Raw genomic sequence first — 57,091 nt, forward strand, 5'->3', positions numbered from 1 at the left:
GAACAACACGATCGCGCCGCCGACCACGGCCCACAGCCACCAATCGGTGAGTTGGTACAGCGCGACGATGGCGGGAGCAAACGTGTGCGCCGCATGAATGAGAGCGACACCGGCACCGATCACGAGGGGTGCTTGAAGTTTGAGCCAGGTGCCGGCGACGATAGCGACGACGGAAGCAATGCCGAGAGCAAGGATTCTCCACACCGTGTTGAGGCTGTCGGTGGCGATGAATGTCGCGATCAGGCTGGGCAACAGAATGATTACTAACCCGGCGGTGAGCGCGGAGAAGCTGCGACGTTCGGGGTAGCGTGCCATGCGAATCGCGCCGTGGATCAGCACGGCAGTACCGAGCGGAACGGTGACCCACTCAACGGGAGTGATGAGCCCTCCGAGCGCAGCGATGGCCCCGACGACGCTCGCGAGCCCGAACGCGAGGTAGCTAATGCGGTGCGTGAGCGGTCGTGTCGAGGGGCGAGCCGTCACGAGCAACAGCGCGCTGCCGATCGCTACGAGTCCAACGATGCGGATGCTGTCTAGAGCGTTCTCGACGCTGCCGGAGTCGAGCAGAACGAGGGTTTCTATCGCGAACAGCAGCACGAGCGCGGTTCCGAGCAGAATCTCGCTCGTCGGTGCCCAACGCGAATGTGCCGGATCGGTAGTGAAGCTGGTGGAGGCGAGGCCGAAACTGCCGAGGGCGATCACGGCAACGGCGCCCAGCAGCCAGGAGTCGAGTTCTGGCAATGCGTTGGTGCTCTGGCTCGCCAGCACGAGCGCACGACTACCGGTCGTGGCAACGAGTCCGACGCCGGCGGCGACGATCGCGACCCCCCAGAAGTCGACGAGTCGATCATGAGGCTCAACAAAGCAGGCGGTGAGCAGCAGCGCTCCGCTGAGTCCGGCAATGATGAGCGTGTGCAGGCCGCTGCCCGATGCAGCGTTGAGCCCCAGCGGCAAAACGGCGATGAGCAGTGCGGCGAGCACAATCGCGGGAGCGGAGACGAGGCGTGACTGGCGCAGTTCTGCGCGTGCCGTGAACGTGCCCACGATGAGCACGACAGCGGCGAGCGGCAGCACATAGGCCTCAAGTGCTTCGACGCGCCCCTGGTCGAGCCGCAGCCAGAGCGCCCCAGTGCCGAAGGTAACGGCGGCCCACACGAGGTGTCGGCGCGGTGAGTGCGAACCGAAGATGCCATCGCGAGCAATGGATGCCAGCAGCAACGTGATCGAGACCAGCAGCACGATGAGCCAGTGACTGGCTCGCGGCTCGACGATCGCGTTGGCGGCGGTGATGCCCGCCACGGTGAGTGCGCTGATCTCGCTGACGCGGCGCATCCTTGGGTGAAGTCCGCGTACACGCAGAGCCATGCTGGCCGCGCCGACGAGGACGGATGCGGTTGCCGGCGCCAGCTGGATCGCGATGTCGGAGAGTCCCAGAGCGCGACTCGCGCTGTCGAGCGCCCACACCGTGGCTGGCGCGAGGAGCGCTGCTGCCGTGTAGCGAGCTTCGAGCCGGTCGATTCCGACGCGACCCGTCATGGTGAGAGCGAGCGCTACGAGGGCGGCCGCGGCGATGATGAAACTCACGAGTGGCAGGTTGAGCACTAGCGGTGCTGAGTCGCTGGGCGCGCCGTTAACCGAGGCGTTCCACAGCACTGCGGCGGCGAGGGAGGTTGCTGCCAGCCCGATCCACCACACCGTGAGACGATCTACCACGGTTGTCTGCGGCGCCGATTTCCAGAAGGAGAGCGCCAGTAGCAGCACGCCTGCGGCTCCGACCACGAGCCACGATTCGAGTTGGTTCGGTTGCCCGTCAGTGACGCCGAATTGCAGTTGTTCGCCCACTCCGGCTGCTGCCAAGAGCAGCACGATGCTAGCGCTGCCCAGCAGAGCGGCGCGGCTTGCGCGGCTAGTAACGGTGAGGCGTGCGGAGACAAGTAGCGCGGCTGTCACCACGCTCGCGAGTACCCACGTGTGGTGACTGGACCACGCCGAGCTGTAGGCCAACGCGAGGGGGAGCAACCCGCTTGCCACAATAGTGACGTGGATGTGTCGGGCCCCGTTGCGTCGTTTGTCGCGAGCAATCGATGCCACAGCTACGGTCGCCAGCACCAGCCACACGATAGTCGCTCCGAGCAGGGTGCCCGTGAGGGGCGCAGCCAGCGCAAGGGCGAGGCCGGCGCTGCTGAGGACGATATGTAGGCGGTTGCGCAACTGGCGGGTGAGCCACCAGAAAATCGTCATCGCTAGCGGCACGATCAACACAGTCAGCTGGGGCCAGCCGCTGTGCTCGATGTCAAAAGGTGCGCTGCCGGGCGTGATGCGTCGCAGACTTTGTTGCCCGGTAAATTGCAGCGCGACGAAGAGTGACTGAAAGAGAGGGATGATCGCGGCAGCGCCGGCGACAATCCAGACTCCAACCGCAGCCCAGAAAGTTGCGAGTCGGCCAGCGGTCGCGAGCCGCCTCCCGATGGTTTCGCTGGCAAGTGCTGTGGCCGTGAGCGTGGCGACGACAAGGAACAGAGAAGACGGTGATGCTTCCCCGGCTTCGACCGCATCAAAGCGAGGGATGATGCTGACCCAGAGTGCCGCGCCCAACAGTACGCCTGCCACAGCGGCGTACGCGTTCTGCACGCCAGCCAGAAGGCTGCCGCGGCCCCACGTTGCGATTCCATGGAATCCGGCAAGCGCAGAGAGCGCGAACAGCCACCCTGCAGTTTCCCGGCCACTGCTCGCGAGATAGGCGACGGCGATGAAGACGGGAGCTCCAGCAAACGCGACGAAGGAGTAGACGATGCCGATGATTTGCTCAGCGCGAGCAGCATAAGAGTCGTGAGCGGCGAAGACATGAACGAGCGAAGCAGCGGCCACAGCAACAAGAGTCGCGAGCATCGCCGTTTCGAAGGAACTCTCGCTAGTGAGCCCGCCGACCAGAAGCGCTGCGGCAAGAGGAAGCAGCGCGTAGCCCACCACGTTGACGAGCACGAGAGCACTTGTTCGATGCCACAGCATGAATCCGAGAGCGGCGAGCAATAGCGCGGCGCCCCAGTACAGTCGCCCTGCCCCGTCGCCGAGCACTACGAGGTCATTAGCTCGCAGCGCGTAGATATCGAGAACTACCAGGACCACGGCGAGGGCAGAGAGCGCTTCGCCGGTAGCGGCAAGCCCCCGGCGTTTCGTGGCAGATGCCGTCACGATACTCGCGATTGTGATACTTGCGACGATTGCAGAACGCCAGATGAGACCGAACGTCAGGAATGCGTAAACGAGGAAGAAGATCGCGCCGATAGAAAGTAACGAGACACCAACAACAAGCAAGAGAACTTGGATGCCGGAGTGCGGCTTGCCTGTTGTCGCAGGGCCGGGACTGCTGGCCACCGCGGCAGACGAGCCTGCACCATCGCGAGTAGTCGGAGTGCCGACGCGGGAACCCGCTGTCTGTTCTGGGGCAGCTGCGAAGGGAGGTACCGTGCTCGGAGCAGCTGTGACCGGAGGTACCGTGCTGGGAGTCGCTGCGCGAGAAGTAGCTGTGCTCGGAGCGGCTGCGCTGGGAGCGGCAGTGTTTGAAGCGGCAGCGGCGGTGCTGGCTGTGGCGGTCTCGAAACGGATTTTGCCGATGATCTCGAGCCGCGATTCGAGCAGAGTTGCTATGTCGAGTGATTCCTCGAGAAGCAGGGCAGCATCCGGGTGGTTGAGATCAAGCCCACATCGTGAGCACACCGCAGACGGCGGGAGCACGACGAAGCACGCCGGGCATCGCGAGGTATCGGTGAGGTCGCGCGGTCCACGAGGGAAGAGAACATGACCTACATGTTTGATGAAGGAACGCGCTGAACTGACCATCTACTCTGACTTCCTTTCGGGAGGAAGTCTCAGAGTAGCGGTGCTGAAAGCCTAGGAGGCGATGAGGCGCGAAAGTGTGGACTGTTGCTGGGCGTAGCCCTTTGCAGCCTGAAGTTCAGGGCGAGGCTTTTCGAGACGGTTGGTCCAGACCTTGCCATCCCACCAGCGGAGCAAGTGGCTACCAGCGGGGTCCGGGTACCAGCCGAAGGGAGGAAGTTGAGTTGCAGTGTTAGACATCGGGGGCGTCCAAGGTGCCCTGCCACGGGGGCGATACGGGTGTGGCCTGTGATCCAGCCGCCAAGGATCAGTTCGGGGAACGGCTAGTCCCCAGTATAGGGGGCACGTTTGCGACCCCACAAGGGGGTACGTGCATCGGTGGCGATGACGCCGGTGCGAGAAGACTCGTGGGTAAGATGGAGGAGTGAACATTCTTGGATTTGTAATTTCCTTCGTGCTCTTCGTGGGCGGCATCTACATGATGGGCGAAGCCTTCTACGTTGAGGGTCTAGAGTCTGTCGTGTTCATCGGTGGCCTGCTCGTCACCACTGCGGGAGTCTTCATCCCAATCCACGTAATAAAGCGCGTAGACAGCTAGCACCGCATGGCGAGCCTTCTCAGTCGGCTCGCTCCACTTGCGTTGACCCTTCGAGGGTCAAAACGCATGTTCAGCGATCCCCAGCGAACTCTCGCGCGGATCGCTGAGCTTCGAAAGAAACCTGTCCGGTTTGCCCCGCCGGCGTCGATCTCCCGGCACGTCTCGGTCTCACGCCGCGATGTTGGCGGTTGGCCCGTGTTCACGATTGCGCCCCAGTCGTCTTCGGGCGCCGGCCACGTCGTATACCTCCACGGTGGAAGCTACGTTTTTCAGATCGATCCGCTGCACTGGAAGCTCATCGCCCGTCTCGTGCGCGCCACCGGAACGACGTTCACCGTTCCGATCATGCCTCTCGCCCCCGACGGCCGTGCTTCCGTGGTTGTTGATCGAGCGGCATCCATCGTTCAATCCGTTGTGGCCGACGTCGGCGCTGAGAATGTCAGCGTGATGGGGGATTCCTCCGGCGGTGGCATGGCGATGGCCGTTTCCATGGAGCTGCGCGACCGCAAACTTCCTCCGCTCCGCTCGATCGTGCTAATTGCGCCCTGGCTCGACATCAGCGGCACCGACCCGATGTTGGCGGAGATCGCTCCGCGGGATCCGTGGCTTGCGGTTCCGGGAACGCACGCGGCAGGGGCGCTCTATCGTGCCGAGCTCGACGAGAGCGACTGGCGTGTGAGCCCCATCCACGGCGACCTCGCTGGCCTCGCCCCCATCACTGTTTTTACGGGAACCCGAGACCTCGTGCATGCGGATGCTCTGCGCCTTCGTGATCGTGCGCAGAAAGAGGGCCTCGCCCTCGACTTCCGCGTGGGGGAGGGCATGATCCACGACTACCCACTCTTGCCGATTCCCGAGGCCGCCGAGGCGCGCTCCGTTATTGTGCGTGCAATCAGCGGCGGCGTGCCAACACCACCCCGTTAGCGAGCGCTTACAGTGGGAGCGTGAACAAGCTTCCCCATTTCACCTCGGCGAGCGAGGCTGCCAACGATCCGCGCATTCTCGTGTTCGGCCGGCTTCTCGGCGCCGCGAATCGTCTGGAGTACATCCTCGCTCAGTCGCTGCACGAAGAACTTGATCTCGACCACAGCCTCTTCGAGTTGCTCCTCGTTGTCGGGCGTGCTGGTGCCGGTGGTGTCCCGGTGCGAGACATTGCTCAAGCTCGCGTGCTGACTTCCGGTGGCGCTACCCGGCTGGTGAACCGAGCTGAGAAACGTGGGTTCATCGTGCGTCGGGCCTCAGTCGACGACAAGCGGGTGCAGCTGATCGAGCTCACGCCGCACGGAGAAGAAGTGCTTCTGGCCGCGAGCGCTCTTCACGCGCGGAACGTGGAAACTCATCTTCTTTCCGTCTTGCCGGAGGATCAAGCTGCGGTCTTTGGGCAAGCGATACGAACCCTGAGTAAGAGCGCGTCCGCGTCGCTGCCGGTGATGCCCTAACGAATTCGCAGTTTCTTTCTGCGAGTGGGAATACCTGACTGATCAGCCTTTGTTGTACCTGATGCGCGGCACGCGATGCTGTGCCCCCGATGCTTTCGGGGCCGCTCAGAAAGGAACAACGCACTATGTCTCTCAACTACGAAGTCTTCGACCTCGACTTTCCCGCTGGTTCGCCGAACAAATCCGCAGTGCTCGTCACGGGGGAGACCGAGGCTCTCCTTGTGGATGCCGCATTCACCCGTGCAGACGGTCACCGTCTAGTTGCGGCCATTCTCGATTCCGGCAAAAAGCTCACCACCGTATTTGTTAGTCACGCGGACCCCGATTTCTACTTCGGTCTTGAGGTGATCGCGGACGCCTTCCCCGAAGCCGACCTTGTAGCGACGTCGATCGTAATCGACCACATCCGCTCCTCGTTTGAGGGAAAACTGCAGGCTTGGTCGGCGCTCGGAGTCAATCTGCCTACGCGCCTTGTTGAGCTCACCGCTCTAGGCGCTGACTACCTTGAGGTTGATGGACAGCGCCTCGAACTGCGTGGAGGTTCAGAAGTGCTTCCTGACCGCCACTACCTCTGGAGCGCCGAAGATCGCGCTATTCTCGGCGGAGTTCTCGTCTTTCAGCAAGAACACGTCTGGACCGCAGACACTGCGACCGTCGAACGTCGTGCGGCCTGGATCGAGCAGCTCAACGAGATGATCGCGCTCGATGCCCAACTTGTGATTGCCGGGCACCGCCTCCCCGACACCGCAAACGACGCGAGCGCACTGACCTACACCCGTGACTACCTCGTCACTTTCGAGCAGGTGTTGGCGGATGCCGCTGACGGCGCCGCAACCACCGCAGCGCTTATCGAGGCCTACCCCCAGTCGGGCATGCTCATCGCAGCACAGCTCGGCCCGAAGGTAGCGAAGGGCGAAATGGCATGGGGTTAGAACCGATGACTGACTTCGCAACATCCACAGAACCTCGCGACGTCGTTCGTCGCCAATACCTGGCCTCCGCAGCAGGCGATCTCGATGCGCTTCGCGAAACGCTTGCACCAGACGTGGAATGGACCGAGATGGCGGGCTTCCCTCTCGCGGGCACATACCGTACGCCAGAAGGGGTCACTTCATCCGTAATGGAGGTGCTGGGCCGAGACTGGGACGGGTGGATCGCCCACGACGACAGCTACGTGGTCGACGGTGAAAACGTTGTTGTGCTTGCTCGCTACACAGCGACGAATCGTGCAACTCATAAAGCTCTCAACGTGCGGGTGGCCCACCACTTCGTGGTGCGCGGAGGACTCATCGTGCGCTTCGAGCAGTTCGTCGACACGGCCAAAGTGGCCGAGGCTGCAAGCATCTAAGGACAGCGGAGTACCGCGTTAACGAATGAAGGCCGCCTCAGTGAGGCGGCCTTCATTCTGCAATGGAGGGGATACGGAGAATCGAACTCCGGTCATCAGTTTGGAAGACTGAGGCTTTACCATTAAGCTACATCCCCATTTGGTACCCGTTCGTGCTGTGTACCGAGGAATACTGTACCTGAAACCTCGCAAAGTGCGAAGTCGAGATCGCTCAAGGCGAAACTTCCCAGCGAATTGCTGGATCAGAGCACGATAAACCTGCTGAACGGGATGCAAAAAAGCTCGATATCTGGATCTCGTCAACATTCTCTGCGCGCTCAGGCTAGACTTGCCGAGGCCAATTTTGTGTCGGTATTGCTCTGCGATGCCGTGGCCATGAAAAACACGGCGCCCCGGGGCGTAGCTCAGCTTGGTAGAGCGCTCGGTTTGGGACCGAGAGGTCGCAGGTTCGAATCCTGTCGCCCCGACGAAATACACCATCGAATTACAGGAGATCCACGACGTGAAGACAACCGTTGAGAAGTTGAGCCCGACCCGCGTCAAGCTCAACATCTCGGTCACCCCCGAAGAGCTCAAGCCGAGCATCGATCACGCGTATAGCCACATCGCCTCGCAGATCAACATCCCCGGCTTCCGCAAGGGAAAGGTGCCGCCGCAGCTGGTTGACCAGCGCGTTGGCCGCGAAGAGATCTTGAACCACGCTGTGAGCGATGGACTCGATGGCTTCTATCGCCAGGCTGTTACCGAAGAAGAGATTCGCGTTCTCGGTCGCCCCGAGGCTGACATCGTCACCTGGCCCGAGGTCAAGGACTTCAGCGGAGACCTCGTTCTCGCTATCGAGGTTGACGTTCGCCCCGAGTTCGAGATGCCTGCCTACGACAAGCTCACCCTCACGGTTGACGCTGTTGAAGCATCCGCCGACGACGTCAAGACTGAACTCGACACCCTGCGTGCTCGTTTTGGCACGCTCGTTACCGTCGACCGTCCGGCCAAGACCGGCGACTTCGCTCAGCTCGACCTTGTCGCCAAGATCGGCGACACCGAGGTTGACTCCGCAACGAGCATTTCCTACGAGCTCGGCTCGGGTGAACTGATCGAGGGCATCGACGAAGCCCTTGACTCGCTAAGCGCCGGCGAATCCACCACCTTCGAGTCAGTACTGCTCGGCGGAGACCACGAGGGCGAAACCGCCGTCATCAGCGTTTCGCTGCTCACCGTCAAGGAGCGCGAGCTTCCTGAGGCTGACGACGACTTCGCTCAGATGGCTAGCGAGTTCGACACCATCAAGGAGCTCAAGGCCGACCTCAAGGAGCAGGTAAAGCGCTCCAAGTCGTTCGGTCAGGCTTCTGAAGCTCGCGACCAGATCGTTGACGAACTGCTCAAGAGCGTGGAGATCCCCGTTCCCGAGAAGCTCGTTGAAGACGAAGTTCACCGTCACCTCGAGAACGAGAACCGCCTCGAAGACGACGAACACCGCGCAGAGGTAGTCGTCGCCAGCGAGAAGACCTTCCGCTCGCAGATCCTCCTCGACTCGATCGTTGAGAAGGAAGAGATCAAGGTCAGCCAGGAAGAGCTCACCTCGTACCTCGTGCAGGGCGCTCAGCAGTACGGCATGGAGCCCGGCGAGTTCATCCAGATCTTGGACAAGAACGGCCAGATCCCCGCCATGGTGGCTGAGGTTGCTCGCAGCAAGGCTCTCGCAGTCGTGCTCAGCAAGGCCAAGGTTGTTGACACCAAGGGCAAGGCCGTCGACGTCTCGGCTTTCACCGCTCTCGCCAACTCAGACTCTGCTGAAGAAGTTGTTGCAGCAGACGACGCAAGCGACGAGTCCTAAGCGACATAGTTTTACCCCCTCACGGCCGACTAGTTATCTAGTCGGCCGTGAGGTCGTTAAGGGCGAAAACGTCAGCGTGTGATTGTCTCGACAAAGAGGCGCGCATAGCGAGCGCCGTCGACGCCGAGCGCGACATCGATGCGGCGAGAGCTGTTGTCAGCAGCGCCGTCTTGCGCATGCCCAGCGGTGCGGTGGTCGACCACAGTTTGTCCGCGAGTGAGCGGATCGGCCAGGCTGACGCGCACCGGCACATGCACTGTGGTGAGGCCGCGCGGATCGATGGCAGCGCAGACCGCACCAGCATCCCCAATATCGCCGTGTCCATCACCGGCAACGCGAACCTCGCCGCCCTTCACCGTGACAAGGTGCTGGAGCAAGCGGCCAGTCAGTTGAGCTCCGGCCTCTGCCGAGGCCGCGAGAGTGGCAATCTCGGCGGGCGCAATGGTGACGGCATAGAAAACATCCAAGCCATACATCGTGATCGGAACACCCGCGGTGAGCACGATCTCAGCAGCCTCGGGATCGTGCCATGTGTTGAACTCTGCGACGGCCGTCGCGTTGCCGACAGAGGCCGAGCCGCCCATGAACACGATGCGTTCAACGTTGGCGAGCACCTCCGGATAGGTGCGCACCAAGAGGGCGATATTCGTCATCGGAGCGAGCGGAACGAGCGTGACCGGAGTGGGGCTCGCGAGAATTTCGCGACGCAACAGCTCAACCGCATGAAGCGGAACGCCCTGACGAGTGGATGCGGGCAGGCCGAGATCGGCGAGTCCATCCACGCCATGAACGTGAGCAGCCGGATGCGCGTCGGCGAGTAACGGGCGGTTGGCACCCGCGGCTACCGGAACATCGCCGGCTCCCGCCGCATCCAGAACGGTCAAAGTATTGCGCACGACCTGCTCAAGGCTTGCGTTGCCGGCCACGCACGTCACCGCTCTCAGAGTGACACCGGGGTGTCGCACCGCCAGCATCAGCGCGAGCGCATCGTCAATACCAGTGTCGACGTCGAGAATCATTTGCTGCATGCGGCAATGCTATTGCCGCTGCAGTGCTCACCGTGACGGGTGCCGTCACCTGCTGCGCGAACTAATCGGCAAATAACTCGGCAGCGTACCCGCGCACCGAACGCTGATACAGAGGGAGATAGCTTGCCAAGGCCATCAGGGCGACTGCGGCACCCTGCGTGGGATCACCGCGACTCGTGAGGGCAAGAGCGAGAAATGCGGCGGTAGGGCCCGTCCACTCATCATCGGGATGCTCGTGGAGCTGCTGCTCGAGGAGAGCGATCGACTCCTCGATGCGATTGAGATTGCGTAGCGTGCTGGCCAACTGGATTGTCGCACGGGGCATCAGGGCCGCATCCAAGCCATTCTCGATGGCTCGGCGGTAGAGCGGCTCAGCCTCGGTCTCTAACCCGGCATAGTCGCGCGCCCCCGCTGCCTCGAAGAGCGCTTCGGCATCGTCAGGGCCACGTTCGGCGACAAGCTCATCGATCGCCGCGACAACATCGTGCTCGGCCATGGTGGCTGCATGGGCCCAAATATCTGCGATTCGATCGCGCCAGTTCTGCTGCATTCGGTGAGCCTACAAGCAGCCTCGGGCGACGCGGTACTTTGCCTAGGGCGAACACGCCAGAATCGCGGGCCGCACTCGGATAGATTCTTACTACGCGATAACTGAAATGGAGCGCAACAATGGCCCAACCGGCATTGGTCTCGAGCATCTTCGACCAACTCCTCAAGGACCGCATCATCTGGCTCGGCTCAGAGGTGCGCGACTCAAACGCGAACGAGATCTGCGCAAAGATCTTGCTGCTCGCAGCAGAGGATCCCAAGCGCGACATCTACCTTTACATCAACTCGCCCGGTGGCTCGATCACCGCCGGTATGGCGATCTACGACACGATGAAGTTCGTTCCGAACGACATCGTCACCGTCGGAATTGGCCTTGCTGCCTCAATGGGGCAGTTCCTGCTTTCCTCGGGCACCAAGGGGAAGCGCTACATCACCCCCAACGCCCGCGTGCTCCTGCACCAGCCGTCGGGTGGATTCGGTGGAACCGCGGCCGACATTCAGACTCAGGCTGGCGTCATCCTCGACATGAAGAAGCGCATGGCAGAGCTCACTGCAGAGCAGACCGGCAAGAGCGTCGAACAGGTTCTTATCGACAACGACCGCGACAACTGGTTCACAGCCCAAGAAGCACTCGAATACGGCTTCGTTGATCATCTGCGCGAGTTTGCCTCCGACGTAGTCGGCGGCGGCGGTACCGAAGAAAACGCGACCGACGACAACGCAACCGGCAAGAAGGACTAATTATGGAGAACTTTAACCTCGGTGCTCAAGCACCCGCAGGCATTGGCCGTCCGGATGCAGATGCTCGTTATGTTCTGCCGACTTTCGAGGAGCGTACGGCTTACGGTTACAAGCGCCAAGACCCGTACGCCAAGCTGTTCGAAGATCGCATCATCTTCCTCGGTGTGCAGATCGACGACGCTTCCGCCGACGACGTCATGGCGCAGCTCCTCGTCCTCGAGAGCCAGGACCCTGACCGCGACATCGTGATGTACATCAACTCGCCTGGTGGCTCGTTCACCGCCATGACCGCGATCTACGACACGATGCAGTACATCCGCCCACAGATTCAGACAGTAGTTCTGGGACAGGCGGCCTCGGCTGCGGCCGTGATCACCGCCGGCGGTACCCCGGGAAAGCGGTTGGCGCTGCCCAACGCTCGCATCCTCATCCACCAGCCCAGCGGTGGCTCAGAAGGCGCGAGTCAGGCCTCAGACATCGAGATTCAGGCACGTGAGATTCTTCGCATGCGTGAATGGCTTGAGGAGACGCTCGCCCACCACTCGAACCGCACGGCTGAGCAAATCAACAAAGACATCGAACGCGACAAGATTCTGAGCGCGGCCGAGGCCCTAGAGTACGGCCTCATCGATCAAGTTCTCACGAGCCGTAAGAACTTGCCCGCGATCACAAGCTAGTCTCTGTGTGAACGTAACTAAGGCGGTCACCCTCCGAGGGCGGCCGCCTTAGTTCGTTAAGGTGCGCGGCAGTGACACCGCGAACCATAGTGGTTGGATCGATCACTCACACGAGCGCTGACTAGCTCTGTGGTTCGCCTTTCTTGCGCTTGACCGAGATCAAGAAGATCGCCACGCCAGCGACGAGCACGATCGCGACGGCGCTGCCGAGGAGCACGAGGGTGCTGGCGTCGACGAGCGCACCGGAGTTCGATCCGTCGTCCACGGCATCCTCGGAACTTCCCGACGACGCCGGGGGAGTGCTGCCCCCTTCAAGTGAACCGCCGCCGCACGCCGGTGGCGCCTCCAGAGCATCAGAGAGCACCTGATCAGCATCCGGTTGCCAGGTGAAACTGATTTCGTCTGACACGGTGTGGCCGTCGGCTGACACCAGTTGCCAGAGCACCCGGTACTCACCAGGCTCACCGAGAGCCGCCGTCGTCGAGAGCGACTCGTCGCGGATGCTGACGCAACCGTCTCCGTAATAGCGACCGTCAGCATCCAAGATCTGAATCGCAAAACCACCGCCGTCCCCGGCTAGATCAAGCAGGGTGTCGTTGGTGGTCACAGAGAACTCTTCCGGCAGCGCAGTGAGCGTTTCGCCCTCGAGCGGTGTGCTGTCAACCAGGTAATTGTGCGCAGATGCCGGCCCGGACGTGGGCGCGGCCACGAGCAGCACTAAGGATACAAGCGTGGCCGCGCTTAACGCGGCGCCGATCTGGATAATTCGACGCATAGCGATGACTACTTTGAGGCGGGACGACGGAACGCGAAGGCCGCAACGAGAGCACCGAGACCAGCTACGAGGCCCGCGATTCCGAGCCCGCGAGCAACAGGGTCCCCGCTGGAGGAATCAGCGGCCGAGTCGTCGTGAGAGTCGTCCATAGCGTGGTCGTCGCCGTGAGCGTCATCGTCTGCGGCGCTGTCGCCATGGTGATCCATCGGGGCATCGTTGACGTAAAGCACGGGAGCAGGCTTTTCGGCTCCCTCTTCTGTTTCACTCCAACTCACTACCGAACCATCGGTGTACGTCTGGTCCGCCGTGAGAACAACGCTGCCGACATCCGGAACCGGTCCGAGCGAGATGGGAAGCAGTAGCAGCGCGCCATCGCCGAGCTCTGAGCCAGCCTGAGCGGTCCACACGATCGAGGTCACCGCTTCGGTGATCTCACTTTCGCCCACCATGACAGGCTCGGGTAGTTCGCTGCGGACGAGCTCTGCGTCCCATCCGGGAACGGGAACGAAACGTACGCTCGTGAATGGTGTGTCTGTCGGGAGGTTGAGCTGAACGCGATTGGTCTTCTCGGTGTCTGATTCGTTTGGAACCTTGACCGTGATGAGAGCGTAACTTCCAGCCTCGGACTGCCCAGGGTCGATAGTGACGTGAGCCATAGCGGCGAGAGGAGCGGCGACGGCGAGTGCTGCGCCTGCGGAGAGGGCGAGGGCAGCTTTAGTGAAGTTTTTCATTAGTTTCTTTCTCAAAAAAGTCGCGAAGGTGCGACGGATACGGGGATGCTGTGCGGCACTATTAGGCCGCGGCGAGAGACGCTGGAGGTCCCCGATATCGAGTGATTGAGAGGAAACGCGCCGCGAGCTCCGCAACTGGCTCTGCGCGTGGTGCCAGACGGAACTCCAGTACCGGAGTCGCCGCGAGGGTGAGGGAGGAGAAAAGACGCGCCAAGAGAATGCGCGCCGTGTCGAGCAAGCCCCAGAACGCGACTTCGGCGTATCGGAAGGCAACGATCGTCACGACAGCAGCGACGATGTGCGAAAGCGACATCACCGAATCAGCGGATTGCGCAACCGAACTGAAATCGAAGCTCATGGCTGCCATGTCGTGCTTGGCGATGCCGGTAGGCGTCAGCATTGAGCTGAAAAGCACGTGGTACATCGCTTGGCTGGCGAGAATAGCGATGCTCAGTCGGGTGAACGAAACAGTGCGCCCGGCGAGCAATGTGCAGATCGTGATCGAGAGTACGAGGGAGACGCCCATGCCGAACAGCGATGGCGTAACGCCACCGGCGAACTGATGAGAGAACGCCGCCGTAAAGGTGGCGAAGAAAGCCGCAACGCTGCCACGAAGCGCACGCATCGCACGAGTGTGCATGGGGCTCCTTTCGTGGCGGTAGCGAACCCGTCAAGCCTAGTTCGTTTGAGTCGCACTGATGGAATCGTGGATGTCGTGCGCGCACCCTTCCTTCGACTCGCCGAAACGCCGCCAGTAATGGTGACGGAGACTGAACGAATATCGGGTTAGGCTCATTGCCAAGGTATTTACTCAAGGAGAGGAACCGGCATGGCCCGAATTGGGGAAAGCGCGGACCTGCTCAAGTGTTCCTTCTGCGGCAAGAGCCAAAAGCAGGTACAGCAATTGATTGCCGGTCCGGGTGTCTATATCTGCGATGAGTGCGTAGATCTGTGCAACGAGATTATTGAAGAGCGTCTTGCTGAAGCTGGGGAAGAGCCATCGAGCGAGTTCGATCTGCCTAAGCCACGCGAAATCTACGACTTCCTTGAGGAATACGTCATCGGCCAAGAGGCAGCCAAGCGCTCGCTCTCCGTCGCCGTCTACAACCACTACAAGCGCGTTCGTGCTCGCAGCACCATCACTTCGGCCGATGCCGTGATCGACGACGTCGAAATTGCCAAGTCAAACATTCTGCTCATCGGTCCCACCGGTTGCGGCAAGACCTACCTCGCTCAGACGTTGGCCAAGCGCCTCAACGTTCCTTTCGCTGTTGCGGATGCCACCGCGCTTACCGAAGCCGGCTACGTCGGTGAGGATGTCGAGAACATCCTCCTCAAGCTCCTGCAGGCTGCCGACTACGACGTCAAGCGCGCCGAGACCGGCATCATCTACATCGATGAGATCGACAAGATCGCTCGTAAGGCGGAGAACCCCTCCATCACGCGCGACGTGTCGGGTGAGGGAGTTCAGCAGGCTCTATTGAAAATTCTCGAGGGTACTGTCGCATCGGTACCGCCGCAGGGTGGTCGCAAGCACCCTCACCAAGAGTTCATTCAGATCGATACGACCAACGTTCTGTTCATCGTTGCTGGCGCGTTCGCGGGGCTCGAAGAGATCATCTCCAACCGTGCCGGAAAAAAGGGCATTGGCTTCGGAGCGCCACTGCACAGCAAGGGCGACGATGTGAACCTCTTTGGTGAGGTTCTTCCTGAAGACCTTCACAAGTTTGGTCTCATTCCTGAATTCATCGGGCGATTGCCGGTAGTCACTACGGTCACCCAGCTCGACCAGGTTGCCCTCATGGACATTTTGACCACGCCGAAGAATGCTCTCGTTCGTCAGTATCAGCGCATGTTCGAGTTGGACGGTGTCGAGCTTGAGTTCGATAGAGAAGCCCTCGAATCGATTGCCGACCTTGCGGTGCTTCGCCAGACGGGTGCCCGCGGATTGCGTGCCATTCTGGAAGAAGTTCTCGGGCCGATCATGTTCGACGTCCCCTCCGACGAGACCGTTGGTCGCGTCATCGTGACCAAGGCTGCCGTTCTCGAGAACGCAGCGCCCACAATCGTTCCTCGTAAGCCATTGCGTGCGGAGAAGTCCGCGTAGCGGCCCACGTCGACGCAGTCGCCCACTACAGAGCGCAGAAGCCTTCGGGCGTCTGCGCTCTGTGGCGTTGTAGAGCGCCGAAGTGATAGTCCTGAGGGCGATCGCGCCGGGCAAGCTCACTGCAACCAGATTCGGGTAAGGCTGAGATGGGATCGCCCTCAGGACATCGTGCTAGGTGACGTCTAAGTGTGAAGGGGCGCGACTAATGCGACCGGCACTATTGTGCCCGACCAGAGGGCATTAGCGAAAGGTTTTCACCAATTTTTGTGGGTCGAGCACAACAATCCATCAACTGCTGTGCTTTTCCTAGGAGCTTCAGGCTATGCGTTCAGTTCTCGCGTGGCTTTAACTACAGTGCGGACGTCAATTTCGGTGAGATCGACGCCCGCACCCGCTGGTGGTGATTAGTTGAGGCCGCGACGCTTCAGCAGGGGCTGAAGCTCGGCGTCACGTCCACGGAAGTCCCGAAATGCTTCGAGCGGGTTCTTTGACCCGCCGACGCCGAGCAGCCGCGAACGGAAGCGGTCGCCGTTTTCGCGGGTGAGTCCGCCGTTCTCGGTGAACCATTCGACGGTGTCGGCATCCAATACTTCACTCCAAATGTAGGAGTAGTAGCCCGCGTCGTAGGCGGAGTTCGCGAAGATGTGCTGAAAGTATGTGCTGGAGTAGCGGGGAGGCACGGCGGGGTTGTCGAGACCGACTTCGGTCAACGCTTGCGCTTCAAAAGCTGCGACATCCGTAACCTCGTCGGTAACACCGATGCGGTGCCAGGCCTGGTCGATCAGGGCAGCAGCGAGATACTCGCTCGTGAGGAAGCCCTCGTTGAAGGCGGCGCTGGCCTGGATGCGCTCCACGATCTCGCGAGGCATGGGCTCGCCCGTCTCGTAGTGCTTGGCATAGTTGTCGAGAACCTCGGGCCAGAGCATCCACATTTCGTTTACTTGGCTGGGGAACTCGACAAAGTCGCGATAGGTGTTGGTGCCCGAGAACTTGGGGTACGTGACGCGGGCAAAGAGTCCGTGCAGCGCATGCCCGAACTCGTGGAACAGGGTATTGACCTCGTCGTAGGTCAGCAGTGTGGGTTCACCTGCGGCCGGCTTCGGCACATTGAGGTTGTTTGTGACAATCACCGGATGCCCGAGTAGGTCCGACTGCGAGATGAGCGAGTTCATCCAGGCGCCGCCGCGCTTGGAATCGCGCGTGTAGAGGTCGAGGGTATAAAGGCCGACCTCGCTGCCATCCTCGTTCGTGACTTCGAAGACTCGCACGTCGGGGTGGTACGCCGGCAAGTCACGGCGTTCGGTGAAAGTGACGCCATAGAGTTTGGTGGCCGCGAAGAACACTCCGTCGCGCAGCACGCGCTCCGCTTCGAAGTAGGGGCGCATCTGGGCGGTGTCGACGTTGTACTGCTCGGCGCGTACTTTTTCGGCGTAGTACGCCCAGTCGGCCGCGGACACCTCGGTGCCGGCGAGCTTCTCTAGAGCCGCGTGCTCAGCACGAGCGTTGCGCGCTGCGGCAGGAGCAAGCTTGCCGAGCATGTCAGCGACCCGCTGCGGGTTTTGTGCGGTCTCATCGGCCGTTACCCAGGCGGCGTGACTTTCGAAGCCTAAGAGCGCCGCACGTTGCGAACGAACCTTTGCGATCTCAAGCACGAGCTCGCGGTTGTCGAACTCTCCGCCTCGGATGCCGCGCGAACGTGACGCCGCCATAACCCGGCCACGAACATCCGCATTCTTCAAAACGGAGAGGTGCGGCTGGTTCGTGGGGAGGATGAGCGTGATGAGGTACTTGCCGGTGAGCCCGCGATCATGCGCGGCGCTGGCCGCCGCCGAAATCTCGGAGGCGTCAAGGCCGTCGAGCTCGTCGATGCTGTCCACCACGACGGCGAGGTCGTTGGTATCGGCGAGCAAGTTCTTCTCGAACTTGGTCGTGAGGGTCGAGAGGCGCGAGTTGTAGTCACGCAGGGTCGCTTTGGCCTCGTCGGAGAGGCCAGCACCGGCAAGCGTGAACTCGGTGAAGTAACGCTCGACGAGGTAGCGGGCTTCGGCATCCAGCTCAGTGGAGTCGAGACCGTCGCGGATGCTGCGGATGCGTTCGTAGAGGGCACTGTTGAGGCTGATGGCGTCGTTGTGCGCGGCAAGTTGGGGAGCGATGACCTCTTCGAGAGCATCCGAGGCTGCATCGCCATCGGCGGACGTTTTGTTGAAGAAGACTGTCGCGACCCGGTTGAGAAGCTGACCGCTCTTTTCGAGCGGGATCATGGTGTTCTCGAAGCTGGGCGTTTCAGCCTGAGAGGTGATCGCGTCGATTTCGGCGAGTTGCTCGGCCATGCCTTTTTCGAACGCGGGAGCGTAGTGCTCGTCTTCGATGTCGGCAAAGGGTGGCATGCCGAAGGGCAGCGTGCTGGGCTCAAAGAAAGGATTGGTCATTCTTCTACCCTATTCTCGGAAGATGACGAGCGAGCGATATACCCACGGCCATCATGAGAGTGTGTTGAAATCGCACACGTGGCGCACGATCGCCAACTCAGCCGCGTATCTTGAACCGCACCTCGAGTCGGGGCTCTCGTTGCTTGATATCGGCTGCGGGCCGGGCACGATCACAGCGGAGTTTGCCGAACGACTGGCCCCGGGCCGCGTTGTCGGTGTGGATGCTGCTGCCGCAGCGATAGAAAAAGCTTCGGCTTTCACCGCGGTGAACTTGGGTTTTGTCGTGGGCGACGCGTATGCGCTGCCGTTCGATGACAACAGTTTCGATCTCGTGCACGCGCATCAGACTCTGCAACATTTGGGCGATCCGGTCGCGGCTCTTGTGGAGATGAGGCGTGTGGCTAAGCCGGGTGGACTCATTGCGGTGCGCGATGTGGACTATGCGGGCACTATTTGTTTCCCTGAACTGCCGGGGCTGAAGGTCTGGGCTGATGTCTATGACGCTGTGCATCGCAGTAATGGGGGAGAGCCGAATGCTGGCCGCCGTTTGAAGGCGTGGGCGATGAAGGCAGGTTTGGTCGATGTTGTGACGTCGGCTTCGATCTGGAATTTTTCTGATGAGACTGACCGTGAGTGGTGGGGCAGTATGTGGGAGGCGCGGGTGTTGGAGTCGGCCTTCGCCGCGGACGCTCTGAGCAAGTCGCTGGCCACGCAAGAGGTACTGCAGCAGATCAGCAGCGCGTGGCGTGAGTGGGCGGATTCGCCTGAGGGGTGGATGGCGATGCCGCATGGCGAGATTGTGGCGCGCGTTTAGGGAGAGCGTTTGCTGCGGATTGCTGTGGGCCTTAGCAGCCGATGCCGGTGGGGTTCGCGTTGCAGTCTTGATCAACGAGGACGGTGGTGGCGTGGCCTGCGGTGGCGGTCAGTGGCGGGGCGACGATAGTGAGGGTTCCGACAACGTTTTGCCAGCTACTGCCGGCTACCCGATATTCGGCGGCGTAGGTCACGGCGAGGGTGATGGTGTAGTCACCGGGGGCGTCGTAGACGTGGCTGGTGGGGGTGGGATCGAATTCGGCGATCCGGTATTTGGCCCAGGTTCTGCCGGGGTTGCTAGTGCTAGCGGTACTGCCATCGCCGTAGTCCCAGTCGTAACCGATCGGGGTGAAGCGCACTTGGGCGGTGCCACCGAAAAGAGTGCCATCAACGATATGGGTGGATGTGTTGGCGTAAAAGTTGGTGTCGAGGCCGACGATCATCCACTGGTTGGGTTGCATCGCTGCGGTCGGAGGTTGCGGGCGGAACGTGGCGATGTCTGAAATCGTGATCGGTCCGGTGGCCCCATCAGCGTCCTCGGCCGGGGGAGTCCACGGCACGCACTCAAGGCGCTGGATATCGCACCACGCTTCTTCGACGGTGGGCGGGGAAGCATCAACGGGAATGTATGCCGCGCCGTCAGTCTCATGGCCGGAGTCGTAGTCCCCGCCGACGAAGCCATCTGACTCTCGAACGCCTTCGACTTCAATGGCTTGACCAGAAGTGTCGATTCCGGCGAGTAGGTCATCTTCATCGACGCCCGACTGGAAAAGGAGGGAAGCCGCCGCTAGCGAGGTGCTAATCAAAAACGCCAACGCGTTCGTCCGTTGTCTCAACAATGTGGGTCAGTCCAGACGTCACGCTCGGACACTCGTAGTTTTTGATCGGTATCGTCGAAATCGAAGGTGACTTCCAGCCGAACCCGGGCTTGGCGATCCGTTTTCACCAACGAGTCCCCTTTCGAATCGAGGAGGTCTACTTCCGAGACGTCATGACATACGTAGATCGTAATAATCTCAACGTTTCCGCCACCCCACGAATAGCGTTGCAAGACTGCGGAGTCAAACGTCGCATCTCCAACGCTCGTTTTGCCTTCTGCTCCAAATTCTTTATACGACTCCAAGGTACGGGCTGCGAAATCGCCAGTTGTGATTGCTTCGATACGTTCCGGCGAGGCCCCGCCTTCATTGAGTATCAGGTTCGAGATGTCCACGAACTCGCCATAGGCCTCTTCAGCCGCGGCAAGTGCTTCTTCGTCGGTCGCGTACGGCGCGACGAAGGTGGAGGTCGGCTGCGGTGGGGTGGTTTCAGAAGGCACGCAGCCGCCCAGCGAGACTATGAGGAGCGCACTAAGCGAGAGCGTGACGAGGGTCGGAAGCCGCATATATCGACGCTAAGCGTCACGCGGATACGAGGCGCTCAACTATCCACAGCGATGCGCGCGGTGTCGGGCCGAGAGACGTGATTGCCCGCTCCGCGTTGATGAGTGCGAGCGCACTAACGCGGAGCGGGCCACAGATACCGTTGTCTACGAAACGGGTTCTTCGACGGTGACGGTGCCATCCGCACGTTGGCGCACGACGGTGCCGTCGTCGAGTTCGGCGACAGGACGCGATTCAAGCCAGGTGAGCGTCCAACGCCACGCGCTTGTATCAAGGGGGGCGACATCCGCTTCAACACCAGCGATCGCCTCGCGCATTGCTGCGCCGAGGCGTTCGGGTACGTCGCCGCCGACCGGCCATCGAGTGCCGAGCTGCATTAAACGTTCTTTTCGTACAGGATCCATGACGTGCGGTCAGCGACCTTGTCGTAGAGAGCCTTAGCGCTGTCGTTTTCCTTGTTGGTGATCCAGCGGAGCTTTCCGCCGCCATCTTCTGCCGCACGAGCAGCGATGTCGTCGATGATCGTTCCGGCAACTCCGGCACCGCGGTGCTCGGGGTCGACGTACAGGTCATCCATGAACCAGCCCCAGGAGGCGGTGAAAGTGTCGGGCAGGCGGCGGTACAGGCCAAACGCGGCGACTGCGCCCGGAGTGGGACGGCCTTCGGGGGCCACGGCAACAACAGCGTTGAGCTGTGCCGAGTCATCCATGAGCCATTCCCAAACGCCCTGAACGATTTCATCGGTGAACTCAGTGTCGTAGAACACTCCGTACTTTACGAAGTGTGCTTTCCACTGGTCAAAATCGTCTTGCTGAATGTCGCGAACTGTGTACGAAGGCTTCTCTGGATTCGTCATTTATTCAACAATACGCGGTTTTGGGGTTCGACGCCGCGCTGCCGCAGCGACGACGCCGAACCCCCACTCGAACTCTAGGCAGACGCCTCAGGTGCAGCTTCCACCAGAACGATGTCGCGAACCTCGATCTCCTCGGCTTCCACAATCGTCAGATCGTGGATGCGGCCGACAGCCTTCAGATCGTCAATAGCGGCAGCAATCAGGGCTGGTCCCGCGAGGGTAGCCGAGGTTACTTCCGTCTTTTGCGATGCCTTCGCGTCGGTCTTGGCGCGACGGATCGTGATGAGTGCCTGGCTGACCGCGTGGAACAGACCGCTCGGCTCAGCAGTGACGCCGAGCTCGTCGGCGGTGGGCCACGATGCCGAGTGAACCGAGGTGTCGTGCGTCCAACGCCAGACCTCTTCGGTAGCGAACGGCAGGTACGGTGCGAAGAGGCGCAGGAACACGTCAATCGCAGTGTGCAGGGCACGGTTCGCGCTTGCTTGGGCTCCGGGGGTTCCGGCTCCGTAGGCGCGCTCCTTGACGAGTTCGAGATAGTCGTCGCAGAAGGTCCAGAAGAACTTCTCGGTGACTTCGAGCGCCTTGGCGTGATCGAAGTTCTCCAGCGCCGTGGTGGCCTGGTCGACAACCGACGCGAGCTCAGCAAGCATCTCCAAGTCGAGAGCCTCGGTAACTACTGCACCGGAATCCGTTGCCGCAGCAGCGGGAGCCGGGAACGAGTACACGAACTTCGAGGCGTTCAAGACCTTGATCGCGAGTCGGCGACCGATCTTGATCTGCTTCGGGTTCTGCGGGTCAAAGGCCGCGTCGGTTCCGAGGCGGCTGGATGCTGCCCAGTAGCGAACGGCATCCGAACCGTGGTCATCGAGCATGCCCTTAGGTGTCACAACGTTGCCCTTGGACTTGGACATCTTCTTGCGGTCGGGGTCAACGATGAAGCCGGAGATACCGGCGTTCTTCCACGGCACCGTTCCGTGCTCAAGTTCCGAACGCAGAGCGGTCGAGAACAACCAGGTGCGAATGATGTCTTGGCCCTGGCTGCGCAGCGAGTACGGGAAGACCACGTTGAACAGCTCGGGGTCGGTCTCCCAACCTCCGGCGATCTGCGGGGTCAGCGACGACGTTGCCCAGGTGTCCATGATGTCGAGTTCGCCCTCGAAGCCACCCGGAACACCACGCTGGTCTTCTGTGTAACCGGGAGCGGTATCCGACGAAGGATCGATCGGAAGCGAGTCTTCACTCGGAACGATCGGCGACCCCTTTTCGCCATTGGCGTCGAGCTCGTACCAGACGGGAATCGGAACGCCGAAGAAGCGCTGGCGCGAAATGAGCCAGTCGCCCGTGAGGCCACCAACCCAGTTGTCGTAGCGAACACGCATGTGGTCGGGGGTGAAGTTGATCTGCTGGCCGGCGTCGAGAAGGCGGCTGCGCAGCTTCTCATCGCGCGCACCATTGCTGATGTACCACTGGCGCGTGGAAATGATCTCGAGGGGCTTGTCGCCCTTCTCGAAGAACTTGACCTGGTGCTGGATCGGCTTAGCGTCACCGATCATTTCACCGGAGGCCTTCAAGAGCTCGACCATGGCGGCCTTTGCGCTGAAGACCGTCTTGCCTGCAAGCTCGGCGTAGGCAGCCTGAGCGGCGTCGCCCACGATGACATCGGGAGCGTCAGCGATGATGCGGCCGTCGGCACCGATGATGGTGCGGTTCGGCAGGTCAAGCTCGCGCCACCAGACAACGTCAGTGACGTCACCGAACGTACAAATCATGGCGATTCCCGAACCCTTGTCTTGCTGAGCCAAGTGGTGGGCCAGAATCGGAACCTCAACGCCAAAGATCGGCGTCTTCACCATCGTGCCGAAGAGGTGCTTGTATCGCTCGTCATCGGGGTGAGCCACGAGAGCAACACAGGCAGGCAAAAGTTCGGGGCGCGTCGTCTCGATGTGGATGTCGTCGCCATCCGCCTTGTGGAAAGCCAAGCGGTGGTACGCGGCAGGCTGCTCTTTGTCTTCGAGCTCGGCCTGCGCAACGGCAGTGCGGAACGTGATGTCCCACAGGGTGGGAGCATCCGCCTGGTACGCCTCGCCACGCTCAAGGTTGCGCAAGAACGCACGCTGGGCGGCACGCTGAGCGTCGTCGCCAATGGTGCGATAGGTGAGGTTCCAGTCAACGCTCAAACCAAGCTGGCGCCAGAGGTCTTCGAACTGCTTTTCGTCTTCGGCCGTCAACGTCTCGCACAGCTCAACGAAGTTGCGACGCGAGATCGGTAGCTGGGCTGCAGCCTTCGTCGACTTGCCTTCGCCACCCTGCTGAGGAGGTACGAAACTCTCGTCGTAGGGGAGCGTGGGGTCGCAACGTACGCCGTAATAGTTCTGAACCCGACGCTCGGTGGGCAGACCATTGTCATCCCACCCCATCGGGTAGAAAATCTCCTTGCCACGCATGCGCTGGAAGCGAGTGACCAAGTCCATGTGGGTGTAGCTGAAGACGTGGCCAATGTGCAGGCTTCCGGATGCCGTTGGCGGGGGAGTATCGACCGAGAATACGCAGTCAGAACCATCGGTGAGCGCCTTCTGGCGATCGAACCGGTACGTACCTTCGTTCTCCCAGACGGAAGCCCACTTGTCTTCGAGGCCTTCTAGGGCGGGCTTTTCGGGAACGCTCGACGACATTATTTCTCCGGTTCGATATGTGCGGCACCGAGTCAAAGAAGAGGTGCCTGAGTGTGAGTGGTGCTCCCCATCGTAACGGACGACGGCGCTCGTGGACTGTGTGCTCGATCGCCGTTCTCGGGGGCAGAGAGCACACCGTCGATGGCACGCTGCACGAACGGCTCGAGGCGACCCCGTTGTGGTCCCGCCTGCGCCCACTCTTGCGCAGCCGCGACCACACACGCGATCAGCGCATAGGCCTGAGCGCGAGCCGTGGCCGGCTCGGTACCGTGACGCTGGGCGAACCCCGTCAATAGTCGGGCCTGCGTCGCGAAACGGCTCATGGCTGACGCCTGCAATTCCGCCGCACTACCGATCAAGTCGTACTGCGTGAGGATGAACGGAACATGCTGCGACTCCACCGGGGCGACAGCGGCAAGCATGGCTGCACGGATGGCGTGGCTCGCGTCGGCAGGCGGCGCCGGCTGGTCAGCCAACGCTGCCTTCAGTCGCTCGGTAGCGGCATCCAGCTCGACCCAAAAGACTTCGCCCTTAGCGTCGAAATAGTTGAAGAACGTGTTGCGGCTGACGCCCGCACGGGTGGCGATCTGATCGACCGTGGTGCCGGTGTAACCGTTCTCGATAAACAGCTCGAAGGCAGACTCTTGGAGGAGTTCGCGAGAGGCAGCCGGCGGGCGACCACGAGTGGCAGAGCGGGAGTGTGTCACGCGATCATCCTCTCACTCGTGGCAGAGCAGACAGAAGCGACTGCGTGTACGGATGCCGAGGGTTCGTGAAGATTTCAGCTGTCTCGCCCGTCTCCACGATGCGGCCCTCGGTGATCACGGCCACGCGATCGCTCATGTGGTGAATCACTCCGAGGTCGTGGGAGATGAAGAGGTAGCTGAGGTGAAGGTGGCGCTGCAGTTCGTCGAGCAGATTCAGCACGCGGGCCTGAGTCGAAACATCCAGAGACGACACCGGCTCGTCGCACAGAATCGTCTGCGGGCCCGGGGCGAGGGCACGCGCAATGGCTACCCGCTGGCGTTGGCCGCCCGACAAATGCAGCGGACGACGGTTCTTGAGCGCCGGCGGCAAGCCCACCGCGTCGAGAAGTTCGGCCGTTGTCGTCAATGAACGGCGAGTGTCGGATGCTCGCGCGCTGAGGGCATCGTTCAGGATGCGCTCGACGCTCAGCCGCGGATCGAACGAGCTCAAGGCATCCTGGTAGATCGCGCCCAGGGTAGGACGAAGTGGGCGGCGCTCGTGGGCACTCAGCGAACCCCACTCGTGGCCAGCGAGCAACACCTCGCCGCTGTCGGCAGTCTCGAGCCCCAGAGCGATGCGCGCGATCGTGGTCTTGCCGGAGCCTGATTGGCCGACCAAGCCCAGCGTCGTGCCGGCACTGAGGGAGAGGGAGACCGCGTCGAGAGCCTGAATGGGGGCGCCGTGGGGTGTCGGGTAGCGGCGAGAGACGGATCGGAGTTCGAGGGCGGGAGGTGCTGCGGAATCGGCGCTCGCCGCGGTCGTGGCGTGATTTGACGTGGTCACGGCGGAAACCGTGCCGGCGACCGGGGCTGCGACCGCGACAGGTTCTGGGGAAGCCTCAACGACAGTTCTGAGATCGGGCTTGGTGTCCTCCGGCAATGTCAGCGGAACGCCGCGCGGAACATCCACGGGGATCGCGGCGAGCAACTGTTGTGTCGGCAGTGCTGTCGGCGCTCGCAGCAGGGCGTTTGTCTCACCCGTCTCCACGATGCGGCCCTCGCTCATGACGGCAACGCGATCAGCAACGCGTGACACCACTGCCAGATCGTGGGTGATGAGGATCATGGCGGTGCCGTTGTTGCGCAACGACGACAGCAGCTCGAGCACGCGCGCTTGCACCGTGACATCGAGAGCGGTCGTGGGTTCGTCGGCGATGATCAGGGCAGGGCCTGCCGCGATTCCGGCAGCGATAAGGGCGCGTTGGCGCAGTCCGCCCGAGAGTTCGCCCGAACGTTGGCGGGCTCGCAGTGCCGGATCGGGAATGCCCACGGCATCCAGCAGTTCCAGCACACGGGCCTGCCGCTCGCGTTGGCTGAGGGAGGTGTGTAGCCGCAGCACATCATCGATCTCACGCCCGACCGGGCGCAGCGGGTCGAGCGACACGAGCGCATCCTGCAACACCAGCCCAATGGATGCTCCGCGAATGCTTCGCCACCGTCGAGCACCGGGTGCCGGAAGGCTTTCTCCCGCCAGACTCAACTCGCTGAAGCTCACGTGGGCTCCGGCGGGCGCAAGCCCGAGCAGGGAACGGGCCGTGACGCTCTTCCCCGAACCCGACTCTCCGACAATCGCGAGGCATTCGCCAGCGGCGACCTCGAAGCTCACGTTGTTGACGGCCGGTCGGGCGGCGCGGTCGAAGTGCACGCTGAGGTTGCTCACGCGCAGGAGCGGGGTGGCGGTCATCCGCGGGCCTCCTGGCGGGTGCGGGCGTTGAGGGCGCGCCCGAGCACGGTAAACGATGCGGCGGTCGCGACGATGGCGAGACCGGGGAAGACCGTGAGCCACCAGGCGACATCGATGTAGGTGCGGCCGCTGGAGAGCATCGCGCCCCATTCGGCGGCGGGCGGGGCGACACCGAGCCCGAGAAAGCCGAGCGAGGACGCCCACACGATGGCCTGACCAACGCCAAGGGTGCCGAGCACAAAGATCGGCGAGAGTGCGCCGGGCAGAATGTGTTGCCACACGACGCGCGCCCGCGAATGGCCGAGAACGGTCGCTGCCTCCACGTAGCTGGCGTTGCGCACACTGCGCAGTTGGCTGCGGATGATGCGGGCGTAGCCGGGCGCGGTTGAGAGACCCACTGCCACGGTCGAGGTGACCACTCCGGGTCCGGCGATCGCGATGAAGACGAGCGCGAGCAGTAGGCCGGGAAGAGCAAACATGACCTCAACGATGCGGGTGCTGACAAAGTCGCCGAGTCTGCTGCCGAGCCCGCCTAGGAGCCCGAGAACGAGCGCAAGGCCGAGCCCGACCGCGGTGGCGGCGATTCCGATGAGGAGGGAGTTTCCGGCGCCGAAAACGACGCGGGTGTAGACATCGCGACCGGACTCGTCGGTGCCGAAGAAATGGGCAGCCGATGGTGACTGGAACGCTTCGGCAGGGGCAACGGCATCCGGGTCAGCGGTCGTCATGAGCTGCGGTGCGAGAGCAGCAGTCAGAATAAGTGCAAGCACGGCGAGAGCGATCATGACGCCCGTGTTGCGAAGCCACCCGTAGCGGCCCCGGATGCCGGGAGCGCGCCCCGCAGGCTGCGAGAGCCGGCCAGCCAAGATCTCGGTCATCGTGCTGCCACCTCCGTTACGCGAGGATCCACGATGCGGTCGACGACATCCGTTGCGATCGTGACGACGATGAAGGTGAGTGCCGAGAGGAGGGCGACGGCGGTCACGACGGGAATGTCGCGGATGGTGACGGCACTGAGGAGGGTTCTGCCGAGGCCCGGCCGGGCAAAGATCGTCTCGACCACCACGGCGCCGCTGAGCAGCGAGCCGAAGGCCCAGCCGGAGAGGGAGATACCGGGAAGGGCTGCGTGGCGCAGCACGTGACGCAGGCGCACACCCCATTCGCTTTCGCCGCGAGCCCGGGCGGAAAGCACGAAGGGCTGTTCGTAGGCGTTGGCCAACGACTCCCGCATGACCTGGCCGAGGAAGCCGGTGAGGGGGAGAGTGAGCGTTAGTACGGGCAGAACAAGACCGAGGGGGCCGGGGACGCTAATCGGGGGAAACCAATGCAACGTATTGCTCAGCAGAATGATGAGCAGCGACGCCAACCAGAAGTGGGGAACGGCAGCGGCCAGCAATTCGAGTCCCGAGCCGACTGCCCGCGAGACGCGTCCGCGACCGCTCGTCGCCAAGGTAAGGGCAAGCGCGCCGAGCCAGGCGACCACAAGCGAAGCAATCGTGAGCACGAGCGTCGACCACAGTTGCGTCAGCACATAGGGAGCCACTGCCACCTTGAGGGCGTATGACGTGCCGAAGTCGGCGACCGCGAGCTTGCCCATCGCCAGAAAATACTGAATGATCAGCGGCTGGTCGAGGCCATACTCGGCGCGAATCTGGGCCACGGCTTCGGCGGACGCTTGAGAACCGGGGCCGCCCAGAATTGCATCCACCGGATCGCCGGGAATCAACCGCAGCGCAAAGAAAATGACGGTCGCGACAGCCCACAAAACAAATACGCCGCCGCCCACCCGGCGCGCGATCCACCCCAGCGACCGCAATCGCGTCGCTGGGGTGGAGGCACCCGCTACTGCATGAGCGTCAGTCGAAACCGTCACAGAGGGCGTTCCTTGATGGTGGGCTGAGGGAGTTTGTCGACGACCGGATTCTTCGTCGTGTTAGTTACTCAACCACGCATCGTAGAACGTTGGCGCTGCCACGGGAGGCAACGCCCGGAATCCCTCGACGCTGGTGCTGTAGAGGTAGTGGTTCTGCTGGTCATACAGGGGCAGAACATAGAAACCGTCAACAATGATCGACTGAGCCTCGGCGTACAGTTCTTGGCGCTCGCTGGCATCCGATGTTTCGCTGGCCGTCGTGAGGAGGGCATCGAGCGCAGGGTCACTCAGCTGGGCCAGGTTCGCGTAGTAGCCGCTCGGAGCCGGGATGATCGAGTCCGAGTGGTACAGGATGCGCAGCACGTCAGCGCCGACCTTCGTGTACGGAGCGCTCACGAGGTTGTATTCGTTCGTGAACAGAGCGCCGTACCAGGACGACAAATCTGTCGGCTGCAGGATGACCTCAAAGCCGACGTCCTTCGCTGAGGCCTGGATCTGCTCAAACAGTGACTGCTCAGCGGGGATCGACTGGTTCGTGCTGATCGGGAACGTGAGGCTCAGGCGCTCGCCGTCTTTCGTGCGGTACCCGTCGGAGTCGATCGCGTCCCAGCCGGCTTCGTCGAGCAGGGTCTTCGCGGCCTCCGGGTCGGTGGTGAACACGTCAGGGGTCGAGATGCCTGCGGCTTCGACGCTCGAGAGCACCGAGTAGGAACGCTCTGCTGTTCCAAAGAACAGGCTGTCGATTCCGGGGTTGACATCCACCGATCGGATGAAGGCTTCGCGTACGCGGACGTCGTCAAACGGGGCCTTGCCCGAGTTGAGTTCGATACGGTTGGCGGCGCCGGGGCGCGGCGCATCGAGCTCCTCGATCGTGGCCACGTCGGCGGCGGACGAGATGTTGTTGGGCTGCGCGTTATCGATCACGTCGACATCGCCCGACTGCAGGGCGGCGTAGCGGGTGGCGGCATCCGGAATGAAGCGCCACTCAATAGCGTCGAGACGGGCCGCACCCGTGTGCTCAGCGTCAGCGGGCGCCGAGTTGTAGTCCTCGTTGCGTTCGAGGGTGACCGACTGCTGCTTGACCCAATCGGTCACGATGAAAGGCCCGGTTCCCACAGGGCTCTCGCAATTGGTGGCTTGGTCGCGCTCAAGCGCGGTGGGGGACTGGATGCTCACCCACGGCTGCGAGAACGATTCGAGTAGCGCGCTGTCGGGCGCTGACAGGGTGAAACGTACCTGGTCGGCGGCGACGGCTTCGATGCCCTCGATCTTGCCGACGGCGAGGTAGCCGGTGGAGGAGGCCGTGTCGGGGTCTTTCAGGTGCTCGATGTTCGCCTTGACGGCCTCAGCATCAAAGGGGGTGCCGTCGGTGAAGTTCACGTCGTCACGCAGCGTGAAATCCCACGTGAGGCCGTCCTCACTCTCGGTCCAGTCGGTGGCGAGCCACGGGATGATCTCGCCGTCACTGTTTTTGGAGACCAGTGACTCGAGGTACTGGGTGCTGATGAGTCCCTGCGGGTAGTTGCCGCCGACGTGCGGGTCGAGGCAGCCAGGCTCGGCATCTCCGGTCGCGTACACGAGCGTGCCTCCGTCAACGGGCTCAGCAGCCGGTTCGCTGGCCGCTGTGCAGCCGGCAAGCAACGCGGCGCTGGCCGCGATCGAGAGGGGGAGTAACAGGATGCGGGGCGCGTTCACGGGGATCCTTTTGTGGGGGAGGAATGCTGCTCGGGTGCGAGACACTCAATTATTGTTGAACTGAGTACATTAAGTCCAACTGAGCAAAAAACCGGGCCGGTTTGCCTGAGCAAAACCGACCCGGTTGGTGAAGCTAAAAGCGCGAGCGTTAGTCCTGCTTGCGCGAGTACTTGTTGGCGATCTTCCACGTGGTGGGGATCACGGCGGCGGCGATACCGGCCTTGATGAGTCCACCGATGATGAAGGGGTAGAGGCCCCACGCCAGAACCTGCTCGAGCGTTCCGCCGGTCACAATGGCGAGCCACGTGAGACCGAAGGCGAAGGTGACGACGGTGCCGCCGAGGAAGGACAGCGCGGCGCCGAGGAACTTCTTGTCCCAATCGCGCTGGGCGAGCCATCCAGTAAAGCCGGCGGCAAAAATGAAGCCGATGATGTAGCCGCCGGTGGTTCCGGCAATGGCGCCGAGTCCCGACGAGGCGTCGGTGAAGACGGGGAGGCCTACGATACCGAGCAGCATGTAGAGCGTCATTGAGATCGCGCCGCGAGTTGCGCCAAGTGAGGCGCCCACGAGCAGTACAGCGAGCGTTTGGCCGGTGATCGGCACGGGGTACAGCGGCACAGCGATTTGGGCCATCACAGCGGTCAGGGCGGCGCCGGCGGCAACGAGCGTGATGTCAGTGGCGAGGCTACGAGAAAAGACGGTGTCGGCGAGCGTGGGCCGGCCGAGGGTCAAAGTGAGAGTCGACACGCGACGCTCCTTTCCTTTGTCTGCGAACTGTGAAGGGGCCTGCCTGAATAGGCGGGTGCCTGAATAACCCTAGTCATAGTTTGCGCGGATCGGTGTGCGCCTCGTGCTAACAAAGCTGCTCAGATTTGTGCGATGCGTAACAATCCCGGTTCTCACCGTGTCACGCCAGTCGCACTCGTTTCTGGTCTCGAGGCGCTGGGTGGCAGAAAGAGGGTTCCCCGAATCACACTGCCATTGAAGGTACGAACTGCGACCGTGATCCACGCGGCAAGAAGAGCTACGTATCCCATGACGGCCATTGCTTGAAGCGTGAGCGATCCGGTGCGGAGCGCGAGAGCGCTGACACCGGTGACACACGTGCCGACGGGAAACGTAAAGGACCACCACGTGAGGCTAAAGGGCAAACCGCGTCGAGCAGTATGCGCCGTGACTGCGATGGCGAGCGCTGCCCAGAGCAGAGCGAAGCCGAGCGTGGGAATCCCGTAAATAACTCCAAAAAACTGGAGAGCTTCAGCGAACGCAGGGGGCACGGCGAAATGTGCGACTCCACCCAGCAAGTTGGCTGCCGTGATCGACTGACCCAGTGGTCCAAGAATGATCCAGAGCGTGGGCACCGCTGCGGACGCTCCGATCTTGTGACGGGCGAGGCGTCCCCAAATGAGCGTGATGATCACGATCGAGGCGATCAGGCTGAGGCCAAACATCGCGTAGCAGGCGAGAAGCATCGTCAATCGCGCTTCGCCTTCAGGCAGGTGGGGGATGAGCGCAGCCCCGGTCGCCGCCGATACCATCGGCGGCACCACCGGCATGAGCCAGCCTCCGAAGGCGGAGTCGTCCGCTATGGGCAACGACGTAAACGTCAAGAACGGCACCATGACAGCGGTGGCGAGGCCGAGCGCTGTACCGAGTGACCAGAGGGTTAGTGCGATGGTGAGCGCAGCATCCGCGCCGATGATGTCCGGTCCGAGCAGTAGTGTGCCAGCCCCGACGGTCAACAGTGCCATCGGGGGAGCCCCGTAGAAGTGAACCATGACAGAGTTGCGGTGATGTGATCGAGCCGCCGCGCGATGTTGAGCCCAATGGGCGGCGCTGGCAGCTACGAGCCCCATAAGCAGCACACTCGCGAACAGCCACACGATGGTGGCAAACCCATGCAGGTTCGCTGAGAACAAGGGCAGTGTAACGGCAGCATTGGCGATGATGCCGGTGCCCATAACTGAGGCGAACCAATTTGGCGTGATGTAGGAGAAAGCCAAGCGTGGGTCGCTGAGCGCTCGCAACACGAGCCGTCTGGAAGCTCCTACAGAAGATTGCGCGGGGATGGAAGAAACGGTGTCGCGTGAAGTCATGGTCTGATTCTTGAAGCTGTGGGCGCGATCGGCTACGGGGTTAGGGTTGGAGCGCAACAACCCTTGTTTGTAACTGGAGCCGCGACTGTGACATTCCCTGACCTCGAAAGTTTGCGAATACTCAGCATTGTGGCGACGAGTGCGAGTCTCTCCGAGGCTGCGCGTCGAACGGGGTCTACTCAGCAGGCGGTATCGGCTCGTATGGCAACGCTCGAGTCGCATTTGGGGCTCAGCCTTCTTACGCGCACGAGTCACGGAACGGTAATGACGGATGTTGGCAAGGTTGTCGTCGAGTGGGCGGATGAGCTGGTTGCAGCAGCGGAACGTTTCGAAGCGGCAACTGAATCCTTGGCCGCGCCAGCGTCAGCATCCCTCACTGTCGCGGCTAGCCTGACAATCGCGGAACATCTCGCTCCGCGGTGGTTGATGGAGTTGCGCACTCAGGCTCCAGACTTGCGTCTCGAGATGATGGCCACCAATAGTTCTTCAGTGATCGAAGCTGTCAGTATGGGCACGGCACAGGTGGGTTTCGTCGAGACTCCGGAGATTCCTGACGACCTTGAGCGTCGTCTAATCGCCGTCGACGAGATGGTCGTCGTTGTGGGGCGACAGCATCGCTGGGCGCGGCGATCACGGGCCATAACGCCGCGTGAATTGGCACAGGCTCCGAGAGTGTCGCGAGAGCGCGGCTCGGGCACTCGACTGGTCGTCGAGCACGCTCTCGCCGAGGCCGGTCAGCCGCTTGTGCCACCGGCGTTGGAGTTGTCGTCAAGTGGATCGATTCGGGCTGCGCTCGCGAGCGGGGAGCTGGTCGCTGTGCTCAGCATCGTGGCCGTGCGGGACCAATTGGCCACGGGCGCCCTGGTCAAGGTTCCGCTGAAGGGGGTGCGAATTACGCGACCGTTGTCCGCCGTGTTGCGCCGCTCTCGTCCGTCGACGCATGTAGGTGTCGACTCGCTTATTGCGATAGCGGAGCGTATGCACTGACGCTCACGTTCGCCGAGTGAGGACTAGGAGTGCGCTGCCAATGGGTGATTAGGCTGGTGTCTCGAGCGCAATCGACCGCAGCGGAGGATTCATGACCGAACTCGTGATCGTTGCCCTCGTGGTGTTCGCCTTCGCGATGGTGTCGCGCAAGCTGGCGCTGTCTCCCGTGACCGCGCCGATGGTGTTTACCGCGGCGGGCATCCTGTTGGGCATTGTGGGCGCGCAGTGGTTTCAACTTGATCTCAAGAGCGAGGTCGTTTCGATCCTTGTCGAGGCCACTCTCGTCTTAGTGCTCTTTACGGATGCTGTCCGCATCGATCTGCGAGCGTTGCGTAAGCAGGTCTTTCTTCCGCTGCGCTTGTTGGGTATCGGCCTGCCGCTGACGATCGTGCTCGGGGCGGTTGCCGCGTGGGCTCTCTTTGGTGAGCTCATCTTCATGGAGGCTGCCCTCATTGCCGCGATCTTGGCGCCGACGGATGCCGCGCTCGGCCAAGCGGTCGTCAGCGATAAGCGGTTGCCGGTTCGCATTCGGCAGGCCCTCAACGTGGAGAGTGGCCTGAACGACGGAATCATGGTTCCGGTTGTGACGGTCTTTCTGGCTATTGCCGCCACGGAAACGGGAGCCGCTGCAGGCGAAAGCTGGGGTCTTTTCGCTGCTCAGCAGATTGGCTTCGGAATTCTGTTCGGCGGGCTCGTTGGTGTCGTCGGCGGGTGGTTGCTGAGTCGAGCCGCACGCGCGGGCTGGGTCGATGGCATTTACCGCCAGTTGGCTACCATTGCGATCGCGGTTACGGCCTATGCGAGTGCCGGCGCCCTAGGGGGTAACGGTTTCATTGCTGCGTTCGTCGCCGGTCTTGCCTTCAGCGCGGTGGCCCGCGACCACTGTGAGGATGTCCAAGACTTCACTGAAGACGAGGGGGAGTTGCTCAGTTCGATCACCTTCTTGGTGTTCGGCGCGGTACTCGCAGCACCAATCCTCACCTCGCTCACGTGGCAGATCGCGCTCTACGTGGTGTTGTCACTGACGGTGGTGCGCATGGTGCCTGTTCTCCTGGCGCTGGCCTGGTCGGGCACTCGCTTCGAGACAAGGCTCTTCATCGGTTGGTTCGGGCCGCGAGGGCTCGCCTCGATTTTGTTCGCGCTGCTCGTGTTTGATGAGCTGAGTGGATCCGTGGCCGACACCGTCTTCGCGGTGGCGGTGTGGACGATCCTCGTCAGTGTCTTTGCCCATGGCGCGACGGCAAGCCCGTGGACCTCTCGACTGGCACACCGACTGAGCTCGGCTCCGGCATCCGCCGCTGAGTTGAAGCATGTGCAGGAGATGCCCGCGCGCCGTCGGTTCTGATGTTTCTCGACGGAAAAGCAAAGTGCACTTGTGCTAGTCCAACTAGAACAACTAAAGTGAAGCCATGCTAGTTCGAGTCGATCCCGCGTCAGAGACGCCACTGTTCGAGCAACTCGCGGCGAGCATCCGCCAATCGGTCATCGACAAGTCGGTCACAGCAGGGGAGAGGCTCCCCAGTGCACGTGAGCTGGCCAGCTCGCTCGGCGTCAACATGCACACCGTGTTGCGCGCCTATCAAGAGCTGCGTGATGAAGGCTTCATCGAACTTCGCCGGGGCAGGGGAGCGATAGTCGCGGCCACCGCCCACAGTTACGACACCCTGGCCGATGGCATTACCGCGATCGTGGCCGAAGCCCGCACCCAGAATGTTTCCCTAGCTGCACTGACCGCCCTCATCCGAGAGGAATACAAATGACCCTTCCTGCCGAGAACGTTGCGCCCCAACTCACGCGCAACCGTCGCCTCATCATCGTGATCGGCGTGGTGATCCCACTGCTCATCACTATGGCCGCGGCCTTCGTCATGGCGTTGTGGGTGCCCGAGCTTCCGAACCCCGTCGCATCGCACTGGGGAACCTCCGGGCCCGATGGCTACTCCACAGTGGGAAGCGTCATTGCGCTCCCGCTCTTGCTGACTCTCGTCTTCGCCGCGCTCGCCGCGTTCGGGAGTTGGAAGGGCGGCCCCAACGGCGGCATGCTCTGGGCGCACAAAATCATGGTGGCGGCATCCGTGTTCCTTTCCATCTCTCTGAGCGTGACCGCGGCCGGCTCACTCGCCGTTCAGCGCGGGCTCGAGAATGCAGAGAACGCTCCGGCAATCGGTGCAATCGCGCTCGCCGCGTTCCCCATCGCCTTTGTAGTGGCGGTGTTCGCTTGGCTTATGTTGCCAGCGTCCGAACGCATCCAGTCGACACCCGTCGCGGCGAAGCCGATCGCCGGCACCACAACGCAGCGCGTTCACTTCTCGAGCACTACTCGCGTGGGGGCCGGTGTGCTTGTGGTCGTCGCTGTTGCGCTCCTCGCGCTCGGAATTGCCTTGGGCGTGCAGGCGGTGAGCAACCCCGCCGAGCTCTTGCTCCCCGCAGTCATCGGACTCGTCGTGATGGCGCTCGCCGTGAGCACACTGTCGTGGCGCGTGACCATCGATCAGCGTGGGCTGAAGGTTCGCTCCGCCTTCGGCTTTCCCCGCGCCACGATCGCTCCCGACCAGATCGCCTCGGTCGCGACGGTCGAGGTGAACCCAATCGGCGAATTCGGCGGCTACGGCTGGCGTTGGGCTCCGGATGGCCGCAGCGGCATCGTGCTTTCCAAAGGCGAAGCCCTCGAGGTAACGCGCACCAACGGCAAGCGGTTCATCGTCACGATGCACGATGCTCAACTCGCCGCCGAAGCGCTCGCCACGGTCGCCAAGAAATAGCGCTCCACGGTCAGCTAACTCGCGTATCATTGACGCACACGCTATGAACCGGCTATCACCGGGGAGCGTTCGGAAGAAATCGTCTCAACTTCAGCTTCGGCGGGGGAGCGGGCGGCGGTAGAACCGAACGGGTAAGCCCGTTACAGCGATACGAGTGGTGTGCCTCCGGGTGCACAAGCGGGGTGGTACCGCGGCCGTGAGGTCGTCCTCGTGCAGATTATTCGCACCCACGTACCACTGGAGCCTCATGTCGTATCCCCGCCACAGCTCAGACGATTCCGTCGCGCCGTCACCGAAGTTTCCGGCGATCGAAGAGCAGGTGCTCTCATACTGGAAATCCGACGACACTTTTCAGGCATCCATTGACCAGCGTGAAGGCGCCGATGAGTGGGTCTTCTACGACGGCCCTCCTTTCGCCAACGGCCTCCCGCACTACGGTCACCTGCTGACCGGCTACGCCAAAGACCTCTTTCCGCGCTTCCAAACCATGCGAGGCAAGCAAGTGCACCGCCGCTTCGGCTGGGACACTCACGGATTGCCCGCTGAGCTCGAGGCAATGCGCCAGCTCGGCATCACCGAGAAGAGCCAGATCGAAGAGATGGGCATCGACACGTTCAATGCCGCTGCTCGCGAATCGGTGCTCAAGTACACCGGTGAATGGCAAGAGTATGTGACGCGCATGGCACGTTGGGTCGACTTCGAGAACGACTACAAGACGCTTGACGTGGGCTTCATGGAGAGCGTCATCTGGGCGTTCAAGCAACTGCACCAGAAGAATCTCGCGTACGAAGGCTTCCGGGTGCTGCCGTACTGCTGGAACGACGAGACTCCACTCTCCAACCACGAACTGCGCATGGATGACGACGTCTACAAGATGCGTCAAGACCAGACCGTCACGGTCACCTTCCCGCTCGACGGCGTGAAGGCCGAAAGCCTCGGCCTTACCGGCGTGAAGGCTCTCGCCTGGACGACCACTCCGTGGACTCTGCCCACCAACCTTGCGCTTGCTGTCGGCCCCGACATCGATTACGCAGTGCTGCCGTCTGGCCCCCTCGGTGCTGGGGACGGATCCGAAGAAGGAGCGGCGCAGTTCTTGCTCGCCGCCGACACCATCGCGGCCTACGCAAAAGAACTCGGCTACGAGACGGCTGAAGAAGCTGTTGCCGCCATCTCGCGCACGCTCAAGGGTGCCGAACTTGAGGGCGTTCGCTACGACCGTCTCTGGGACTTCTACGCGGATGCCGAAACGTACGGCACCGAAAACGCGTGGCAGTTCCTGGTCGCCGACTATGTCGCCACGGGTGAGGGTACCGGCATCGTGCACCAGGCGCCCGCCTACGGTGAAGATGACCAAAACGTCTGTGCCGCAGCGGGCATCCCCGTTGTCATCTCGGTCGACGACGGCGGCAAGTTCTTGTCGTCGGTCGCCCCGGTCGCCGGTATGCAGGTCTTCGACGCGAACAAGCCGCTCACGAAGTTGCTGCGCGAAGAGGGCCGCCTGCTCAAGGTCGCCAGCTACGAGCACTCGTACCCGCACTGCTGGCGCTGCCGCAACCCCCTGATCTATAAGGCTGTCTCGAGCTGGTTTGTGAAGGTTCCCGAGTTCCGCGACCGCATGAGCGAGCTCAACCAGGAGATCAACTGGGTTCCCGAGAACGTCAAGGAGGGTCAGTTTGGCAAGTGGGTGGGCAACGCCCGCGACTGGTCGATCAGCCGTAACCGTTACTGGGGTTCGCCGATCCCGATCTGGAAGAGCGACAACCCCAACTTCCCCCGCGTGGATGTTTACGGCTCGCTTGCCGAGATCGAAGCGGACTTCGGTCGCTTGCCTCTCAATCACGACGGCGAGCCCGACCTGCACCGCCCGTTTATCGATGAGCTGACGCGCCCGAACCCCGATGACCCGAGCGGTCAGTCGACGATGCGCCGTATCGAAGACGTGCTCGACGTCTGGTTCGATTCGGGCTCGATGCCCTTCGCTCAAGTTCACTACCCCTTTGAGAACCAGGAGTGGTTCGACAGCCACAGCCCGGCCGACTTCATCGTGGAGTACATCGGTCAGACCCGTGGCTGGTTCTACACCTTGCACACGCTCTCCACTGCGCTGTTCGATCGCCCGGCATTCTCGAACGTCATCAGCCACGGCATCGTGCTCGGCAACGACGGCCAGAAGATGTCGAAGAGCCTGCGTAACTACCCGGACGTCTCCGAGGTGTTCGAGCGCGACGGCGCTGACGCGATGCGCTGGTTCCTGATGTCGAGCTCGGTGATCCGTGGCGGAAACCTCATGGTTACCGAAGAGGGCATCCGCGATGGTGTTCGCCAGGTTCTTCTTCCGCTGTGGAGCACGTACTACTTCTTCACCCTGTATGCCAACGCGGCAGATAACTACGAGGCTCAGTGGCGCACAGATTCCGAAAACGTTCTTGACCGCTACTTGCTGGCTAAGACGCGTGAGGTGATCGAGGATGTCACCGCTGAACTTGATGCGCTCGACAGCCCGATGGCCTCAGCCAAGCTCCGCGACTTTGCCGACGTTTTGACCAACTGGTACGTGCGTCGCAGCCGCGACCGCTTCTGGAGCGGCGACGACACAGATGCCTTTGACACCCTCTTCACGGTGCTCGAGACGGTGGCGCGCGTTGCTGCCCCGCTGCTTCCGCTCGTCTCGGAAGAGATGTGGCGCGGCCTTACGGGTGAGCGCAGCGTTCACCTCACCGACTGGCCCGATGCTGCGGCGTTCCCCGCCGATCACGACCTCGTGGCTTCGATGGACCGCGTTCGCGAGATTGCCTCCAGTGGGCTCGCTCTGCGCAAGGCCCGCAGCCTGCGCGTGCGTCTGCCGCTGGCATCGCTCACCGTCGTCAGCGCCGTGCCGTCGGCTCTCGCGCCCTTCAGCGACATCCTGCGTGACGAACTCAACGTCAAGGCGGTCAAGTTCGAACTCCTAGAAGAGGGCTCGCTTGACAGCTTCGGCATCACCAAGAAGCTCACGGTCAACGCTCGTGCTCTCGGCCCGCGCGTGGGCAAGCAAGTGCAGCAGGTCATCAAGGAGGCCAAGGCCGGCAACTGGGAAACCACCGCCGAGGGCGTCTCCGTAGACGGGATGCCGCTGGAAGCTGGCGAGTACGAACTCCAGATGGAAGCCGCTGATGAAGCAAGCGCGATCGCGTTCCTCTCCGACGGCGGTTTCGTAGTCATTGACACCCAGCTCACTCCGGAACTCTCGGCCGAAGGGCTCGCTCGCGACGTGATCCGTGCCATTCAGGATGCTCGCAAGGCGGCCGGCTTCGACGTCAGCGACCGCATCGCGCTCACCATTGGTGCGCTCGATGCCGCCGATCACGAAGCAATCGCGGTCCACAGCGCAATGATTGCGTCAGAAACGCTTGCAGCGGAATCCGTGGTTCAGGCCTTCGCGAATGTGCTCGCAGAAGGCACACTGGATACGCACCGCACCGAACTCGCGGCAGGAAAGTATGCCAACACCGGTGCCCTGGTGATCGACATCACCAAGTTAGGAACAAGTAATGCCTGAGCGCGATGACGAACTTGATAACGAATCAGAGCCCAACGAAGACGCCATCGAAGCGTCGCTCACCGAAGAGGAGCGCGCAGAGCTTGGCGAGGACCATCCTCTGGCCGATCTGAGCCCCTTCGCCGACGGCTTCGAGGGCACCAACATCGACGAAGACTCGGACTTCGAACTTGAAGACTCCGAATACCAGTCGGATGCCGAAACCGTCTTCGAAGAACTTCTCGCGCGAGTGGGGGAGCAGGCGCCTCAACCGCGGCTCGAAGCTACTCGTCGTGCCGTGGAGCTCATCGGCGACCCGCAGCGCACCTATCCCGTGATTCACATCACCGGCACGAACGGCAAGACGAGCACAAGCCGCATCACCGAGAGCATCTTGCGCGCCTACGGGCTGCGCACGGGGCTCATGACGAGTCCGCACCTCGTGCGCGTCAACGAGCGGATTGTGATCGATGGTGCGCCGATTTCCAACCGGGCTTTGGCCGAGAACTGGGCTGACATCCGCCCGTTCTTGTTGATGGTCGATGCCGAGTTGCTCGCTAAGGGCGAAGAGGCTTTGACGTACTTCGAGGCGCTCACGGTGCTCGCGTTCGCGAGCTTCGCCGAGGCGCCCGTCGACGTCGCCATTCTTGAGGTCGGTATGGGCGGCGAGTGGGATTCCACAAACGTCGCCGATGGCCAGGTCGCGGTGTTCAGCCCGATTGCCCTCGACCATACGCACCGCTTGGGCTCCACGATCTCCGAGATAGCTCGCACGAAGGCGGGCATTATCAAGCCAGCTGCGGCGATCGTATCCGCGCTGCAGACGGCGGATGCTCAGATTGAGCTCGAGCGTGCGGCCGACCTCACTGAATCCACGATGGGCGTGGAAGGCGATGCCTTCGAGCTCGTCAGTAGCGATGTTGCCGTCGGCGGCCAGCTCATCAGCGTTCGCGGAATCGCTGGCACCTACTCTGATCTGTTTTTGCCGCTGTTCGGCGAGTTCCAGGGTCACAACGCTGCCCTCGCTATTGCCGCCGTCGAGTCGTTTTTGGGTGCGGGCACGCAGGCTCTCGTTCAGGATGTTCTTGCCGAGGGGTTGGCGACCGTCACGTCGCCCGGTCGCCTTCAGCTGATCGGTGCTGAGCCGACGGTCATCGTGGATGCCGCTCACAACCCTCACGGTGCTGCTGCTCTCGCCTCAGCTCTCAAGGAATACTTCACCTTTGAGGACATCGCGTTCGTGATCGCGGTACTCGACGACAAGGATGCTGCCGGAATTGTCGGCGCCCTTGCCCCGATCGCCAACCGCTTCTACGTCACCACGTCGGAGTCGGAGCGAGCAATCGCTCCCGAAGAACTCGTCGAAACGGTACGCACCTTTACCGATGAGACTACGGACTTCGATACCTTCGCCGAGGCTATCGAGCTTGCTCGCAGTTGGGCGGGGGAGAACGAACGCCGTGCGGTTGTCGTCACCGGTTCCATCACGCTCGTTGGTGAGGCTCTCGCCATGGCGAAGGCGGAAGGCTGGAAGCCATGACCGCGCAGCCCAAGGTTCGCCGTAAGCGGTCAGTAACCGAGCTGCTGCTGAGTATCGTGTTGGTGCTCGACGCCACGTTGATCTTTTTCGTTGCACTCACCGCTTTCGGGCTCAAGGCGCTTGCCCCCGCGCCCGCGTTCATCGGTGGAGCGGTTCTCATGCTTGTATTTGTTGCCTTAGCTCGCATGCTGCACCGCCCCGGTGCGATGGCTGTGGGTTGGGCGCTGCAGGTTGGACTTGTCGCGCTCGGTTTCATCCTCACCCCCATGTTTGTGGTGGGAGCCGGCTTCGCCGCCATTTGGGTGTTCTGCTTCATCAAGGGGCAGCAGATCGACCGTGCGAAAGCCGAAATTCTTAGTACCCAGTCCATGACCACCCCCTCTGAGGAGACACAATGAACATCGAAGAGACCCTTGTACTGATCAAACCTGACGGCGTTGCTCGCAACCTGACCGGCGAAATCCTTCGCCGCATCGAAGCAAAGGGCTACCAGCTCGTTGACGTTCGCCTCGTGCAGGCGGATGTTGACCTCCTGTCGCAGCACTACGCCGAGCACGAAGGTAAGCCCTTCTACGAGCCGCTGCTCGACTTCATGCAGTCGGGTCCGACGGTCGCGCTGCGCATCGCCGGAAACCGTGCCATCGAGGGATTCCGCTCGCTTGCTGGCACCACTGACCCCACTACGGCAGCCCCGGGAACTATCCGTGGCGACCTTGGCCGCGACTGGGGATTAGCTGTTCAGCAGAACCTCGTTCACGGCAGTGACTCGCCCGAGTCGGCCGCTCGTGAACTCGCACTCTGGTTCGCCTAAAACCATTCTGTGAGCGAGCGACTACACCGCTCCCGCAGAACAACGGCGAGAGTCTGACTTCGGTCAGACTCTCGCCGTTGGCGCGTTAAAGCGGTTTGTGGCCGGCTCGGTGTCAGTAGTCGCGTTGACCGTGGCGTTCTATTCGAACGTTGCGTTCCCGCCAGGGAATACGTTCTAGAGGTAGGCCAGCACGTCGAGTCGCACTTGGGCGACAACGGCAATGATGATGTAGCCGACGATCGCGATGACGGGAACCCAGCTGTACGCTGCCCCCGCGGCCTTTCGAATGCGCTTCGGCGCCGGGATCGCACCGACCTTGAGATTACGCAGGGTCACTGCCCAGAACAGCGGAATGGTCACCGACCACACGGTCATGCACCAAATGCACAGCGTGCCGAGGTTGAAAATGCTCTGATATGCCAGCCAGAGAATAAAGGCGAAAGCGCCAGCGATGCCGACGTTGAATGCGATCCAGAACCAGCTATTGAAGCGTGCGCCGGCGAGGATTGCCGCGCCGACGACGACAGGAGCCATGAAGGCGATAAGCCCGATTATGGGGTTAGGGAAGCCGAGAACGGCGCCCTGCTCGGAGCCCAAGTTGGCTGCGCACTGCACCACGAGGCTAAAGTCGCAGCTCAGATCAACGCCTGGGTTCTCTAGGGTATGGATCTTTTCGATCATGAGCTGAAACGAGGCCCATAGCCCAATCAGCCCGGCAAAAATCATGAAAATGGCGAGGGCGATGGGCCTGTTGCGAACCCCGGAAGCAGTCATGGAGGGATTATCGCACGCGCGCCAAGCTCACTTTCTGAGAATGCGTGCGATAATGAACCGTAGTTATTCCGAGCCGCGCTCGAAATAACACCAAGAAGTCTTCCCGGGCATAGCGACCGGACCAGTTGCGCAACGCTAGTTGCGTGAGTCGAATAGCCAGTTTCGAAGTGCTGTGAGAGAGCACAACTGCAACGCGAGCCACGGGCCCGTTGCAGGACCTGAAGAATTAGTAGCGGTTCCCCAACCATAGGTTTGGTGGGGGAATAGCGCACGAGAGAGTACCCGGTAGGTGGCGCGGTCGCCTACGAGGGCTAGGAGTACACCAGCAATGGTGAATGAAAGCGATAAATCGAAAGAAGTCCCCAAGAAGAAAGGCCTGTTCGGTCGAATTCTTCCCTCATCCAAAGCAGCGGTAGAAAAGCCTGTGGCGCAGACGCCTCAGGTTGAGACTCCCGCGGTTGTGGAGGCTCCGGCCGCCACGCCAGCAGCTGCAGAGGCTCCCGCTGCAGCGCGCGCACCGCGCGCAGCCAAGTCGGGGCAACGTCCCGCCGCGAAGACTGCGAGCCAGCACCTTGGTCTCGAAGTCCCGGATGCCGTTACCGGTATGAAGAAGGAAGCCGCGACGTCCGAGTCGCAGGCACCGGCAGCGAAGGATTCAGCCCCAGCCGCTGGCTCCGAGGTGACTGCTAACGCTGAAGCGCCTCCACGCTCGCGCAGAAACACCGCTGCTAAGAAGACCGCGAAAGACACCGCCACGGCCAAGGCACCTGCGGCATTAACCCCGACGTCGACGACTTCGTTGCTTTTCCAGGCGCCAGACCTCCCTGACCTTCCCGCTCGCGCACCCCGCTCGCGCAACGACAACGGCGCTAACGGAGACAACCGCGATAACGACGGTGGAAGTAACGATGAGGGCGGTAACGTTCGTCGTCGTTCGCGTCGCCGTTCCGGAGAAGACGCGCGTCCCGGTGACGAATCGCCCAACACTGTCGTTCGCGTTCGTCAGCCACGCAAGCAGGCCGAGCCCAGCAACGAGCCCACCCGCGTCAAGGGGTCAACGCGCCTTGAGGCCAAAAAGCAGCGCCGCCGTGATGGCCGTGATGCTGGTCGTCGTCGTCCCGTTGTCACCGAGAGCGAGTTCCTCGCGCGTCGTGAAAGCGTCGACCGCGTTATGGTCGTTCGCTCGAAGTTTGACCGCATCCAGATTGCCGTTCTTGAGGACGGCGTTCTTGTGGAGCACTATGTGGCCAAGGCTCAGGATGCCAGCCTCATCGGCAATGTGTACCTCGGTCGTGTTCAGAACGTTCTGCCCAGTATGGAAGCAGCATTCGTGGACATCGGACGCGGCCGCAACGCTGTGCTCTACTCGGGCGAAGTGGACTGGGATGCCGCGGCGGAGAACTCCGCTGACGGCAAGCCGCAGGCTCGTCGCATTGAGCTCGCGCTCAAGCCTGGCGACCGCGTGCTTGTTCAGGTCACTAAAGACCCCGTCGGTCACAAGGGTGCGCGACTCACGAGCCAGGTTTCCTTGCCCGGCCGCTACCTCGTCTATGTGCCGAACGGTTCGATGAGTGGTATCAGTCGCAAGCTGCCCGACACCGAGCGTTCGCGTCTCAAGAAGATCCTCAAGGGCGTTCTGCCCGAGAACGTCGGCGTCATTGTGCGCACGGCAGCTGAGGGCGCGACTGAAGAGCAATTGACGCTGGACGTCAGCCGCCTCACCGAGCAGTGGTCAGACATCAGTAGCCAAGTAGAGAAGGCTCAGGCTCCGGCGCTGCTGCACTCCGAGCCCGATTTGCTCATCAAGATCATCCGCGATGTCTTCAACGAGGACTTCCACAAGCTTGTCATCGAAGGTGCCGACGCTCGAAAGACGATCGAAAGCTATGTTCGAGCGGTTGCACCCGATCTCGTCGATCGTCTTCAGGCACACGAAAGTTCGGTCGATTCCTTCGAGGAGTACCGCGTTTCAGAGCAGATCGAGAAGGCTCTCGACCGCAAGGTTTGGCTGCCCTCGGGCGGTTCGCTCGTAATCGACCGCACCGAAGCGATGACGGTCATCGACGTCAACACGGGTAAGTTCGTCGGCTCCGGCGGAAACCTCGAAGAGACCGTCACAAAGAACAACGTGGAGGCCGCAGAAGAGATCGTTCGCCAGCTGCGTCTGCGCGACATCGGTGGGATCATCGTTGTCGACTTCATCGACATGGTTCTGGAATCCAACCGCGACCTCGTGTTGCGTCGCCTCGTCGAGTGCTTGAGCCGTGACCGTACGAAACACCAGGTTGCCGAGGTGACGTCGCTCGGTCTGGTTCAGATGACGCGTAAGAAGCTCGGTCTCGGCCTGCTCGAAACCTTCAGCGAGAACTGTGAAGTGTGCGCAGGCCGTGGTGTCATCGTTCACCACGACCCCGTGTCGAAGCACCGTTCGCAGCCGACCCACAACGAACAGTCCGGTGGCGGTCGCCGTGGTCGCAACCGTGGCGGTAACAATAACTCCGGTGGTTCGAACAACAACGGTGGCGGCAACGCGGGTTCCAACGGTGGCGGCAACGCAAATGGTGGTTCGCACGCTCAGCAATCGAACGGGTCAGCTAAGACGGCTGCGACGTCGGCGGCGGGGCCAAACAACGGTACCCACGCCATCACCGAAGACGTTCGCAACGCCCTCGCCAGGGTTGCTGCCAGCACGGTTGTGCCGGTGGTAGAGAGCGGCGCGGATGCTCCGGCCGCCGATTCCGCTGCGAAGAGCGTCGCACCCGCAGCAGAAGCGGCGACCACCTCGGCTCCTGAGCCGAAGAAGTCGCGCCGCAGCAAGAGCGGCAAGCAAGCCAATAACTCGACATCGCCGTCGGCGAGTGAAGTAGAGCCTCAGGTCGCTGAAGCTCCCGCTGATGAGCCTGCCGTGGCGATCCTCGATATTCCGATTAAGAAGACTGAGAAGGCAGCGCCGAAGATCAGCACCCACGATGCTGAGCAGATTTTGGGGTCTGTTCTTGAAGCTCTCCCTGAGCCCAAGCAACCTGGACACGGCCGTGGTCGTGGATCGCGTCGCGCCAGCAGCCAGGGCAAGATCGTTAACGCCACGCCTAGCGAGGATGCGTAGTTCGTCTCTTCTCGGCTCCGTAACAATTTCGAGTTTGTAAGGTTGTTCCGTGACCACTACCGTGCCCGCGAGCGTCGATGACCATCATCAGCATGATCATCGACCTCGCCGTTCTCGCAACCGCTGGCTGTGGTTGGCGATCGGCACCATAGGAGTCGCGGGGCTTCTCGCCCTTCGCGCCTTTACCGGCGCACAAGATTCCTTCGGCGTCCCCGGGCTCACGGCAGACCTTTTGACGCTCGCAACAAGCGTCATCATCGAGTCGTTACCGTTTGTCGTTCTCGGTATTGCGCTGTCGATCGTCGTTCAAGCGTGGCTGCCGGATGATTTGCTCATGCGGTATCTGCCGAACAGCCCGGCTCTTCGACGTGCGGCGATCTCGCTATTCGGTATCGCCCTACCCGTGTGCGAGTGCGGAAACGTTCCTTTAGCCCGCGGACTGGTGATGAAGGGATTCACTGTCCCCGAGTCGATGACGTTCTTACTCGCGGCACCCATCATCAACCCGATCACGATCGTCACGACTCACCAGGCATTCGGTTTTGATGATGGCATTCTGGTGGGTCGCATTCTGGGCGGCTTGGCCATTGCGAACATTGTTGGCTGGCTCTTTAGTCTCCACCCGCAACCCAACTCGTTGCTTGCCGGACGCTTTGCGGCTCAGTGTGCTGCCGGCCCTCACGAACACCGTCAGTCACGGCAAGAAAAAAGCCTCGACATTTTCATGCGGGAGTCGAGTGTATTGATGCCCGCCGTGTTCATCGGTTCCCTCATTGCTGGCGCCATTCAAGTTGCTGTTCCGCGCGACGTTCTTGTCACGCTTGGTAGTAATCCACTCTGGTCAATCTTGGCGATGATGCTTCTCGCTTTCGTTATTTCGGTATGTTCGAGCGTCGACGCTTTCTTCATCCTTCCGTTCGCGAGCACCTTTATGCCGGGGTCGATCGTGACCTTCTTGGTGTTTGGTCCGATCATCGACATCAAGATGCTTGCAATCATGAGAACGACCTTCACCGGCAAAGTCCTTCTGCAACTGTCCCTCGTTGTGGCGCTGATGAGCGCCCTGATCGGATTGGTGATTAACTATGTGGCCTAGCCTTCAACGCTGGTGGGGCGTCATTCTCATTCTGGTGGCCGTGTGCGCCACAGTCTGGCTTGCAGCGACGCAGCAGCTCGTTCTTTACATTCACCCGCGTTACGTTGTCTTCACCGTGGTGATGGCGGCCATCGCGCTGGTCTTGGGTGTGCTCAGCATCGCGGTGCGGCCGGCCAACACTGAAGGAACTACTCCCCGTCGTGGCTGGTCCCGGGTCGTCGGCGGGCTCGCACTCTTGCTTTCTGGTGCCGTGGCTCTCACTCTCGTTCTCGTGCCGCCAGCAACACTCTCCAGCGCAACAGCGAGCCAGCGCGACATCGTGGGCTCGACGGTGGGCAGCGATAGTCAAAACGTGGATGATGTGGCGGATGCCGATAGCGAATTGCTCGCGAGCTTCACCGTTGTGGACTGGGCTTCCCTGCTTCGCCAAACGAGTGACCCCAGCTTCTACGCGAATAAGACAGCGGATCTCGTGGGATTCATTACGGCGAGCGAGGAAGACCCTAGCAACATTTTCTACCTGTCGAGGTTTACGGTGACGTGTTGTGCTGTGGATGCTCAACCGACGGGAGTCGCGGTGTACGCACCGGACTGGCAAGACGAGTTCGATGTCGATGGCTGGGTAGAAGTGACGGGTTCCTTCGAAACTAACCCGAGTTCGCGCAGTGACCTGCCTCTCGTGTTGGTCCCCGAGTCGATGACGTCAGTGGAGCGGCCCAGTGAGCCATATCTCTATTAGCGCGCCGCCACCAGAAGCGGCCAACAGCATCCGATCGTTCCGTCGCACGTTTGCGTGGACGATGGCGGCTCTTGTTGTTCTCTGCGGAATCTTCTTGACGCTGGGCTATCTTCAAGGACCAAAGCTGTCGAGCGCTCAAGTGGACGAAGAGGCGGTAGTCACCTCGTCTAATCAAACTTTGCGCTTATTTGCGAATCAGGCCATCGCGGTCGTCGACCCCACCTCTGTTTCTGTGGAGCCGGCCGTTGAGGCGACAGCTTCGAGCGAGGGCGACCTTATTTCGGTGCAGTTCGCTCAAGCGTTGGACTACAACACTCAGTACACGGTGAGCGTGGAGGGTGTGACGACTCCGGCGGGTGGACCTGAGTCGACGCTCACCTATTCCTTCACGACGGGGGAGCCCGAGCTCTACTACCTTGACCGAGGCCAGCCCAATGACGAGATCATTCGCACGAGCTTGACCTCACAAGATCGCACCGTGGTGTTTGCGGGAGAGGGCATTCAAGAATTTGTGCCCGTGGGGGATCTCGTGGCGTTCACCACTGCTGATGCTGATCGCACGGGCACCCTCATGCTGGCTAACCCGGATACGGGGGTGACGGAGCGCGTGTTATTGCCGGAGACGGGTGAGGTGGCCGATCTGGACGCCACTAGATCGGGTTCACTTCTGGGGTTCACGATTTCTAGCAATGATCCGGGCCCCATTCCCACGGTTTCGCACACGCTCTACACGGTCGATCTTGATCGTGGACGGGACGTTGTTGCCGTGAATGATTTGGATGGCGAACCGATGCGCGTCACCGGCTGGCAGTTTGTCCCCGGTACTACGGCGATTGTGGCGGTAACGACCGAGAGCACTCTCGTTCGGGTGGACACCACCACCGGCCTTATCGTTCCGCTCGGCGGCTATTTCAATTTCGATCGCGTTTCTGCCGACGGTTCCACCGCGATCGTGAGCGATACAACGGGCAGTGCTGCCGTTACCCTGGCAGATGGCACCGAAGTGCGGCTGCAGCCTTCGCGAATCGATGGTGAGCAACCGTTCATCGGCCAAACTGATGCCGATGCGCAAGGCAATCTCGTGGCCAAGATGGTGCTGGTGGGGGAGACGGGGGCATCGTTCAGTAGTGTTCTCGCCTTCGACAATGGCGAGGAATCGCGCATCCTGTACCAAACGGTGGGCGATAAGGGGGCGATCCTCGATTTCGAAGTCTCTCCCAACAATCAGTTCGTCACTGTCGAGGTGCAACCGAATGTCGCAACGCTTGACTCTGACGAGTACGTGATGAATCCGCGACCGCAAAGCGTGACGACCTATGTGGTTGAGGTCGCGACGGGATCCGTTACGCGCAGCGTTGAAGGCTTTGGGGCAGTCTGGCGCTAGATTCTCTTTATGGCTGCTATCTCGAATCTCACCGAGTTGCTCTCAACCATGGAGCCTCACCTCAATGAGGGCGTGTACGTCTTTGCCACGGTGAATTCTCTCGCCGACGTCGAGGCGGAGTCGATCGTGGCTCTCATGCGCGAGGTCGAGGGTGTGTCGGTCGTCATGACCGAAGCGGATGCACTGCGCCAGGGCATCCCGCACGAGTTCCGTTCTTCGTGGATCACCCTCACGGTCACCTCGGCCCTCGAAGCGGTCGGGCTCACGGCTGCGTTCGCTCAGGCGCTCGGTGACGTTCAGGTGAGTTGCAACGTCATTGCTGGGCATCACCATGACCACATCTTCGTACCCGTGGAGTCGACGGATGCTGCGCTTGGGGCCCTACGTTCGCTGCAGTCGTCGGCGGGCTAAGTTCCGCTCGCACCGCCGTTAGCGTGGTGGACGATCTTTTTGAGCCACCCGTAGGCCACTGGCTTGGAGGCGATGGACGAACTCGCGCACCCCGACCGGTTCGGCGCCAAGCGCGACGAGATCGCTCCACATGCGCGCGGGAACGTCGTAATGATCGAGGTCGAAACCTCGGCGGGGGATTCCGGCGCGCTTGGCGAATTCGTGCAGTTCTGCGAGGGAAGTGTCGCTCACGATGTGGGCCCAAACGGTGTCGTGGGCCGGCCAAATGGGCTGGTCGATCAGCACGGTCATGGCATGAGCCTAATTGACGGCGTCTGTGCAGGGCAGAGCTTTTGACCGGTACAGGTTGGCGGCGTACTATTGAACCCGCTGCACCCGAGTTGTGGTTTCGATCGTCGAGATTGTGACCAATGTTGGTGTACACGTTCTCGTTTTCGTCGGGTCAAGCTGTGATTGATTCAGTCGAAAGCTGCTGCAGCGTGTCGTTTGACCGGGAGTGCCCACGTCGAGTATCGTTGATCCTTGGCGTGTGCTGGGCAAAGCCCGCAGAGATCGCCACAAGCTTCAGTAGTTCTAGCTATTCAATCGTTAAGTAAGGGTCAAAAGTGGTTTACGCAGTTGTGCGCGCCGGTGGGCGGCAGGAGAAGGTGGAGGTCGGCACGATTGTCGTTCTCGACCGCATCGCAGCCGACAAGAACGGCAATGTTGAGCTCGCTCCAGTTCTGTTCGTTGACGGCGACAAGATCACTCACGACGTCAAGGCGCTTGAGAAGATCAAGGTCGTTGCCGAGGTTTTGAACGATGAGCGCGGTCCCAAGATCGTTATCCAGAAGTTCAAGAACAAGACCGGCTACAAGGTTCGCCAGGGTCACCGTCAAGAACTGACCCGTATCAAGATCACCAGCATCAAGTAACTGCTGACGGACGTAAAGGACTTCTAGACAGATGGCACACAAAAAGGGCGCAAGCTCCACCCGTAACGGTCGTGACTCCAACGCGCAGCGCCTCGGCGTAAAGCGCTTCGGCGGCCAAGAAGTACTCGCAGGCGAGATCATCGTTCGCCAGCGTGGCACCCACTTCCACCCCGGCGTCAACGTCGGCCGTGGCGGCGACGACACTCTATTCGCTCTTGCGGCGGGTTCGGTTCAGTTCGGCGCAAAGGGCGGCCGCAAGGTCGTCAACATCGTTTCCGCGTAACTTTCCGCGGCACAAACTCCGCGTCACTTGCGTGCAGGTGGCGCACAAGCGAAGAGCGAGCTTCGGCTCGCTCTCGCCATTTAAGATGGCAGCCTGCCGCTGTCTACAATGACAAAACACTAGTATCAGCAGCTCACGAGAACAGGAGGAACCATCGTGGCATCGTTCGTCGATCAGGTAACTCTTCACCTCGTGGCCGGTCACGGTGGCAGCGGTTGTGTGTCCGTCAAACGCGAGAAGTTCAAGCCTCTCGCTGGCCCCGACGGTGGCAAAGGCGGTGACGGTGGAGACATCGTTCTCGTCAGTGACCCGCAGGTGACGACCCTTCTCAATTACCACCGTTCGCCGCACCGCAAATCCCAGCACGGTCAACCGGGACAGGGCGATCTTAAGGCCGGTACTGCCGGTGCTGAAATGGTGCTTCCTGTGCCCGTGGGCACCGTCGTACGGGACAGTGACGGCGAAGTGCTCATTGACATGGATGCCCCGGGCATGCGCATCGTTGTCGCTCCAGGCGGTCAAGGCGGCTTAGGTAACGCTGCTTTGGCATCCACGAAGCGCAAGGCGCCGGGTTTTGCCCTGCTCGGTACGCCGGGTTTCGAGGGCGACATTCATCTCGAGCTTAAGACTGTTGCAGACGTTGCACTGGTGGGTTATCCCTCCGCAGGTAAGTCCAGTCTGATTGCTGCCATGAGTGCGGCAAAACCTAAGATTGCCGATTACCCGTTCACGACGCTCCATCCCAACCTTGGAGTTGTCGAGTCTGGCGAGGTTCGTTACACGATCGCTGATGTTCCCGGGCTCATTGAGGGCGCGAGCGAAGGTAAAGGGCTCGGTCTCGAGTTCCTACGTCACGTTGAGCGGTGCACTGCGTTACTCCATGTGCTCGACTGCGCGACTCTCGAGCCCGGCCGTGACCCCATTAGCGATCTCGACGTCATTCTGGGCGAGCTTGCTGCGTATCCTGTGCCTGAAGGGCAAAAACCGCTTCTTGAGCGTGAGCAAATCATCGCGCTCAACAAAGTTGACGTGCCCGACGGTAACGATCTCGCACACCTCGTGAAGACTGAACTCGAAGAGCGAGGGTACCGCGTTTTCGAAGTCTCCGCGGTGTCGCGTCACGGACTTCGTGAGCTCTCCTTCGCCTTGGCTGCCCTCGTTGTTGCTGAGCGTGAAGCTCAGAACGCTGAACCAGTCAAAGAACGTATCGTCTTACGCCCGCGTGCGGTCAACGCGAAGGACTTTGTCGTCAAGGTCGAAGGCGGAACCTACGGCAACGTGTACCGCGTGGTCGGAGACAAGCCTGAACGCTGGGTGGCACAAACTGACTTTGTTAACGAAGAAGCCGTCGGTTACTTGGCGGATCGCCTTGCGCGCCTCGGTGTAGAGGACGAACTGTTCAAGTCGGGTGCCGTTCCCGGGTCCACCGTCATTATCGGTGCCGGTGGTGGAGTTGTTTTCGACTGGGAACCCACACTGTCGTCAGCAGCCGAGTTGATTGTTGCTCCGCGCGGTACTGATCCGCGACTAGATGACAACCGTCGTGAGACCAACCGCAGCCGGCGCCGAAACTACCTTGAGCGTATGGACGCTAAGGCCGCTGCGCGTGCCGAGCTTGAGTCCGAGCGCGAGGCAGGCGTGTGGCGCGACGATGAGGGCTTCGCAATTCACCGTGACGATGAGACAGAGGATCGTGACTAACAAACCCACTGTGCGTGCCGAGATTCCTCGGGCGCGCCGCATCGTTGTCAAAGTTGGATCTTCGTCGGTCAGCGGTGCCAACGTGGGTCAGATCGCGCCTCTTGTTGACGCTCTCGTCTCAGCCCACGCAGCGGGTTCTGAAATCATCCTTGTCTCCTCCGGTGCAATCGCGACAGGAATCCCCTTCCTCAAGCTCGACACCCGACCGACTGACCTTGCTACGCAGCAGGCTGCGGCCGCGGTGGGGCAGAATGTGCTGATTTACCGCTACCAAGAGAGTTTTGATCGCTACGGTGTCGTCGCCGCGCAGATTCTGCTCACGGCGGGGGATATGGAGAATCCCACTCACCACAGCAATGCTCAGCGCGCACTCGAACGTTTGCTGGGGCTCAAGATCTTGCCCATCGTGAACGAAAACGACACGGTAGCAACTCACGAGATCCGGTTTGGCGACAACGACCGCCTTGCTGCGCTAGTTTCTGTACTGGTGCGTGCGGATGTGTTGGTATTGCTCTCTGATATCGACGCGTTGTACACCAAACCCCCGTCTGACCCGGAGGCAGAACGGATCAGCTTCGTCCCGTTCAGCAACGACCTCAGCGACGTCACTTTCGGTGATATCGGTGCGGCCGGAGTCGGCACCGGGGGAGCAGGAACGAAAGTTGCCGCAGCTAAGCACGCTGCTGCTGCTGGAATCCCGGTGCTCCTCGCCGAAACGGGCAGTGTCGCTGCCGCTCTCGCTGGCGAAGAAATTGGCACCTGGTTTGAAGCAGACGCCCTCTCGTCGTAACGTTTTTCGGCCTAGGGTTCGCGCCGCTACACTCTGATCATGGTTGATTCGGCAGTTACCGCTCTCTCTATTGACGACAAGCTTCGGGCAGCGCGCGCAGCTTCACGCACGCTGGCGACCGCCACTACGGTGCAGAAGAATGCGGCGTTAGAAGCGATTGCCGCTGGCGTCGTTGCTAGTGCCGACCGCATCGTTGAAGCTAACGCGATCGACCTCAAGCGGGGTCAAGAAAACGATATGACGATCGGGCTGCAAGATCGGTTGCGCCTCACTTCGGAACGAATCGACCAGTTGTCCGCGGCAGTGCTCGAGATCGTTGAGCTCGCCGACCCGGTTGGTACCGTTGTGCGCGGCTCGGTGTTGCCCAACGGGTTGTCAGTTGCGCAGACCCGTGTGCCCTTCGGCGTGATCGGCGCCATCTACGAGGCACGCCCCAACGTCACAATTGACATTGCCGCGCTCGCTCTCAAGAGCGGCAACGCTGTCTTGTTGCGCGGCGGTTCTGCGGCGGAAGACTCGAATCGCGTTCTCGTTGAGGTCATCCAGACCGGCCTTAAGAGCGCTGGCATTGATCCGGCAGCGGTGCAGACCGTTGATGAGTTCGGGCGAGACGGAGCGAAAGCGCTCATGCAAGCACGCGGATTCGTGGACGTGCTCATCCCTCGCGGCAGTGCCCAGCTCATCCAGACCGTCGTAAGCGAGTCGACTGTTCCGGTGATCGAGACAGGAGCGGGGATTGTGCACATTTTCTTGGATGAGTCTGCCGACGAATCCACCGCAGTTGAAATCGTGCACAACGCCAAAGTTCAACGCCCGAGCGTATGCAACGCTTTAGAGACCCTGTTGGTTCACGAGGGTGCCGCCGAGCGGCTAGTTCCTGCTGTGCTCGCTCGCCTTGCGCAGTCCGGAGTGACGATCCACGCCGATGAACGCACCCGCTCGCTCTTTCCCTCCGCTTCCGCGGCCACTGAAGAATCGTGGTCAACCGAAAACTTGAGTCTGGATGTCGCGGTGCGAGTCGTCGCGGACCTCGATGCTGCGCTCCAGCACATCGACACCTACTCAACGAAACACACCGAATCGATCATCACGAACGACCTTGCAAACGCCGACCGCTTTCTCGCGGAGGTGGATTCAGCGGTCGTCATGGTCAATGCTTCTACCCGCTTCACTGATGGTGCGGAGTTCGGATTCGGCGCCGAAGTGGGCATTTCGACTCAGAAACTCCATGCGCGCGGCCCCATGGGATTGCCCGAACTCACAAGCACTAAGTGGGTTGTGCGCGGCAGTGGTCAGGTGCGCGGGTAGACTGGTAGCGGTTTTGTGAATGGAGATCTGATGCCGATTTTTCTGAACGTTCTTGCGTCGAGTGAAGAGCTCGCACCTCTCGTGCTGCCCGCGCTCGCTTTCCCGATCATTGCAGCAGTTGTTTTCACGACGCTGGGATTCGTTACGTGGAGCTTTCGCGACGTCGCCAACCGACAGGAGCCTCGTGCTGCTCAGGCTGACGACACCCACGGCGCAGGCCACTAAAGGTTCTTCATGGCCGCCGAAACGGCGCCGCGGCGCGCACGCATCGGCATCATGGGTGGTACGTTCGACCCTATTCACAACGGTCACTTAGTCGCGGCGAGCGAAGCGCAGATCCAGTTCAACCTTGATGAGGTTGTCTTCGTGCCCACGGGTAAGCCGTGGATGAAAGACACTGTCACTCCGGGGGAACACCGCTACCTCATGACGGTGATCGCGACAGCGGCGAACCCTGGCTTCAATGTGAGCCGTGTAGACCTCGAGCGCGAGGGCGCGACCTACACCATCGACACCCTTCGAGATATGCGTAAGGCCTATCCGGACGCCGACTTGTTCTTCATTACAGGGGCGGATGCCGTTGCCCAGATCATGGAATGGAAAGACGTGGCCGAGGTGTGGGCTCTCGCCCATTTCATAGCAGTTTCACGGCCAGGACACGCCTTAACCATTAGCGGATTGCCTGAGCAGGGCGTAAGCTCGCTTGAAGTGCCGGCGCTTGCGATCTCATCCACCGATTGCCGAAACAGGGTCAGTCGAGGTTACCCCGTCTGGTACCTGGTTCCGGATGGTGTCGTGCAGTACATCGCCAAGCACCATTTGTATCGGAGTACCTAATGACCACTTTTCACGATCCGCCGCCGCAATCGCGCCGTGCGGCGCGTCAGAGTGAGCGCGAGCATGCCTCAGACGGACAGCCCACGGTAGAAGGATTCACCACCTTCCCGGCGCAAGCGCAGGGCGAGCAGAGTGCTGCCGCCAATAACCACGACTCTTCCGCTTTTGTAGCGCCGACTTCCGGCGTTGCTCCAGCTCACACGACGCCTCCCTCTGCGACACCTGCAGAAAGTTCTAACGCCACCGCCGCATCCCAGCCCCCTGCGGGCTCGGGACCTTCTCGTGAACGAACCCTCACTCGCCGAGAACTGCGCGAAATGCGTGCCCGCGAAGAAGCCGCGAACCAAGCCGCCCGCAACCACGACAGCGTGGCTCCTGCGGCGCCTCCGGCTCCCGTGGCTCCGGAGGTTCCTGCGGCTCCTGAGATTCCCAAGGCGCCTTCAAGTGCGGTCGCCCCTGCTCAGACGCCGCCGGTAGTCCCTGTGTCGCGCCCCGTGAACGGGGCCGCGCCCGCAGGGGCAGCGCAGACTTCCGCTCCGCAGCCGTCCACACCGGCGCCAGCTGGTCCCGCGGCCTCGAGTGCCTCGGCTAGTCCTGCTGCACCAGCACGACCGACCCTCGCAGAGCTCGCCGCAGCAGCCTCGGCAGCGGCGGCGGCGCCATCGAAACCAGCGAAGTCAGTTGACGAGCTATCGTTCGCGCCCGATGCGCAGGTATATGTTGAGCCGCCCGCGCTGGTTGACCCGCTCGCGGTCGTTCCGGAAGCGGCTTCGGAGGCTGCTCCCGATAGCGCGTTGAGCGCGTTTGAATCGTTGCTTGGCACCGCTGACGGGGCTGCGCCCGCGGCGACTGAGCCTGTAGCGCCACGATCTCCGCTCGCTGACCTTCCTGCTCCAAGCGCGGTGGCTCCCTCGTACGCCGCAGATTTACCTGCTCCGTCTCCGTCGTCGGCCCCGACAGAACGCCCGACGATCGACGGTCTTCTCGGAGTGACACCGGCATCTGACGTGAACGCGTCGACAGCGCCCGCAGCGAGCCAGACCACTCTGAGTGACGCCCGTGCTGAGTTCGACGAGTTGGCCCGCAAGCGCCTTGATGGCGATGTTGCGGCCCCCGTTGCGCACACCGCGTCGCCGGCCGCGCCGGCATCTGGTTCGCCATCAACGTCAACAACGGCGAACACCAGCGTCGCGCCTGAATCGGAGGCAGCGCCGGCCGCGTCTGGACTCTCCGCAGGACACTGGTCGAAGCAAGCCACCGCTCCGGATGAGTCCAACGATGCTGTCGTAACGCGCACGATCGGGAGCGGTAGCACGGCTACCAATGCTCTCGTGTTGCCGGCGATTCCATTCGCCACCGATATCCGTGGTCCCCTCACCTCGAGCGGCGAGACGATGCTCACCGGGTCGATCGACCTGCCGAGCACACTTTCGGCAAGCGGGGTTTCTGACCGCTTTGATAAGGGAGACATAGATTCGCTCCTGGATCTCAACGACAGCGACATGGTGTCAACAGATTCGGCACCTGTGCGTGCGGTTAAAGCTGTCAGCACGTTCTCGAACCAGTCAGTTACGCAGACGCAGAAACCGAAGGGCACCCGTGCGCTTACGGTTCTGCTGATCTCGGCAGCGTCGATGGCGGTTGTCGTTGCGGGTCTTCTCGTGGCAGCGTTCGCCTTCAACATGTTGTAGCTTTAACTCTTTGCCATCAGCTAATTTCCGATTAAGGATCCTGTGACTGCTTCTTCTCGTGCCAACGAGCTACTTTCCATCGTCGCGCACGCCGCCGACTCCAAGCAGGCGACCGACTTGGTTGCTCTGGACGTCACCGGGCCCATGCCTTACGCCGATATTTTCTTCCTCGCGACCGGTCGCAACGAACGTAACGTTCAATCGATCGCCTCCGAGATCGAGGAGAAGATGATCGCAGCCGGCGCCAAGCCGCTGCGCCGCGAAGGGCGTGCAGAAGGTCGTTGGATTCTTCTCGACTTCGGTCACGTTGTCGCGCATATTTTCCACGAAGAAGACCGCCTGTACTACTCGCTCGAGCGACTGTGGAGCGACTGCCCCGTGATCCCGATCACGATCGAGCAGCCCGTTCGCGACGACGCCGAGAGCGACGCGGAGTAACAAACTTCACACTACGTAACCCAATTTTGCTGGGTGGCGTTGTACTGGTGTGCTTGAGGTATCCGGGCAGTTAGACCCCGGGGTTACTCTCA

Annotated in this window: 54 protein-coding genes and 2 tRNA genes (1 of these 56 cut by a window edge); 33 read left to right on the top strand and 23 right to left on the bottom strand. The window is 61.4% G+C overall.

The annotated features are described in order from the left end of the window. Positions 1–3,840: the 5' portion of an SCO7613 C-terminal domain-containing membrane protein gene (locus tag ACR3YK_RS10265; RefSeq protein ID WP_486174780.1), read on the bottom strand. Its footprint begins 72 nt before the window's first position; 3,840 of the gene's 3,912 nt are visible here — the first part of the coding sequence; it begins with the start codon at positions 3,838–3,840; its stop codon lies beyond the left edge, outside the window. Between the two features lie 51 nt (positions 3,841–3,891). Beyond that, complete coding sequence (locus ACR3YK_RS10270) at positions 3,892–4,077, bottom strand: DUF2510 domain-containing protein (RefSeq protein WP_100388709.1); 186 nt, start codon at positions 4,075–4,077, stop codon at positions 3,892–3,894. A 184-nt stretch (positions 4,078–4,261) separates the two neighbouring features. On the opposite strand from ACR3YK_RS10270, the gene ACR3YK_RS10275 reads away from it, so the two are divergent. The 5 genes from ACR3YK_RS10275 (at position 4,262) to ACR3YK_RS10295 (ending at position 7,222) form a co-directional block, all read left to right on the top strand. Continuing rightward, positions 4,262–4,435: a hypothetical protein gene (locus ACR3YK_RS10275; protein ID WP_486174781.1), complete on the top strand. Its 174-nt coding sequence runs from the start codon at positions 4,262–4,264 to the stop codon at positions 4,433–4,435. Positions 4,436–4,501: 66 nt separating this feature from the next. Then, entirely contained in the window at positions 4,502–5,359 is an 858-nt protein-coding gene (locus ACR3YK_RS10280; RefSeq protein WP_486174782.1) for an alpha/beta hydrolase fold domain-containing protein, read from the top strand. 20 nt (positions 5,360–5,379) lie between these two features. After that, positions 5,380–5,874 (top strand): MarR family winged helix-turn-helix transcriptional regulator, encoded by a 495-nt coding sequence (locus ACR3YK_RS10285; protein ID WP_486174783.1) that lies wholly within the window; start codon positions 5,380–5,382, stop codon positions 5,872–5,874. A 125-nt stretch (positions 5,875–5,999) separates the two neighbouring features. Continuing rightward, positions 6,000–6,806: an MBL fold metallo-hydrolase gene (locus ACR3YK_RS10290; RefSeq protein WP_486174784.1), complete on the top strand. Its 807-nt coding sequence runs from the start codon at positions 6,000–6,002 to the stop codon at positions 6,804–6,806. A 5-nt stretch (positions 6,807–6,811) separates the two neighbouring features. Next, positions 6,812–7,222 (top strand): nuclear transport factor 2 family protein, encoded by a 411-nt coding sequence (locus ACR3YK_RS10295; protein ID WP_486174785.1) that lies wholly within the window; start codon positions 6,812–6,814, stop codon positions 7,220–7,222. A gap of 63 nt (positions 7,223–7,285) precedes the next feature. Here ACR3YK_RS10295 and ACR3YK_RS10300 read toward each other — a convergent pair. After that, positions 7,286–7,359: transfer RNA gene (locus tag ACR3YK_RS10300), tRNA-Gly, on the bottom strand. A 256-nt stretch (positions 7,360–7,615) separates the two neighbouring features. Here ACR3YK_RS10300 and ACR3YK_RS10305 point away from each other — a divergent pair. After that, positions 7,616–7,689: transfer RNA gene (locus ACR3YK_RS10305), tRNA-Pro, on the top strand. 35 nt (positions 7,690–7,724) lie between these two features. After that, the gene (tig, locus tag ACR3YK_RS10310; RefSeq protein WP_486174786.1) at positions 7,725–9,056 is read left to right on the top strand and encodes a trigger factor; all 1,332 of its coding nucleotides are present in this window, start codon (positions 7,725–7,727) and stop codon (positions 9,054–9,056) included. Between the two features lie 71 nt (positions 9,057–9,127). Here tig and ACR3YK_RS10315 read toward each other — a convergent pair whose 3' ends face one another. Together ACR3YK_RS10315 and ACR3YK_RS10320 are read right to left on the bottom strand one after the other, a co-directional pair. Then, on the bottom strand, positions 9,128–10,084 hold the full coding sequence (locus tag ACR3YK_RS10315; protein WP_486174787.1) for a nucleoside hydrolase: 957 nt from the start codon (positions 10,082–10,084) through the stop codon (positions 9,128–9,130). A 61-nt stretch (positions 10,085–10,145) separates the two neighbouring features. Further along, positions 10,146–10,634, bottom strand: a complete 489-nt coding sequence (locus ACR3YK_RS10320) for a tetratricopeptide repeat protein (protein ID WP_486174788.1) — start codon at positions 10,632–10,634, stop codon at positions 10,146–10,148. 119 nt (positions 10,635–10,753) lie between these two features. On the opposite strand from ACR3YK_RS10320, the gene ACR3YK_RS10325 reads away from it, so the two are divergent. After that, positions 10,754–11,374 carry an ATP-dependent Clp protease proteolytic subunit gene (locus ACR3YK_RS10325; protein ID WP_486174789.1) on the top strand — a complete coding sequence of 207 codons (621 nt, stop codon included), beginning with the start codon at positions 10,754–10,756 and terminating at the stop codon, positions 11,372–11,374. Between the two features lie 2 nt (positions 11,375–11,376). Further along, entirely contained in the window at positions 11,377–12,051 is a 675-nt protein-coding gene (locus ACR3YK_RS10330; RefSeq protein WP_486174790.1) for an ATP-dependent Clp protease proteolytic subunit, read from the top strand. 121 nt (positions 12,052–12,172) lie between these two features. On the opposite strand, the gene ACR3YK_RS10335 is transcribed toward ACR3YK_RS10330, so the two are convergent. The 3 genes from ACR3YK_RS10335 to ACR3YK_RS10345 form a co-directional block, all read right to left on the bottom strand. Next, complete coding sequence (locus ACR3YK_RS10335) at positions 12,173–12,826, bottom strand: copper resistance CopC family protein (RefSeq protein ID WP_486174791.1); 654 nt, start codon at positions 12,824–12,826, stop codon at positions 12,173–12,175. An 8-nt stretch (positions 12,827–12,834) separates the two neighbouring features. Next, a complete protein-coding gene (locus tag ACR3YK_RS10340) occupies positions 12,835–13,557 on the bottom strand; it encodes a YcnI family copper-binding membrane protein (protein ID WP_486174792.1) in 723 nt (240 codons plus the stop codon). 61 nt (positions 13,558–13,618) lie between these two features. Next, the gene (locus tag ACR3YK_RS10345) at positions 13,619–14,197 is read right to left on the bottom strand and encodes a hypothetical protein (protein ID WP_486174793.1); all 579 of its coding nucleotides are present in this window, start codon (positions 14,195–14,197) and stop codon (positions 13,619–13,621) included. Between the two features lie 189 nt (positions 14,198–14,386). Here ACR3YK_RS10345 and clpX point away from each other — a divergent pair, with 189 nt between their 5' ends. Beyond that, positions 14,387–15,664, top strand: coding sequence for an ATP-dependent Clp protease ATP-binding subunit ClpX (gene clpX / locus ACR3YK_RS10350; RefSeq protein ID WP_486174794.1), 1,278 nt, complete (start codon positions 14,387–14,389; stop codon positions 15,662–15,664). Positions 15,665–16,068: 404 nt separating this feature from the next. Here clpX and ACR3YK_RS10355 read toward each other — a convergent pair whose 3' ends face one another. Beyond that, positions 16,069–18,093: a M3 family metallopeptidase gene (locus ACR3YK_RS10355; RefSeq protein WP_486174795.1), complete on the bottom strand. Its 2,025-nt coding sequence runs from the start codon at positions 18,091–18,093 to the stop codon at positions 16,069–16,071. Between the two features lie 22 nt (positions 18,094–18,115). On the opposite strand from ACR3YK_RS10355, the gene ACR3YK_RS10360 reads away from it, so the two are divergent. After that, positions 18,116–18,907: a class I SAM-dependent methyltransferase gene (locus ACR3YK_RS10360; RefSeq protein ID WP_486174796.1), complete on the top strand. Its 792-nt coding sequence runs from the start codon at positions 18,116–18,118 to the stop codon at positions 18,905–18,907. A 31-nt stretch (positions 18,908–18,938) separates the two neighbouring features. Here ACR3YK_RS10360 and ACR3YK_RS10365 read toward each other — a convergent pair whose 3' ends face one another. From ACR3YK_RS10365 to ACR3YK_RS10420, 12 genes are all read right to left on the bottom strand, one after another. Further along, entirely contained in the window at positions 18,939–19,721 is a 783-nt protein-coding gene (locus ACR3YK_RS10365) for a PKD domain-containing protein (protein WP_486174797.1), read from the bottom strand. Positions 19,722–19,738: 17 nt separating this feature from the next. Next, positions 19,739–20,290, bottom strand: coding sequence for a hypothetical protein (locus ACR3YK_RS10370; RefSeq protein WP_486174798.1), 552 nt, complete (start codon positions 20,288–20,290; stop codon positions 19,739–19,741). Positions 20,291–20,434: 144 nt separating this feature from the next. After that, positions 20,435–20,665 carry a hypothetical protein gene (locus ACR3YK_RS10375; protein ID WP_486174799.1) on the bottom strand — a complete coding sequence of 77 codons (231 nt, stop codon included), beginning with the start codon at positions 20,663–20,665 and terminating at the stop codon, positions 20,435–20,437. Beyond that, positions 20,665–21,144, bottom strand: a complete 480-nt coding sequence (locus ACR3YK_RS10380; protein ID WP_486174800.1) for a GNAT family N-acetyltransferase — start codon at positions 21,142–21,144, stop codon at positions 20,665–20,667. The genes ACR3YK_RS10375 and ACR3YK_RS10380 overlap by 1 nt, the downstream gene beginning before the upstream one ends. A 74-nt stretch (positions 21,145–21,218) precedes the next feature. Next, positions 21,219–23,816, bottom strand: a complete 2,598-nt coding sequence (gene valS / locus ACR3YK_RS10385) for a valine--tRNA ligase (protein ID WP_486174801.1) — start codon at positions 23,814–23,816, stop codon at positions 21,219–21,221. Between the two features lie 32 nt (positions 23,817–23,848). After that, on the bottom strand, positions 23,849–24,523 hold the full coding sequence (locus tag ACR3YK_RS10390) for a TetR/AcrR family transcriptional regulator (RefSeq protein WP_486174802.1): 675 nt from the start codon (positions 24,521–24,523) through the stop codon (positions 23,849–23,851). A 4-nt stretch (positions 24,524–24,527) separates the two neighbouring features. Beyond that, positions 24,528–26,246 carry a dipeptide ABC transporter ATP-binding protein gene (locus tag ACR3YK_RS10395; RefSeq protein WP_486174803.1) on the bottom strand — a complete coding sequence of 573 codons (1,719 nt, stop codon included), beginning with the start codon at positions 26,244–26,246 and terminating at the stop codon, positions 24,528–24,530. Then, positions 26,243–27,124 carry an ABC transporter permease gene (locus tag ACR3YK_RS10400; protein ID WP_486174804.1) on the bottom strand — a complete coding sequence of 294 codons (882 nt, stop codon included), beginning with the start codon at positions 27,122–27,124 and terminating at the stop codon, positions 26,243–26,245. The genes ACR3YK_RS10395 and ACR3YK_RS10400 overlap by 4 nt, the downstream gene beginning before the upstream one ends. Further along, on the bottom strand, positions 27,121–28,119 hold the full coding sequence (locus tag ACR3YK_RS10405) for an ABC transporter permease (protein ID WP_486174805.1): 999 nt from the start codon (positions 28,117–28,119) through the stop codon (positions 27,121–27,123). Before ACR3YK_RS10405 ends, ACR3YK_RS10400 begins: the two co-directional genes overlap by 4 nt. Before the next feature lie 60 nt (positions 28,120–28,179). Next, a complete protein-coding gene (locus tag ACR3YK_RS10410; protein WP_486174806.1) occupies positions 28,180–29,814 on the bottom strand; it encodes an ABC transporter substrate-binding protein in 1,635 nt (544 codons plus the stop codon). Between the two features lie 148 nt (positions 29,815–29,962). Then, positions 29,963–30,562, bottom strand: a complete 600-nt coding sequence (locus ACR3YK_RS10415; RefSeq protein ID WP_486174807.1) for a biotin transporter BioY — start codon at positions 30,560–30,562, stop codon at positions 29,963–29,965. A gap of 152 nt (positions 30,563–30,714) precedes the next feature. Continuing rightward, positions 30,715–31,911 (bottom strand): TDT family transporter, encoded by a 1,197-nt coding sequence (locus ACR3YK_RS10420; RefSeq protein WP_486174808.1) that lies wholly within the window; start codon positions 31,909–31,911, stop codon positions 30,715–30,717. Between the two features lie 87 nt (positions 31,912–31,998). Between ACR3YK_RS10420 and ACR3YK_RS10425 the strand changes: the two genes are divergently transcribed. The 8 genes from ACR3YK_RS10425 to ndk all read left to right on the top strand — a co-directional run bounded on the left by ACR3YK_RS10425 (position 31,999) and on the right by ndk (position 41,527). Beyond that, on the top strand, positions 31,999–32,898 hold the full coding sequence (locus ACR3YK_RS10425) for a LysR substrate-binding domain-containing protein (RefSeq protein ID WP_486174809.1): 900 nt from the start codon (positions 31,999–32,001) through the stop codon (positions 32,896–32,898). A gap of 91 nt (positions 32,899–32,989) precedes the next feature. Continuing rightward, positions 32,990–34,243, top strand: coding sequence for a cation:proton antiporter (locus ACR3YK_RS10430; RefSeq protein ID WP_486174810.1), 1,254 nt, complete (start codon positions 32,990–32,992; stop codon positions 34,241–34,243). A gap of 64 nt (positions 34,244–34,307) precedes the next feature. Continuing rightward, entirely contained in the window at positions 34,308–34,658 is a 351-nt protein-coding gene (locus ACR3YK_RS10435; RefSeq protein ID WP_486174811.1) for a GntR family transcriptional regulator, read from the top strand. Then, positions 34,655–35,659, top strand: a complete 1,005-nt coding sequence (locus ACR3YK_RS10440) for a DUF1648 domain-containing protein (RefSeq protein WP_486174812.1) — start codon at positions 34,655–34,657, stop codon at positions 35,657–35,659. Before ACR3YK_RS10435 ends, ACR3YK_RS10440 begins: the two co-directional genes overlap by 4 nt. A 247-nt stretch (positions 35,660–35,906) precedes the next feature. After that, positions 35,907–39,197, top strand: a complete 3,291-nt coding sequence (ileS, locus tag ACR3YK_RS10445) for an isoleucine--tRNA ligase (protein ID WP_486174813.1) — start codon at positions 35,907–35,909, stop codon at positions 39,195–39,197. After that, positions 39,190–40,716, top strand: a complete 1,527-nt coding sequence (locus tag ACR3YK_RS10450; RefSeq protein WP_486174814.1) for a bifunctional folylpolyglutamate synthase/dihydrofolate synthase — start codon at positions 39,190–39,192, stop codon at positions 40,714–40,716. The genes ileS and ACR3YK_RS10450 overlap by 8 nt, the downstream gene beginning before the upstream one ends. Then, positions 40,713–41,114, top strand: a complete 402-nt coding sequence (locus ACR3YK_RS10455) for a DUF4233 domain-containing protein (protein WP_486174815.1) — start codon at positions 40,713–40,715, stop codon at positions 41,112–41,114. The genes ACR3YK_RS10450 and ACR3YK_RS10455 overlap by 4 nt, the downstream gene beginning before the upstream one ends. Continuing rightward, on the top strand, positions 41,111–41,527 hold the full coding sequence (gene ndk, locus ACR3YK_RS10460) for a nucleoside-diphosphate kinase (protein ID WP_009772535.1): 417 nt from the start codon (positions 41,111–41,113) through the stop codon (positions 41,525–41,527). The genes ACR3YK_RS10455 and ndk overlap by 4 nt, the downstream gene beginning before the upstream one ends. Before the next feature lie 174 nt (positions 41,528–41,701). Here ndk and ACR3YK_RS10465 read toward each other — a convergent pair whose 3' ends face one another. Continuing rightward, entirely contained in the window at positions 41,702–42,301 is a 600-nt protein-coding gene (locus tag ACR3YK_RS10465) for a vitamin K epoxide reductase family protein (protein ID WP_486174816.1), read from the bottom strand. 328 nt (positions 42,302–42,629) lie between these two features. On the opposite strand from ACR3YK_RS10465, the gene ACR3YK_RS10470 reads away from it, so the two are divergent. From ACR3YK_RS10470 to ACR3YK_RS10490, 5 genes are all read left to right on the top strand, one after another. After that, the gene (locus ACR3YK_RS10470; protein ID WP_486174817.1) at positions 42,630–45,407 is read left to right on the top strand and encodes an Rne/Rng family ribonuclease; all 2,778 of its coding nucleotides are present in this window, start codon (positions 42,630–42,632) and stop codon (positions 45,405–45,407) included. 133 nt (positions 45,408–45,540) lie between these two features. Beyond that, on the top strand, positions 45,541–46,503 hold the full coding sequence (locus ACR3YK_RS10475) for a permease (RefSeq protein ID WP_486176404.1): 963 nt from the start codon (positions 45,541–45,543) through the stop codon (positions 46,501–46,503). Further along, positions 46,493–47,242, top strand: a complete 750-nt coding sequence (locus ACR3YK_RS10480) for a TIGR03943 family putative permease subunit (protein ID WP_486174818.1) — start codon at positions 46,493–46,495, stop codon at positions 47,240–47,242. Before ACR3YK_RS10475 ends, ACR3YK_RS10480 begins: the two co-directional genes overlap by 11 nt. Next, on the top strand, positions 47,223–48,626 hold the full coding sequence (locus tag ACR3YK_RS10485) for an Ig-like domain-containing domain (RefSeq protein WP_486174819.1): 1,404 nt from the start codon (positions 47,223–47,225) through the stop codon (positions 48,624–48,626). The genes ACR3YK_RS10480 and ACR3YK_RS10485 overlap by 20 nt, the downstream gene beginning before the upstream one ends. A 9-nt stretch (positions 48,627–48,635) precedes the next feature. Then, complete coding sequence (locus ACR3YK_RS10490) at positions 48,636–49,037, top strand: ACT domain-containing protein (RefSeq protein ID WP_486174820.1); 402 nt, start codon at positions 48,636–48,638, stop codon at positions 49,035–49,037. Positions 49,038–49,055: 18 nt separating this feature from the next. On the opposite strand, the gene ACR3YK_RS10495 is transcribed toward ACR3YK_RS10490, so the two are convergent. Next, a complete protein-coding gene (locus ACR3YK_RS10495; RefSeq protein ID WP_486174821.1) occupies positions 49,056–49,328 on the bottom strand; it encodes a DUF4031 domain-containing protein in 273 nt (90 codons plus the stop codon). 314 nt (positions 49,329–49,642) lie between these two features. On the opposite strand from ACR3YK_RS10495, the gene rplU reads away from it, so the two are divergent. From rplU to rsfS, 9 genes are all read left to right on the top strand, one after another. After that, the gene (rplU, locus tag ACR3YK_RS10500; RefSeq protein WP_486174822.1) at positions 49,643–49,951 is read left to right on the top strand and encodes a 50S ribosomal protein L21; all 309 of its coding nucleotides are present in this window, start codon (positions 49,643–49,645) and stop codon (positions 49,949–49,951) included. A 31-nt stretch (positions 49,952–49,982) separates the two neighbouring features. After that, positions 49,983–50,234: a 50S ribosomal protein L27 gene (gene rpmA, locus ACR3YK_RS10505; protein ID WP_486174823.1), complete on the top strand. Its 252-nt coding sequence runs from the start codon at positions 49,983–49,985 to the stop codon at positions 50,232–50,234. A gap of 156 nt (positions 50,235–50,390) precedes the next feature. After that, the gene (gene obgE, locus ACR3YK_RS10510) at positions 50,391–51,935 is read left to right on the top strand and encodes a GTPase ObgE (RefSeq protein WP_486174824.1); all 1,545 of its coding nucleotides are present in this window, start codon (positions 50,391–50,393) and stop codon (positions 51,933–51,935) included. Further along, positions 51,928–52,725, top strand: coding sequence for a glutamate 5-kinase (gene proB / locus ACR3YK_RS10515; RefSeq protein ID WP_486174825.1), 798 nt, complete (start codon positions 51,928–51,930; stop codon positions 52,723–52,725). The genes obgE and proB overlap by 8 nt, the downstream gene beginning before the upstream one ends. A gap of 39 nt (positions 52,726–52,764) precedes the next feature. After that, the gene (locus tag ACR3YK_RS10520; protein ID WP_486174826.1) at positions 52,765–54,033 is read left to right on the top strand and encodes a glutamate-5-semialdehyde dehydrogenase; all 1,269 of its coding nucleotides are present in this window, start codon (positions 52,765–52,767) and stop codon (positions 54,031–54,033) included. A 30-nt stretch (positions 54,034–54,063) separates the two neighbouring features. Continuing rightward, positions 54,064–54,258, top strand: a complete 195-nt coding sequence (locus tag ACR3YK_RS10525; RefSeq protein ID WP_486174827.1) for a hypothetical protein — start codon at positions 54,064–54,066, stop codon at positions 54,256–54,258. A gap of 9 nt (positions 54,259–54,267) precedes the next feature. Continuing rightward, positions 54,268–54,870 carry a nicotinate-nucleotide adenylyltransferase gene (gene nadD, locus ACR3YK_RS10530; RefSeq protein WP_486174828.1) on the top strand — a complete coding sequence of 201 codons (603 nt, stop codon included), beginning with the start codon at positions 54,268–54,270 and terminating at the stop codon, positions 54,868–54,870. Beyond that, entirely contained in the window at positions 54,870–56,561 is a 1,692-nt protein-coding gene (locus tag ACR3YK_RS10535; protein WP_486174829.1) for a hypothetical protein, read from the top strand. The genes nadD and ACR3YK_RS10535 overlap by 1 nt, the downstream gene beginning before the upstream one ends. A gap of 42 nt (positions 56,562–56,603) precedes the next feature. Then, complete coding sequence (rsfS, locus tag ACR3YK_RS10540) at positions 56,604–56,999, top strand: ribosome silencing factor (RefSeq protein ID WP_486174830.1); 396 nt, start codon at positions 56,604–56,606, stop codon at positions 56,997–56,999. Positions 57,000–57,091 lie beyond the last annotated feature (92 nt).

Source organism: Salinibacterium sp. 10G20-15 (assembly GCF_057365065.1).

Bases quoted from the DNA above. Each gene is read 5' to 3' on its own strand.
- ACR3YK_RS10380 (WP_486174800.1), bottom strand. From the start codon at position 21,144: ATGACGAATCCAGAGAAGCCTTCGTACACAGTTCGCGACATTCAGCAA.
- ACR3YK_RS10490 (WP_486174820.1), top strand. From the start codon at position 48,636: ATGGCTGCTATCTCGAATCTCACCGAGTTGCTCTCAACCATGGAGCCT.
- ACR3YK_RS10525 (WP_486174827.1), top strand. From the start codon at position 54,064: ATGCCGATTTTTCTGAACGTTCTTGCGTCGAGTGAAGAGCTCGCACCT.
- ACR3YK_RS10495 (WP_486174821.1), bottom strand. From the start codon at position 49,328: ATGACCGTGCTGATCGACCAGCCCATTTGGCCGGCCCACGACACCGTT.
- nadD (WP_486174828.1), top strand. From the start codon at position 54,268: ATGGCCGCCGAAACGGCGCCGCGGCGCGCACGCATCGGCATCATGGGT.
- ACR3YK_RS10355 (WP_486174795.1), bottom strand. From the start codon at position 18,093: ATGACCAATCCTTTCTTTGAGCCCAGCACGCTGCCCTTCGGCATGCCA.
- ACR3YK_RS10375 (WP_486174799.1), bottom strand. From the start codon at position 20,665: ATGCAGCTCGGCACTCGATGGCCGGTCGGCGGCGACGTACCCGAACGC.
- ACR3YK_RS10435 (WP_486174811.1), top strand. From the start codon at position 34,308: ATGCTAGTTCGAGTCGATCCCGCGTCAGAGACGCCACTGTTCGAGCAA.
- ACR3YK_RS10320 (WP_486174788.1), bottom strand. From the start codon at position 10,634: ATGCAGCAGAACTGGCGCGATCGAATCGCAGATATTTGGGCCCATGCA.
- ACR3YK_RS10465 (WP_486174816.1), bottom strand. From the start codon at position 42,301: ATGACTGCTTCCGGGGTTCGCAACAGGCCCATCGCCCTCGCCATTTTC.
- valS (WP_486174801.1), bottom strand. From the start codon at position 23,816: ATGTCGTCGAGCGTTCCCGAAAAGCCCGCCCTAGAAGGCCTCGAAGAC.
- ACR3YK_RS10315 (WP_486174787.1), bottom strand. From the start codon at position 10,084: ATGCAGCAAATGATTCTCGACGTCGACACTGGTATTGACGATGCGCTC.
- ACR3YK_RS10270 (WP_100388709.1), bottom strand. From the start codon at position 4,077: ATGTCTAACACTGCAACTCAACTTCCTCCCTTCGGCTGGTACCCGGAC.
- ACR3YK_RS10480 (WP_486174818.1), top strand. From the start codon at position 46,493: ATGTGGCCTAGCCTTCAACGCTGGTGGGGCGTCATTCTCATTCTGGTG.
- ACR3YK_RS10535 (WP_486174829.1), top strand. From the start codon at position 54,870: ATGACCACTTTTCACGATCCGCCGCCGCAATCGCGCCGTGCGGCGCGT.
- ACR3YK_RS10370 (WP_486174798.1), bottom strand. From the start codon at position 20,290: ATGCGGCTTCCGACCCTCGTCACGCTCTCGCTTAGTGCGCTCCTCATA.
- clpX (WP_486174794.1), top strand. From the start codon at position 14,387: ATGGCCCGAATTGGGGAAAGCGCGGACCTGCTCAAGTGTTCCTTCTGC.
- ileS (WP_486174813.1), top strand. From the start codon at position 35,907: ATGTCGTATCCCCGCCACAGCTCAGACGATTCCGTCGCGCCGTCACCG.
- ACR3YK_RS10340 (WP_486174792.1), bottom strand. From the start codon at position 13,557: ATGAAAAACTTCACTAAAGCTGCCCTCGCCCTCTCCGCAGGCGCAGCA.
- ACR3YK_RS10325 (WP_486174789.1), top strand. From the start codon at position 10,754: ATGGCCCAACCGGCATTGGTCTCGAGCATCTTCGACCAACTCCTCAAG.
- ndk (WP_009772535.1), top strand. From the start codon at position 41,111: ATGAACATCGAAGAGACCCTTGTACTGATCAAACCTGACGGCGTTGCT.
- ACR3YK_RS10345 (WP_486174793.1), bottom strand. From the start codon at position 14,197: ATGCACACTCGTGCGATGCGTGCGCTTCGTGGCAGCGTTGCGGCTTTC.
- ACR3YK_RS10420 (WP_486174808.1), bottom strand. From the start codon at position 31,911: ATGACTTCACGCGACACCGTTTCTTCCATCCCCGCGCAATCTTCTGTA.
- ACR3YK_RS10470 (WP_486174817.1), top strand. From the start codon at position 42,630: ATGGTGAATGAAAGCGATAAATCGAAAGAAGTCCCCAAGAAGAAAGGC.
- ACR3YK_RS10455 (WP_486174815.1), top strand. From the start codon at position 40,713: ATGACCGCGCAGCCCAAGGTTCGCCGTAAGCGGTCAGTAACCGAGCTG.
- ACR3YK_RS10520 (WP_486174826.1), top strand. From the start codon at position 52,765: ATGGTTGATTCGGCAGTTACCGCTCTCTCTATTGACGACAAGCTTCGG.
- ACR3YK_RS10280 (WP_486174782.1), top strand. From the start codon at position 4,502: ATGTTCAGCGATCCCCAGCGAACTCTCGCGCGGATCGCTGAGCTTCGA.
- ACR3YK_RS10295 (WP_486174785.1), top strand. From the start codon at position 6,812: ATGACTGACTTCGCAACATCCACAGAACCTCGCGACGTCGTTCGTCGC.
- ACR3YK_RS10330 (WP_486174790.1), top strand. From the start codon at position 11,377: ATGGAGAACTTTAACCTCGGTGCTCAAGCACCCGCAGGCATTGGCCGT.
- ACR3YK_RS10400 (WP_486174804.1), bottom strand. From the start codon at position 27,124: ATGACCGAGATCTTGGCTGGCCGGCTCTCGCAGCCTGCGGGGCGCGCT.
- ACR3YK_RS10290 (WP_486174784.1), top strand. From the start codon at position 6,000: ATGTCTCTCAACTACGAAGTCTTCGACCTCGACTTTCCCGCTGGTTCG.
- ACR3YK_RS10430 (WP_486174810.1), top strand. From the start codon at position 32,990: ATGACCGAACTCGTGATCGTTGCCCTCGTGGTGTTCGCCTTCGCGATG.
- ACR3YK_RS10450 (WP_486174814.1), top strand. From the start codon at position 39,190: ATGCCTGAGCGCGATGACGAACTTGATAACGAATCAGAGCCCAACGAA.
- ACR3YK_RS10335 (WP_486174791.1), bottom strand. From the start codon at position 12,826: ATGCGTCGAATTATCCAGATCGGCGCCGCGTTAAGCGCGGCCACGCTT.
- ACR3YK_RS10395 (WP_486174803.1), bottom strand. From the start codon at position 26,246: ATGACCGCCACCCCGCTCCTGCGCGTGAGCAACCTCAGCGTGCACTTC.
- ACR3YK_RS10440 (WP_486174812.1), top strand. From the start codon at position 34,655: ATGACCCTTCCTGCCGAGAACGTTGCGCCCCAACTCACGCGCAACCGT.
- rpmA (WP_486174823.1), top strand. From the start codon at position 49,983: ATGGCACACAAAAAGGGCGCAAGCTCCACCCGTAACGGTCGTGACTCC.
- ACR3YK_RS10360 (WP_486174796.1), top strand. From the start codon at position 18,116: ATGACGAGCGAGCGATATACCCACGGCCATCATGAGAGTGTGTTGAAA.